Below are 54,328 nucleotides of genomic sequence, written 5' to 3' on the forward strand. Positions count from 1 at the left end.
GCCTTTTTCAGTTATCTGGCGGAGAGAGGGGGATCGGATCGACCCAAATCTAACCCTTTGACCCTGCAGCAGATCGCAAACCGGACATGTGTCCTGTGTTGTGTCCCGTGATTGTAACCGGACTAATCAGATTCCGGCTCGTCGTCATGGCTGGCTAGGGCACGACCGTTCCACGGCGAGGGATTGGTTGTAGGCGATGCACCTTAGGCATTACTCTCGGGAGGGATAAGAAGCAGCCAAAGGTAAAGCCGAAGGCGCGGATGTGGAGTCTGATCTAGTCGAGCAAAGCTGCGCCTCTGGCGGAGCTGATTCCGTCAAATGCTTTACTTCAAGGAGTTGATATGGCAGATGAGAAACCGAAAGCGATCGTGTTGGGGGTCCTCGATGAAGATGATAAGCCTGTTGGTGCGATTGCAGTGACCAACGACGATCGCTTGGACGTTGAAGCCGCCTTGGGCGATTTTCAAGATTGTTTGGATGAAATCTCAGGAGCGTTTGACATCAGCGACGATTCCGCTGTCGTCACAGATGTCGCCGAAGCGTGGCTCGAGTCTGAATTTGAAGCATTCGAACCAGTGAGTTGCTTCTATGACCCGAGCACTGGAACGTCGGTTAGAAAGCTTGTGAAGTATGTGGCCGGTCGACTAGACGCTAAGACAGTAGGGCATATCCGCTTTGAAGTCGGCGGCGTCAGCGAAATGAGGGTTCGATTGGAAGATGTTCTTCCTCTGACCCCTAAATCCGCGCCGGCGACGCGTAGTCCTAAGCCCTTTTAGTTGATCTTGCGATTCTTGGCTTCTGGCTCCCCTTTGACCAGTTTCACGGACGGCTTAAGACTGCCGGGAACATTGGCGATGTTTTGATCCTTCCAGCGCGTCCTATACTGCGGTGCTGAGCGATGATGGTTGGCTTGCCAATGTTGAATGCAGAGTTCTGTGGCAACATCGGCTTCTTCTTTGGCTAGGGCTGCTGGGAGTCTGCTCAGGGCCGCGAGAAATGCGCTGTTCCAAAAATCTTCAATATTCATATACGAGATTCTTTTGAAATGTTGTAGGTTTTTATCAAAGCGCGAGAAGGTGTCAAGCGGAGATGCGACGCCCTCGTCCCAGTTGTTCGGAAATAGGGCATAAAAAAGCCAAGGTCCCGTCCGAGCGCGGGACCTTGGCTTTTCAGTTGAAAGAAGGTTGGGATTTGTTGCCGTCGTCCGGTCGTATGCAGATGGCCGGATATCCGACATCTGCGTTACGCGGTGCTACTCAATCAACTTGGCATACATGACGAAGAGGAACATCGGCAACCCACTCAGGACAGCGAAGGCCCCGACAGCGCCCATCAGGGTGAGGACGGTCATGACCCACCACTGCCACCAGGCGAAACCCTTGTCCCTAGCCTGGGCCACGCGGGCCTCTGCCGGGTAGAGCCGAGCCGCCTTCCGGCTTGCGCGTCGGGCCATAAGCGGCCCAACGACGAGTCCGAAAGGTCCAGTGAGAAGCAGAGCTCCCGAATACCACCAGAAGAACCGGTCTCTGGGAGTCATCAACTTGCGGCGGACAGGGGGAGACTGGTCAAGGAGAGGGGGAGGGACGCTCATTTGGCGTGGGCCCTCCAAGTCCCATCCTCTTTCACATAGCGCAGGTTCTTGCCGATAGGAACCGGAACCCGGCGGCCGCCAATGTCGATAGCCACCTTGCCGCTGGTGTCGCAGCGGTATCCGGCCATGTCTTTCGCTTCAACGCATCCGTTGAGCTCGAACTCGGCGACATCGGAGATCTGCCCGGCCCCGCTTTGCTCCAACAGGGTAACCAGTGCCTTCTGGGCATCAGCGTTGGAAGGAGGGCCACCGCAAGCAGAGAGGGACAGTGCAATGGCTAAGCCGGCCAGGGGAAACCTTGCATTCATGGGTCAATCCTTGAGGGTGATGATGGGGCGGCGGTAGGCCGCCCTTGACGAGGAGGGAAGGAGACGGCTTACCGGTCTCGGTTGCCTTCCGGCTTAAATCCCGCGATCCACATGCGTCCATCCTTGAACGGGGTCAGGATCCCGGAAGCCCCCGGGTGAAGGTCGCTGGTCTGGATGAAGCCGGAGACCCAGGCGACGCGGAGGGCCACATCGACGGCTCGGTCAGACACGCCAGGGCGGGACACATTGACGACGAACGGCTGCGTCGGCGGGTTAGGTCCGGTGGACCGGCTGGCCCCAGTGTTGGGTTTGTTGGACGGCACTCGGACGCCTGCCAAGGTGTCACGGCCCTTCCAGAGTGCGGCAGTGTTGAACTCCGCCGTGTCGCCGAGATCGTCCGTTACCGTCACCGGTGCATCTGCGCAGGTCCGGAAGGTCTCGGTTGTGGATGCGCTGGCGCTGGTCCAGATCTTCGCCTCGACGGTCCAGCAAGGCAGCGTTGCGCCCCACTCAACGTAGGTCAAAGCGACCCGGGGCCAGTCGAGCCGTCCCTGCTGTGCGAGCTGATGGTTGTCCGGCTTGAAGAGGTCCTTGATCTTCCCTGAGCCGTTGACCGGGGCGTAGATCGGCTGGTTGCCATAGGCGTGGCTGGCGGAAGCCCCAGTGGGCCTCACCCCGATCATTTGGCCGCCGGCATCCTTCAGGCTCTTCCCCAGCTGCCGGAAGAAGCCGGGATTCCCTGACTCCGGGCCGTGCTGGGCGGCCTCTTGGGCGGACGTCCCTTGGGCACTAAGCAACAGCGCTGCCGCCAGGGCGGTGGCCATCCTTGTGATGTTCTTCATTTGCTGCCCCTGTAGACCGCCAAGCCGGCGGCATTTACGATAATCGCAGATGTGCAAACTGGTTCCAACAGTCAGACTTGGAGGGAGTTCAGCTGTGGTGCAAGAAACCCGATGCAGCCCAAGACGCCCTCGACGGTCTATGGCAAGCGCCTGCGCAGTGCGCGGATGGCCAAGGGCTGGACGCAAGCACAGCTGGCGGAGCGCATTGGGATGGTGGACTCGGTGTCTGGGGCGACCCGGGTGAGCCGATACGAGACGGGGCAACACGACCCCGACCCGGCGACCTCTCAGGCGTTAGCGAAGGCGCTGGGCTTGCCAGTGGCTTACTTTCACGCTACCTCCGACACCCTGGCTGAAGTTATTTTGCTCGTGTCGAAGCTGCCAGTCGCCAAGCAGAAAGAGGCGCTTCAGCGGCTCAAAGACATGGTTGGAAAGCCGGAGGCCGGACGTTGAAGAAGGTAATCTGGAAGCTGATGATCTTCTTCGCCTCATGCGGTTCGCTGCTTTCAGGCTTCTTCTGGTTCATGTCCGCCAAGATCCAGCGCGAGCTGATGGAGGCTCCCGGTGCTCCCGAGCAGTTTTCAAAGACTATGTTGGTCTTGTCAGCTGACATGAACTACTGGGCTGCCCTTGGCGCTTTTTGCACGGGCGCAGCACTGGTCATGTCCGCATTGTTTGAGGACTAAAACAGTCATCGGACAGCTTCCTATCCGAAACGCGTCCATGGAAGAGCCTGCATGTTTATCTATGTCGATGAATCCGGCACGTTCGTTCATGCGCTGAAGAGCGACAGCTGGTGCGTCGTCGCGGGCTATGTCGTCCCCGAGGTTGCCAAGAAGCGCGTAGAGCAGTCGCTAGGCCTGCTCAAACGGGGCTTGGGGCGCGGATTCCAGGATGAGGTCAAGCTAAAGGACCTGTCGGAAGCGAACCTGAAGCGTTTTCTGGGGGACATTGGCAAGCTTGAAGGCACGCTCTTCATCTCTGCGATTGACCTAGGCCATCAAGATCCCCAAGTGGTGCTGGCCCATCAGAAGAAGCAGGTTGAGAGTGTCCAAGCCAACCGGCCAAACATGCTTTACGAAGAAGGGCGCGCTTCCATCGATGACCTGTCGGGCAGGCTTGAGAGCCTGTCTCCGCAGCTATACATCCAAATGGTGGCGCAAATAGACCTTTTGGATCAGGTCTTTCGGATGACCACGCTCTACTATTCCCAGCGCATCCCGGCCACGCTGAGCAGCTTCAAGTGGCGCATGGACGAGAAGAACTCGGCTCGCCCCCTGTTTGAGCAGACGCTCACCCACATGGCACCTGGCCTCATACAGGCCAAATCCTTGCGAGACCCCGGGGTTTTTGTGGAGGGCTTCGATTACTCCCACTTTGAGAAGCACTTCAGGAGTGCCCCTGAAGACATCCCCGCCTATCTCCAAGAGGCCGCCGGCCACACAATCAAGTCCGCGGTGAACTTGGGAGCTGTCATGCGGGATCCTGATTAGCCCCGACCCTCAGCCGCGAGTCGCAGGGTTTGCGCCGCCTGCGGCACAGCATGGTGCCACTTGAAGCCAACGAGGCGGCGCCATGGGCATCAACCGCGTGCAGTTCCAACCCGGCCTTTCGATGAGCGAGTTCATCCACCGCTACGGCACCGAAGCAAAGTGTTACCGGGCCTTGTACAAGTGGCGCTGGCCTGAAGGTTTCCGCTGTCCGGCCTGTGCCGGACGCGCGCGTTCGCGCTTCAGGCGCGGCGATGCGATCTACTACCAGTGCCGCGCTTGCCGGCATCAGACGACCTTGACGGCGGGCACCCTGTTCGAAGGCACCAAACTGCCGCTGCGCACCTGGATGCTGGCGATGCACCTGCTGACCTCGACCAAGACCAACTTGGCTGCGCTGGAACTGATGCGCCACCTGGGCGTGAACTACAAGACCGCCTGGCGCCTGAAGCACAAGGTCATGCAGGCCATGACCGAGCGGGAGGATTCCAGAAAACTCCAGGGTTTCGTGCAGCTTGACGACGCCTATCTGGGCGGCGAGCGCAACGGCGGCAAGCCCGGGCGCGGGTCGGAGAACAAGCAGGCGTTCGTGATCGCAGTGCAGACGGACGAACACCTCGAACGCCCGACCTTCGCAGTGATCGAGCCGGTCCGCAGCTTCGACAACGCCTCACTCAACGACTGGATCACGCGCCGCCTGGCACCTGAGTGCGAGGTCTACAGTGACGGCTTGGCTTGCTTCCGCCGGCTCGAAGACGCCGGCCACGCCCACACAACGCTCGACACCGGCGGCGGCCGCGCCGCCACCGAAGTGGCTGGAGCGCGATGGGTCAACGTCGTCCTGGGCAACCTCAAGCGGGCGATCAGTGGCACCTACCATGCCGTCAAACAAGCCAAGTATGCGCGGCGCTACCTGGCCGAAGCGGCGTACCGTTTCAACCGCCGGTTCCGCCTGCGCGAGACGCTGCCGCGACTTGCGACCGCGATGATGCGGTGCAAACCATGTCCGGAGCCGCGTCTGCGGATTGCGAGCAACTTTCATGGCTGAGAGTCGGGGCTAATCAGGTGCGGGATTCGAAGTTTGTTCGATCGCATGATGTTCCTGGCGTCCAAGTTGCCGACCTACTGGCGTCTGCATGGCGTAGGGTCCTGAGAGGGGAGTTCGAGGACAACGAAGGTATCGCGCGTTTGCTTGGGCGGCTGACGGTTCAGCGACATACGCCGAACCCGTCCATCCACCTCATGACATTGAGCAAAGAGCGGTTGGCGGAAGGAACGGCGTATCGCGCGGCCCTGAGTGCAAAACGGACTGCTAGGCCGATGCTCTACAAGCAAGTAGCCAACGGCCGCCATCGCTTCAAGGCAAAGCCTTTAGGCGGCTAACTGATGGAAGCCTTGGGGAATCGCGTTCTGAGTCTTCCCATCAGGTCGTCCCACTCCCGTTCAAACATGGAGGATGCTGCTCCCCCATTGGTGAGCTTGGCCTCCTTCAAGAACTGAGGGAAGAGGTAGCCTTTGAAGCGTTGAGTCGACTTTTCCGTGAAGATGCGCAATCCATGCTGGCTGATTGAATCCACCAGCTGCGGAAGCGCCGCGTAGCCTACGACGGCAAAAGGGTAGCGCTCTTGGATGCTGGCTTCCATGCCCCGTTCCTTGAGCTCGCTTTCCACAAGGGTCGAAAGCGCGTCCGCGGACTTGTCGCCGAACAAAACCCAGTCCTCCAAGGTGACAACCAAGCAATAAATGGGGCCGTCAGGCACTTGGATGCCTGCTCGGCCGGACGTTGCATCAAGGATGTTGCGATAGTTCTGGACGACAGCCTTGGCCAAACGCTTCAGCCCTAACTCCAGATCGCCTGGATTAGCCGCGAGCTTTGCTGGGATGGGGATGCGCATGGTCTTGCATTCCACGAAAACCGTGGCGTTGGTGTCCGTCAGCAGCCAGTCACTCCCGTGGTGCTGCGCTCCATTCACTACGTATGGGGCAGGACGCAAAGCGGCTGTTTCGCCTTGGATGAGGCCAAAGCAATCCCCCACCACCTCCTCAAATGCATCGCCGTAGGCTTGGGCGAAGCCGGGAGCGTTCGCAAGGTCATAAAATAGCCCTGCGAGTAAGCGTTTTCCTAACAACTGTGGTCGCGGGCAGGCCAGGTGATCTGGTGCGTCGGAGCGGAGCTGGATGAGCGGCTTTACGACAATGGGATTGGGTGTGTAGTCCCAAGAAGAGTCAAACCTTGCGTCCAGCTTGCAGCGGTCGCGCAGTAGCTTAGGCGTGCCAGTGATTGCTGCCACTCGGGCCGCGACCACCGATGGATTCAGCCCAAGCTTGGCGAGCTGGGGGACCAAAGGCACTTCATAGCTGCTCATGAAGAGCGCTTGGGTAGCTCCCGCCAGCAGGAAGTAGTCTTCCGATGTCAGCCCCAATGCGTTGAAAACAACGTTTGAAAGGCGTCCTCGCTTGTAAAGCGACCAGTAGCGTCCAAAGTAGGTGGGGCCAAAACGATCAAAATGGGGCAGCTGCTGGTGGCCGATTCGGTGCATGGTTGTCCAGATGTCCTGATCACACCGTGCCTTGAAATCGCTGTAGCTGCGGATGGCGTTGTGCAGCGTGCCGAGGTCTTGCCAGTTCCGAAGTGAACGGCGAGCGCCTTTGGACGCTCCTGCGTGCTGAAGCACTTCTCTCAGGTAGAGATCCAGGTAGAACTCGAAGACGTAGGCGTTGACCTGGTTCGGCAGCCCTGGCCGAGAGTGCTCATACTCGACGGGGAGTTGGTGCCCATAACCCACATGCAGGCTATAGGCCCAGATTTGAACCATGGAGTCTCGCAGGCCAAAGCTGGCAGCGATCTTTGCGAGCTGATTGTAGGTCACGTTGGGGCCTCTTCCGATGAGGAGGCCCATTATCGGCCCTAACGCAGGCCTGACGGATGCCCGTGCCGACATGTCGCCCGGGCCCGCTGCTGCGCAAGGCTATCAAGGGTAGAACTTGCGAGGGTCAGACAACGCCCCCTTGAACTGCCCCGCCTGGTAGACAGGCAGCACCACATCGGGACGATACTGCTCCAGAACCGTGATCTGCTTCGTTCGTGCCAATGCTGGCTTCTTGTGGAAATACGCCTCATGCAAGACCGGAACCTTCTTGCTGATGGAGTGGCCGGTAACCAGGGCGATGTCCTCATCAGCCACACCCTTGTGGTGCAGCTCCGTGGCAAGGGTGTGCCGGAAGGCGTGGAACCCGACGCCCTTAGGGAAGCCCAGGTCTTTCATGTATCGGCTGAACTGATTCAGGACACCTTGGCTGTAACGGGCGTTGGTGTCGCCATTGTCGCGTCGCACGCCGGCAGACAAGTGGGGGAAGAGGCGAGGATGGCCACAAGCTCGGATGTCCTCTACGAATGCCAGGAACCCAGCGTCGAGTAGCGGTTGGGGAATGGGGATCGTCCGGACGGCTGCTTTGCCTTTTAGGCTTTGGCGGCTCCGGTTCCTGTCTCTGTGGCTCAGGTCCGCGTCTACCGTCTTCTGGATCTTAATGCACCACACACCAGCCTCTTGGACGATGTCGTTCAACTTCAGCTGAGCGACTTCATTGATGCGCGCTCCCGTATGAAGTCCGATCATCGGCACCCACCAACGATGAGGGGCTTTCATGGCCCAGGGAATGAATGTGTTGGGGGCGAAAATGCGACGCAAATCTTCTTCGTCAAACAGGCGCTCTGCCTTGTCGGGGTCGATGACCAGATCCTTCTTCGCCTCTGGGAAAAAGTGCATGGGAGAGCCCACAATGGCTTTTGCTTTTTCCAGTCGGCCAAAGAAGGTGACCAGGAACCGTCGGTGCTTTTCTACTGTGGCGGGTGCGGGCGGCTGGACGCAGAGCGCCTTTCCCTGGGCCACGGCCTGCTCATACGTGTAGTTTCGATACTGCGGGTCCGACTGGAGAAGCGGTGGAGCCCAACGCATCAGCTCCCAGAGTCGGTAGATATGCACGTGGTCGACCCGGGACACCGGGACATCCCCGCAGGCCATCTGGAGCATCTTCAGTGACCGCGCTGTGGCCTCGATCGTGTTGCGTGTCAGGCCCATGCGCTCCCGGTCAGCCAAGTAGTCGCGGATCTCAATCGACAGCAAACGGGCAGGGGCGGCCACTGGGAGAGGCTCAGGGTGGCGCGTGCCATTCTTTCCAAGGTTCGCTCGACGGGTCCGCTCACAGGCGTCGTTGATGATCTCTTGAGCATGGATCGCTGCTTCTCGGCCAGTCACGATCATTTCGCCGATGCGGACTCGGCCGATGCGAACGTCTGTCAGCTTGAGCGTGCCGGTTGGGTCGGCCAAGTAGGAGTTGAGGTGTTGCGAGGTGGGGGAGGTCACTGCGTTGCTTCCATCTGAAGGATGGAAGTACAGATACTGCGGGCCTAAAAATCGTCAACGAAAAATCAGCTGTTTATTCACGGCCTTAGGCATTGCCTGGGAGGTGCCATTTTGCACGTCGGCCTAGCCAATCGTACCGCCCTAAACCACGCTGGCGTTTGCATAAAAATCAATAGCTTGCGATGTTCAGATCAGCCAACTTCCGGAGTCATTACCGTACTGTTTAACTGGCATAAGCTAACAAAGGGCACGATTCAACATGAATTCAAGATAAACGATTGTTGATTTTGTTAGTTTGTTAAGTGCAGTTAATCAGTCGGTGACACCTATCGAGGACTGGCAGTGGTTCGTCGCCGTGTTTAGGTATCGGACGCTTTACATTCTGTGATGGTGATCTCAGAATCGAAGCGTCAGGAGGGACCTGACGAGTTTTCCCACATTCGACAGAAGGAGTTTGCGATGGCTGGTGGTAAGTATTGGTCTGGGCAGGAGTGCCCGAAGACTGCGACCTATGGGCAATACAACGATGCAACGGGAACGTATGCGGGCAGCTCGAGCGATCGCCGCGTCGAAAAGGGCGAACGTTTCCCGCCCAGTCAGAACAACCATCACTTCGAAGAGAAGTGACGGATGGGGGGAGGGCTTACGCCCTCCCTCCTTCTTGCGTGGTTAGGAAAGCGAGGGAGCGCCTCCAAGTAGTGGAGTGGCTTTTTGAGTTCAGGAGAGACCGTGGCTGGGGAGCAGATGACCATCTTTCGGGTATGCGACATCATTTGGGACGTGGATGGCGCGTCGGTGATGCTTCCGTCCGAAGTCGAGATCGCCTGTGTTGATAGGGCTTCCCTGCCGGGCGCTCTATCAGACGCCTACGGGTGGCTGGTCACAGACTTCAAAGTAGTTTCGGCAGCAGGGGCCTAGGGCGCTTCCTACAGCTGCGCTTGAACGCTGCGGTCCGGCCTGTGCGCAGGGGAGGGCAGCGACACGGAAACAGGGGGCTTTATGGGTATTACTGCGTATCGCGGCGGAAAGCCGATCACGGACGAGCTTGAGCTGCAGGCTTACCTCGCATCTCTTTTGCGACTGGAGAACGTAGGCCTGCTGTTGGGGGCAGGGGCATCGTGCTCCGCGGGCGGGCAGACGATGAGGACGCTGTGGACATCCTTCCTGAGGGACAGTCCTGCCGATGCGGAATGGCTTCTGTCCCAGAAGTTCATCACCGAGGATGAGCGGAGATTGCCGCTTCCGCCACTTCCGGCTCTGTCTGCGGGGGCTACCACGGCATCGACAAATCCGTTTATCACAGGGCTCACTGCCAGCTTGCCCAACTTTGAAGTGCTGCTGGACAGGCTGGAGATAGCCATCCTTGAGTGGGAGCGCCAAGAGAGCTCGGAAATCACCCGAGCCCAAGCCGCTAGGGCAGCGCTTTTCAGATCTGTAGTTAGTGCAGCGAAGCTGAAGGAAGATTGGTGGACGTCTCCGTTAGGTGCTGATCTAGCCGAAGAGCTGGGAGCACATCGCTCCATACTTCAGAAGCTCACTGCTGCTCGTCAGCCTGGTCAACCGGCTCCTTGGATCTTCACAACCAACTACGACTTAGCCATTGAATGGGCAGCCGAATCGGTCGACCTTCAGGTCATTAATGGGTTCCTGGGCGTGCACAGCCGCCGCTTCTCACCCCAGAGTTTCGACCTCGGGTTCCGCAATGCCCAAGCCAAGGGAGAAGCCCGTTTCGGCGTCTACAACGTCTACTTGGCCAAGCTCCACGGCTCGCTGACCTGGAAAGAGGTTGACCACAGCTTGTATGAGGTGCCGGCGTCTGAAGCTTGGCGCGATATCGATGAGTTCTTGACCGGGTTCGCGGACAAGCTGAGCTACTTGGTCCTCCCCCGCGCTGCCAAGTATCTTCAGACCGTCGGCTATGTAATGGGCGAACTGCTGCGACGATTCGCGGAGTTCATGGCCCGCCCGCAGACGGCTCTGCTGATAAATGGCTATGGCTTCGGCGACGAGCACATCAACCGTCTTATCCGCTCTGCCCTGCTCAATCCCACTCTCCAGGTAGTCGTGTATTTGCCTGAGTTCAAGGGAGACCCCGCAGCGGCGGACCTTCCGCAAACCGTGCGAAGACTCCTTGCTCTTCAGACGCCACGCCTGACCATCGTTGGTGGGGGAAGCAGGGCCTTCACCAGTGCCTTAGCAAATGATCTTCCCGACCCAGCGGTTTACGATCAGGAACTGGCAGATCTGCACAGGCGACTGATGCCTGAGAGGCCGGACGGAGCCGAGGACGACGTGCCATGAGGAGCCGCCAAGCCATAGGCTATGTTGTCCAAATCGATGGCGTGGATATCACTCTGAACCTGATGGATGTCCATCGGGGCCAGTTGGCTGCTCACGTCCATGGCGTCTCTGTGGTCACTGAAGTCGGCAGCCTCCTAGGGATTGAATCCGGGGGCCGGCTATTGGTGATGAAGGTTCAGTCCCTATCGTTTGCCGAGCCCAAAGAGGTTCACCGGGTCGGACTTTCGGGGACTTCGGTTTCCTCCGAACCCTTGCGTCACCTCACTGGCTTGGTCGTCGGTCGACTGCGCCGCGAGGCCGGGCGACTGACGTTCGTGTCAGATTCGCTTTCCTCGCCGGCACTGGGTGCAGAGGCCTTCCCGCTCACCGACGACGAGCTTTCATCGATCCTGGGTGGCGACGCGGCCACGCCGGCGGGCATCCACTTAGGGGATGACCTCCGAGGCGGCGGCCGCCTGACCATTGACCTACAGAGTTTGGTGTCCAGGCATGTGGCGGTGCTCGGAAGCTCAGGGCAAGGCAAGAGCTGCTTCACGGCTGCGGTGCTCCAGCAAATCGCGAAGATGCCTAAGGCACGCGTCGTCATCTTCGATATCAACGGTGAATACGAAGACGCCTTTCCCGCGAGCAACTACCCTCCGAATGCCATCAAGGTCACTCGGATCGGTGGGTCGGATTCGGACAGCTACCGCATCCCTTACTACGCATTGGGTCGTCTCGGCATGCAACGGCTGTTGTTGCCCAGCGATAAGACTCAACGGCCGGCTCTGACCTTTGCCTTGGACCACCTTAACCAAGTGAAGTGGTTCCAAGCATCCGGTGGCGTGGGCTTGGCGGCAGATGCACAACCATCGTTGTTCGACGACTGTAGAAGTGAGCGTGTATACGAGGCGCAGGCCATCATCGAAAGCCTACGTGCAGGCACGCCCCCACCGGCGCTCTCGTGGCCTCCCATGCAGGCCCTCGGTCCACTGATCGCTGATAGCCACGCCATTGCGCCGGCGAGGAATGGGTTCGAACGCAACGCCTGGAACTACGGAAATATTGCTCCACTCATTACCCGAATCGCGAGGTTCGTGGATGACGAAATGTTCAAGGACGTTGTGAGCGTGGCTGGCGGCGCTGGCTGCGGTGGTCCACTTAGTTGGCGAAACGAGTCAAAGGAGGTCGTTGAGCGTCTGTTCGGCGGGGACGAGGTGGAGTGGCGGGTGCACATCGTCGACCTTCGCCGCGTGTCTCATGACCTAACCCCATTTATCTTGGGGGCCATTTTGGAGCTCTATGCTTTCGAGCTCTTTAGCCGTGGCCAAGAGAACAAACGAGAGACCCTGTTGGTCCTGGAGGAAGCGCACCACTACCTGCGTCAGATGGGAACCGGCGACGAGGCTGTGAACAACGCATTGGCATATGAGCGCCTAGCCAAAGAGGGGCGCAAGTTCGGACTGGCGCTCTGGTTGAGCACCCAGCGCCCGTCGGAGATTTCTCCAACCGTGCTTTCACAGTGCAACACCTGGATATCCTTCCGATTGTCTTCGGAGAAGGACTTATCAGCCATCCAGGCGGCAAGCGAGTGGGCGGACAAGCGAGAGGTGCGGCGCATTGCTGGTCTAGCTCGTCAGAACGCCTTGGCCTTTGGTGGCAGCCTACAGATGGCTACCCTGGTCCGTGCACCGACCGCGGACCCGCTGCCTCGTTCGGAAGACGGGCGGTTCAACCAATGGGCTGATAGTCACAGCGGGTTCGACGTAAACAAGTTCTTGTAGGGTGGCCAGGTCCAAGTAGCAGTAAGCATGAGGGGCAAGGCAACGTGGATCATTTCGAAGGGGTAGTTCTAGACTTCCTGCGGGCGGACCGCAGGCTTTTCGTCAATGCTCAGTGCTGTATCCAGTTGAATCCGGGCAGTAATCCGGACACCAGCGGTCCCCACTGGTATTGCGACGCAGTCGCTGTGAGTGTTCGAGACCGAGCGACCTACCTCTGCGAGATCTCCTACGCTGTCCGCCTGCCTGCGCTTTTGAACCGTCTGAAAAGCTGGGACCAACATTGGCTTGGATTGAAGGAGGCCTTAGCCAGGGACTGTGGTATCCCCCTCGATTGGAGGCTTCAGCCATGGCTATTCGTTCCCAATGAACGCGTGGATCGCTTGCGTTTGGGCGCACGTGCGCTATCAATGATGCCAGAGCCGCGGATAACGGCCTTGGAGGAGGTTCTCCCTTGGCGCTACCGATCTTGGGACCGTGGAGACTATTTAGGTTCTGGTCGTGACTGACTTCAATCTTAAAGCACCCAGCTTTGCTTTGCTCCAAGCTCCCATGGGCTGTTGGAAATGTGGCTTACCTACCCTAGTCACTGCCATCTGGGTCCCCCGTCTCACTGAGTTCGATGAAGAGGGCGAACTGGAGGTTGCCGATGCCGCCGTCCTGCAATATGTCGAGTCCTTGGACGCCGCTGTGGAGACGTTCGTAGACCAGGCCGCACCACTCCTGCGCATCGGACGGTCACAGACTGCCGGCGTCAACTATTGGGCCAACCATTGTTCTCACTGTGGTGTCCTCCAGGGAGATCACTTCGTGATGGGTGTCAATGGGCCGTTTTTTCTCCAGTCCCGAGATGATCTGGCTTCGTTGACAGTTCACCAATGTAGTAGCGTTCTCAGGGCGTCTGCCGGATATTCAGAGTCGGGCTGGATGACTTGGGTTGGCGAGTAGGTGTAGTGGCAGTAAGTGTTGAAGTCCATTTCGAGCATCTTTCTGCGTATCCATTTCGTCAGGATCCGGGGATGCTGTTGGGGTTCGTCAGCGCGGGCCGATCCGCGCTCACAATCAAGGAAGGAGTCGATGGACTACGCTTATGTTGAAGGACAGTCCATAGGTCAGTAAGCAGCTCTCTGTGCCACCTCATGTCTCCACTTTGATGCCTGTCGAGTTCGGGGTGTCAAGGGTCCATCTGGAGCTGGGATCCTCACCTTTCTAGCTTGGACATTCGTCGTCTTGGGAGCGCATTCAGGGTATCTCTAAGGGCTTGACGAAACCAGAAGCTTGTCTAGCATGCCGTTTTTGTCGGAGACGCAAACGGTGATGGTCGAATCAGCTATCTGCAATGAAGAGCGCTTTTGGACGGAGGCCTTCAAGGTTGGGCTAGGGAAGTTCGACGTCACCACTGCGCTTGCGAAAGCAGAGGCGGCACTTCAGCTGCACAGGTTTATGTGGACCAAAGAGAAAGAGGGGATGCATATCTCCTTTGCCGCATCGAAGGCTGGTCACGAAGAGCACTGGAACACTGGCGGATTTGGAGCTGAAAATGCCGATGCTCTTCTGTTTCGCAGGGTGTCGGCTAGGGATGTATGGTCTGCTGCCTTCGCTAGGGAATGGGCTGAAAATTCATCGCTCGTGTCCGCAGCAACTCAGGCTGGCAGTGCTTTGGATGGCTATGCGAAAAAGACGGGGGTTGACGTTTCGAGTCTATATGCTGACGGCAATGCTGCCAGCAAAGCAAAATGGCGCTCTGTATGGGACCTCATGGACCATTGACGCCAAACGTCGACTTTGGCTGGGTCACAGAAAGCTGAGGATGCTGGCTGATTTCTGGCGTGAGGCCTGGGGTGGGCACCAAGGTATTGTCTCGGTAAGCGGCGATTACGTTCATCAACTCATTCGTGTGGGATATGTGCCTGACGAAGCCTTGGCTCCCGATAAGCATCAACTTAAGTTCTTCTCCTAAAGCGTCTCTGTCGCATCCGTCCGACTGCCTTTCGATGCATAGGAAGTTGACGTAGTTTTGGAGTTCGTCCACGTCAAGGCCCAACTCCATAAGGTCCGTCTTTTTAACGGATGTAGCGGCCGGATCCTTCTGGCAGAAGCGGGGTGTGTGGTGGAGGGAAAAAAGTTCTGCGAGAGTTAAAGGCCAGCGAGGAGCAAAAGACGATCCGTCTGTCAATCCAACCGTCAGTGAGCGTATAAGGGCAAACGCATACTGTGAGCTTGGCCTCCCTGAATAGCAGGAGCCCGGTCCTTTATGGCTTGCTTTGGCAGGTATGGCTTCTAAGGAAGTCAGAAGATACGGCTGAAGGAAAAGCTGGTCGAAATGACTTTGAGCACTTTCGGTCTGCCCCCAAAATGCAAAAAAGTGTCCTCGCGTGCTCTGGCTCAGGAGCTTCCTCGACGCGGCTGCACCATTGTTGACTTCGTCGCGTGCTGCCAGATCCATGAGCTTCTTGTAAGCACGCTTTTCCCCCTTGCTTCCCGTCCACTCGCTCTGACAAGCGGATTGATCCGACTTGATCTCTAACAGGGCGAATTTTTCGCCGACTTGATGAACGCCGTCGCCCATCTTGGATTCCGCATTCCCATCTAGGGAAATGTTCAGAGGGGGGATCTCCGCGCCCGGGTTAGCTTGAAGCCACTGCGCGTCGCGCAGCGCTAAGACTACACCCACTTCCCAGTGGTTCTTCATATTAGTAGTGCTCCCTTGTGAAGAAGGCACCTTTCAGGTATCCCTTCGCTCTACGCATGATGGGCGTTGACCTGGGTATTTTGGGGTAGGCAGTTGGCTGCCGCCCGCATACACCACTAGATCCGTCGCGGTGCAGGGGGGGGGCTCCTCCTCGGAAGGCGAGATCTTGCTGTCATCTGTGCTTGCAGGATCGCCGTCTTCCCGGGACGATTCATTATTCAGTGCGTCTATAAGCACTTGTCTCTGCCGTTTCGCCGCGTCTTCGGCTTTTGCGTGCCTGCTAAGCGCTCCACAATCGTCTGAGAGTTGTTCGAGTTCAGCCTTCGTTGCCTCTGCGACGCCATCTTTGATTGTGATCTTGTTCACAGGATTTGGAATGTCGAGCGGCCTGACTGCCTCAGCAGCATCGAAAATGTCTTTCATGCCTGGCATCTTTCGCACGTCCCCTTTCGCCGCAGCTGCTTGATCAAGTATGTCGATACTCTCCTGACGAGTTCTTTCACCAGCCTGTTTCCTATCCATACAGACATCCATGACGTTGCATTGGGAGTGTGTGAATTTACCTGAGAATCCGATTCTAATCACTGCCTTTTCAGATCTAGGAAGGGCAAGAGCGCACTTAGGCATCCTGGCGGATGCGTGCGCCAAGGGCTGCGCCCCTGGAACCCCAAGCCTCTGCGAGGCTTGCCAACGGCAAAAGATGAGCCATAAAGACTCTTGTTTCTAAGGAGTTTCTATGGCTATCTTCCACACAGCGGTCAAGACCTTCAGCCGAGGCAAGGGCCAATCCGCCGTCGCCGCAGCCGCCTACCGAGGTGGCTTGCTGCTGTCCGATGTCATCACCGGGCAGCAGCACGACTACCGCCGCAGAAGCGGCGTTGTCGAAACCTTTTGCCTCGCGCCTTCAGATGCACCCGACTGGGCGCTGGTTCCCGGCGAGCTTTGGGCCGTGGCCGAAGCCGCCGAGCGGCGTAAGGACGCTACGGTAGCCCGGGAGTTCGAGCTGTCGTTGCCGCACGAGCTCTCGGACGAACAGCGAGCCCAGCTGGCATTTGCCATTGCCGAGGCATTGGTCGACCGATACCAGTTTGCTGTCCAGGCCAGCATTCACTCCCCTGGAACCCCGGACGGGCTCAACCATCACGTCCACTTGCTGGCCAGCACCAGGCGCATTGGGCCGGATGGGTTTGGCGAGAAAACGCGCGAGCTCGATGGGGGCGTGTCGGGGAAAGTGCAGATTCAATGGGTCCGGGAAATGGTCGCTGAAACGACCAACGCACATCTTGAAGCCGCTGGCCTGACGATCACGATCGATCATCGGAGTCTGGCGGAGCAGTCTCGGGCGGCGTCGGACCGGGGTGACGAGCTCCAGGCGGTGGCATTGTCTCGGGAGCCAACCAAACACTTGGGCAAAGCGGCCACTGCTCTGGCCCGCAGGGGGATGGAGAGCCGGCTGGTAGAGGAGAACGATGCCATCCAGGCCGCCAATGCTGAGCACTTAGACCATTTGACCCTCCAAGCGGGGCGCGAGGGCAGGGCCTTCCCCATGTCGGCGTCGGTCGGTCATGGCCTAGGTGGCCGACCGTCTTCCATGCACGGCTTGGCTCCTAGGTTGAAGATTCGAGGCGTTTCCGGGATGCGGCTCCCTCAGGTCCTGGGCAGCCAGCACGAAGCAACCGAAGGTGAGCGCCCCATCAGCCTCGCCCAACGCGTGAGTGATGCTCTGCGCGACCTCCAGGACATCGCGCGCGCCAGGACAGACCTGTCGACCCAGCGCATCCGTGCTGGGCTTGAATGGGCCCAAGCTGAGCTGGCTCGGGCCAGAGAGACGGTCTCCTTACGGCAGTGGATTACCAGGGCAGTTGTCCAGGTGCGGGCGTTGCGAGCCGCAATCCTCGGGCGCGCCTTGCGATTGGTTTCTCTTGGGAGGGCGGAGCGTCTGTGGCACCTTGCACAGCACGAATGGGAGCGATTCAACTCCGACTATCCCATGGGGACCAATGGCTATTCCAGGCCCGAATGGACGCAGCGCCGCGAGCGCCGCCTGTCTGCGCTGGAGCAGCGGACCAAGGAGCTCGAGAAGGCGCGCTCGCGCGGGTCAGCTGAAGCTCTGGTGGAGGTAGATGCAGACATCCTTCGCAAGGCGGAGGAGTTGGAGGCAATGCCGTCACCGTCGCAGTTCGTTCTTGAGAGCCAGCCCATTCCGCGGGTTGCTGCGGACGCCCCTGTGCCCGTGTTGAAGCTACGGCCGCCAACCCTCCATTGAACGAAAGAGCCCAGCAGATGCGGGGCTTTGTCTTTCAGTGGATCGTGGGTCCAGACGGCTTTCGAGAAGAGGGGGCAGGGGCCAAGCCGCGTGCCTTGCGCCATTCCTCTTGAGAAACGAAGGTGGGTGGCACCTGATCCCGGCTCACGGTCGCAGCCTTCGGGGCAGGTCGCGCTCCGGTGCTGGGCACATAGGCGTGTTGCGCTTGCCCGGCAGGGGAAGCGGCGAACCGGCGCATGAGAGCAGCCGCCACATCAAGGGCGTGTTGAATGTCGGCTTCGCGATCAGCGATATCTCTGGTTCCACTCTGCGCCATGAGGGCAGGAAGAAGGCGGCTGGCGATGCGAAGTTCTACGTTAGCAGGCATTGGATCTCTGAAGCTCTCAGTATGAAGGTTTTCACATCGAAGCACTTCGTCCAAGATTGGCAAGAGACGGAATCTGCGCTGGTTCACAGATCTGGAAGTTGCGTTCCAATGCCTAAGCAAACGGCGGTGATGTTGCTTGATGCCTTTGGCGCTTTGGCCCAAGACTTCAGGATGGCCCTAGATTGTGGGGTAGACAACCTTCTCATTGTGCTCGCTGTGCTCGTCAGACCAGATAAGTCGGACGGGTTGCTTGCCTTGGGTGCCTAAGTGGACGGCAGCGAGCAGGTCGACCGACTGATGCGGCTCCATGTGCTCCAGCGGAAACTTGGAGTCTATGTCCGATTGTATGAGGCAGTCCGTGCCCTCTAGGGGTTCCAAGCGCACATTGCGCGCGGCAGCCTTGCCTTTGTTGAACACTCTGAGGCGATACTTGTTGCTTCCCAGCTTATTGAACGAGGCCCCCAAGTCGGCCTTCTTCGCACTGGTAGCCTCTCCAGACTCTTTGGCCAAGAGGAGGCGGTTGAGCTGTTCTTGGGTTTCGTTCAACTTCTTCTGACGCCTGTTGAACAGGAAAGTCATCCAGGTCGCGAAGGCGGACAACGCCAGCGCGGCAGCCGCAATAACATCGCCCGTGTCGAAGCTGATAGGCATCACTTAAACCTAATGTTCTTGTTGCCCCGGAACGCTTTCTTAAGGGCATCGTGCAGGTGCTTTTGGAGATCTTGCGTGACCTGCTTTTTTACCTCGTTGAGGTGCTCATCAATGTTTTCCGCGTTCGCCTCCTTCAGTTCGTCGCGTGTCAAGACTCGTTCGCAGCCTGCGCACTTCATCGGTGCCTCGCCGGAAGTCTCGGCTTCGTCGTATTCAAACTGCGTGCCCGCACATGTGGGGCAGGTCAAAGTGACGGAGCGAGAGTATTTTTCGGTGTTGAACGACATCGTATGCCCCCTGTCGGTCTTGGTAATCTTGGGTTTCCTGCCCTTACCTATTTACCACTCTGTTCAGCGTTCGCAAGCCGGGGCTCGTTCATTGTTTAAGCAGCCGTGCGAGGGCTGGCAGATTGAGCCCATAGGAGAGCACGGCTAACCCCGGCGAGACGCCTTTAAGGCCTTCCAGCTTCTCCCGGGCCGTGAAGCTGCGGCTGTATGTCGCATGGTGCTCGTCGTCCAGCTCATGGCCCACCAGCTGGGCCCGGAGCTCGGACACCACGCCTGCCCCCTGGAGCTCTTGAATCAGCGTTTTTCGGAGGGAGTGGAACCCACGCTTGGCTTCCGGCCAGTTTCCCCCGACCTGTTCCAAGTGCCGGCCGAAGGCCTTGGTGATCCAGTTGCCCGCCCCATTTTTGGCGTTCGCCTTGGCGGCAGGAAAGAGCCGTGGGGCCTTTTCAGCTCGAAGGCTCCCCACCCAGTCCAGGAATCCCAGTTCGATGAGGTCAGGATGGACGGGAATGGTGCGCAGGCTGACCTCGGTCTTCACTTTTTGGTGTTCACCCTCGTCAGAAATCCTAATGCAGGGCAGACCATCCACCGTCAGCACGTCTTCGACCAGCAACTGGCCAACCTCTGACGCCCGGGCACCCGTGTAAAGTCCAATCAGGGCCGCCCAACGGGCGGACAGCGCCAGCTCCTCAAAGGCTGCCGGGGCGAACAGCGCTTGGACCTGATGGGCATCGTAGGCCTTAAATCCAAACTTCTTCCGGGCCCGCTTTTCCCGGGTGGAGTAGGTGATATGGCCAGCGGCCGGGTTGTCGCCTTTGGGGTAGTGCCCGGACGCCATGGCCCACTCGAAGAATCCCCCTTTGCCGCCGATGTAGGACTGTTTATTGGTCAGGGTCGGGGTGGCTGCGCCCCCGTCTCGCATGAACTGATACCACCGGGCCAGGTCCGACCGGGTCAGCGAGTGCAGCTTGGCCTTGTCGCCCAAGAACGACACCAGGGCCTCGATGGCAGTCTTCTTGATCGTGTAGGTCTTCGGCAGGCAGCCGGGCTGGATGCTCGCGAGCCAAGCGTCCCGGGCCTTGCCCAGGCTGATGGTCTCAACCGCGGGCTTGGTCACCCGGCGGGCCGGCGGCATGGGCGGCACGCCCTCTCGAATCAACTCACCCAGCGCACTGGGCTGGGAGGCAGAGAGCTCCATCATCTGCTGATAGAGCCTGACATCTTCAGGCGTGTCGATTTGCCAGTGCTCGGTCACCGTCCCGTCTGCGGCCTTGGTCCGGTTCAAGATCAACTGCTGTAGCGGGTCGCCATCGGTCAGGCGCCTGAGCAGCGCGTCGATGTCCTCTTCCTTGATTCTCATGCGTTGCTCCCTCAACACGTCGAAGGCTTGAGCATAGCGCGCCGCCAGTTGCAGGGCGCGCAACTGGGCCACGGCCAGCTCGGACGTGCGCAGGGTGCGCTTGAAAATGCGTCGGCCAACGAGGGCCTGGAGATCGATGGGGACCCGTTGCCGGAAAGACCAGAGCCCTGAGGGCGCGCGAACGAGGTGGTGTGGGATGCGCATCGAGAGATGTGTCCCGATTTGTGTCCCGCCGAAGGTCACCCCAGAAAAGCAAAAACCCCTGCGTAAACAGGGGTTTGCGTAATCTGGCGGAGAAAGGGGGATTGTCGGGTGCATCCATGCACCCGATCCCGGCGCGCTGCGCACCGGGACCCGCCTGCGGCGGTCCGGTTCTGCTCCTGCAGAACCGTCGAACCCCGGCGGGGCTTCTCTCGCCCGATGCTCCCCGCCAGACAAATAAAAAAGCCGCCCACTGGGCGGCTTCTTCATTTATCTGGCGGAGAGAGGGGGATTCGAACCCCCGAAGCGCGGTTTAGACGCTTACACACTTTCCAGGCGTGCTCCTTCAACCACTCGGACACCTCTCCGGATCCCTGCCATCGGCAAACGCCTCAGCAGGGGCGCAGATTCTAGCGGGCTGCGCGGCACTTCACAAGCACCCCGATCAACGGCGTATCCATGGCAATGGGTGGCGAGGGGGCTGGACAGGCATGGCACAATGGAACATCCGATGGAAAACGGTGGCCTGATGTCCTACCTCGTCCTTGCCCGCAAGTGGCGTCCGAAGCGTTTTGCCGAGCTGGTGGGCCAGGAACACGTGGTCCGTGCGCTCAGCAACGCGCTGGACAGCGGCCGGGTCCACCACGCGTTCCTGTTCACCGGTACCCGCGGCGTGGGCAAGACCACCATCGCGCGCATCTTCGCCAAGTCGCTGAACTGCGAGCAGGGCACCAGCGCCGACCCGTGCGGCCAGTGCGCGGCCTGCCTGGACATCGACGCCGGCCGCTACATCGACCTGCTGGAAATCGACGCCGCGTCCAACACCGGTGTGGATGACGTGCGTGAGGTGATCGAGAACGCGCAGTACATGCCCTCGCGTGGCAAGTACAAGGTCTACCTGATCGACGAAGTGCACATGCTGTCCAAAGCGGCGTTCAACGCGCTGCTGAAGACGCTGGAAGAACCGCCGGAACACGTGAAGTTCCTGCTGGCCACCACCGACCCGCAGAAGCTGCCGGTCACCGTGCTGAGCCGCTGCCTGCAATTCAACCTCAAGCGCCTGGACGAGGATCAGATCCAGGGCCAGATGACGCGCATCCTGGCGGCAGAAGAGATCGAGGCCGACGGCAGTGCCATCGTACAACTGGCCAAGGCCGCTGACGGTAGCCTGCGCGACGGCCTGTCGCTGCTTGATCAGGCGATCGCCTATGCCGGCGGCGCGCTGCGCGAGGACGTGGTGCGTACAATGCTGGGCACGGTCGACCGCACCCAGGTGGCGGCGATGCTCGATGCGCTGGCCGAGGGCGATGGTCCGCGCCTGCTGCAGGTGGTGGCTGCGCTGGCCGAATTCTCGCCGGACTGGAGTGGCGTGCTGGAAGCATTGGCCGAAGGCCTGCATCGCATCCAGGTGCAGCAGCTGGTACCGGGTGCCTCAGCGGCCGCTGAAGGCCTGGACGCGACGGTGTTCGCCGAACGCCTGCGCCCGGAAGTGGTGCAGCTCTGGTACCAGATGGCCTTGAACGGCCGTCGTGACCTGCCGCTGGCGCCGAGCCCGCGCGCGGGATTTGAAATGGCCGTGCTTCGCATGCTGGCGTTCCGACCGGCCGCAGCGGTACCGCCGGTGCCGAAGGCCGTCGACGGTGCGGTGGGTGGCACGCCGGGCGGTAAAGCCGCCGGTGGTGGCACCGGTGCCGGTAGCCACGAAGCGACGCCGGCCGCTGCCGCCGCTTCGGCCAGCCCGGCCGTGGTGGCGCAGGTGGCCGCTCCGGCACAGGCCGCGCCGCGCGAACCTGAACCCGAACCGGAGCCGGTCCCGCAACCCGACCCTGAGCCGACGCCGGAGCCCGAGCCGGTTCCGGTGGAGGAGCCGGTGTCACCGCCGCCGGTGAAGGCCGAAGCCGTGGCGCCTCCGTCTGTTGAAGCAGAAGCGGGCGACGACCTGCCGCCGTGGGCCACCGACGAAGCCGAGGCGCGTGACGAGGCGCTGGCGGCCGAGATGGCTGGGCCGGACGCCGCCATGGTGGCGCCCTGGCATGAACCGCCGGCTCCCGTCGCGGCTCCCGGCGAGCCTGCGCCGTCCGAGCGCCCGTTCCGCACTGAAGGCATTGCCATCGCGCCAACAGAGTCGGCCCCGGCACGTGATGCCGTGCCGCAGGAAGGCGTCAGCGAGCTGGCCACGGCCGAGGACTGGCTCGACCTGGTGGCCAACAGTGGCCTGAGCGGCCCGTCGCGGCAGCTGGCGGCCAACGCTGCCTTCATCAGTTGCCAGCACGGGACCTTGAAATTGGGCCTTTCGCCCGGATTTGAGTACCTGCGCTCGGAGCGTGCGCTGGCGGCCCTGGGCGAGATGCTGGAGAAAGCCCTTGGCCAGGCCCCGAAGATCGTGGTCGAGACCGTGGAAATCGAGCACGTTCCGGCCGAGACCCTGCATCAGCGTGCCGACCGCCAGCGTAGTGAGCGGCAGCAGGTGGCAGAGGCTGTTTTCATGGACGATCCGGAAGTGCAGGTGCTGATCCAACAGCACGGCGCCCGGGTTGTTTCCGATTCCATCCGTTCTTTTGACGAGTAGAGACTATGCGCGGCAACATCGCCCAACTGATGCAGCAGGCCCAGAAGATGCAGGAAAACCTGCAGAAGGCCCAGGAAGAAATCGCCAGGATCGAAGTGACCGGCAGCGCCGGTGGCGGCATGGTCAGCGTGACCCTGACCGGTGCCAAGGAATGCCGCAAGGTGCGCATCGATCCGTCGCTGGCCAGCGACCCGGAGATGCTGGAAGACCTGATCGCCGCCGCCTTCAACGATGCCTCGAACAAGATCGATGCCGAGTCGAAGTCGAAGATGGGGTCGGCCACCGCTGGCATGCAGCTGCCGCCGGGCATGAAGCTGCCGTTCTGATTTTCAGCGTGGCACCCGTGTAACCGGGTGCCACGGACCCTGTAGCCGTCGAGCCTGCTCGACGCAATGAAAGCCTGTCGCCGTGTCCGCACCCCTGCTTGAACAATTGATCGACGCGTTGCGGGTGCTGCCGGGCGTCGGCCAGAAGACTGCGCAGCGCATGGCCTACCACCTGCTCGAGCGTGAGCGCGAAGGTGGCCAGCGCTTGGCCGAAACCCTGGCGCTGGCGGTGGAACGCATCGGTCACTGCGTGCAGTGCCGCGATTTCAGCGAAACCGAGCTGTGCCCGACCTGTGCCAACAGCAGCCGCGAGCGCAGCCAGCTGTGTGTGGTCGAATCGCCGGCCGACCGCCTGGCCATCGAAAACGCCACCGGCTTCCGCGGTGTCTACTTCGTGCTGCAGGGCCGCCTATCGCCGCTTGATGGCATCGGCCCGCGCGAGCTGGGCCTGGAGCAGCTGGAGCGACGGCTGGCCGAAGGCGAGGTGCAGGAGCTGATCATCGCCACCAGCGCCACTGTCGAGGGCGAGGCCACCGCGCATTACCTGGCGCAGCTGGCGCGTGCACGCAAGGTGCAGCCCAGCCGTCTGGCGCAGGGCCTGCCGCTGGGCGGCGAACTGGAATACGTCGATCGTGGCACGCTGTCGCACGCGTTCGGGACGCGCAGCGAATTCCGCGATTGAGCAACGGCCGGCATGGCCGGGCGTGAGCGGCCTACAATGCGGGAGACATCCCCGCCGAGGCCGACCATGAGCAACGAAACCCTCTTCAGCAAGATCATCCGTCGCGAGATCCCGGCCACCATCGTCTACGAGGATGACGAGGTGCTGGGCTTCAAGGACATCGCACCGCAGGCGCCGGTGCACGTGCTGTTCATTCCGAAGAACGAGATCATTCCGACCCTGGATGACCTGCAGCCGTCGCAGGCGCACCTGATCGGGAAGCTGGCGCTGGCTGCCGCCGAGTACGCGCGCCGCGAAGGCTTCGCACAGGACGGCTACCGCATCGTGATGAACTGCCGCGAGGATGCCGGCCAGACCGTGTTCCATATCCACATGCACCTGCTGGCCGGTGCGTCGCTGGGGCACTTCGGTACCCCGGGACGTTGAGCGCCCGGTATCCGCGCCATGCGTGGATGAAAAAGGCCGCCCGAGGGCGGCCTTTTCCGTCATGCGTGTGTGGTGACGATCACCACCAGCCCCAGCGACCATAGCCGCCCCAGTACGGGCCATACGGGCCCGGGCCCCACGGGCCATAGGGGTAGGGCACCACATCGACCTGGCGCTGTTCCGGCCACAGGTAGATCACATCGGCCGACAGCTTCGGCAGGCGGTAGTCGTACTCGCCGATGCGGGTGTTCTGGTAGCCGTCGATCTTGCCGATGAAGGTCACGTCACGACCGGCTTCGAACACCGCCGGGTCGTAGAAGCCGGCACGGCAGGCAATGAAGCGGCCGTCGCTGGCGTCGGACGAGGTGGTGTTCGGGCGGCCACTGCCATTGAGCGGGCGCGAGATGATCTGGAAGCAGGTCTCGCCCTGGCCGGGCTTGGTTTCGATGATGCGACCGCCCCAACGGACCGGCGTGCCGACCTGCTGGGTAGCGACCGAGTCGCGAGGGGAGACCAGGCTGAACTGTCCCTGCAGCGGCTTGGGGGCCGTGGCGCAGGCCGACAGGGCCAGCGTGGCCACAGCGGTGAGAAGGAACTTGGTGTTCATGGGGAGGCTCCGGAAGTCGGGCGATGCCTGCGCAGGTCCCGCAATAATGAAGCGAGGTCGGTGCAAGTTCCAGCGTAGCGCGCGTCGGCGAAACGCTGGCTGAGTGCGAGCAGGGCCGGGTCGGGGCGCTGCCGGTGTACCCGCTGTGCCCAGTCCTGTGCGGTTTCGTGCGGTTCACGGGCCAGGCCGAGGCGGGCGTAGCGCCGTCCGAGCCGGTGCCAGGCGCGCAGCAGCGGCTCGCGTTCGCGCTCGCCACGGGCCAGCAGCCAGGCCATCCACGCCAGCGCCAGCAGTGCGGCTACCACGAAGCCAGCGACCAGCTGCCCGGGGCCCAGATCGTCCAGCCCGAACGGCTTGAGCAGCTGCTGCTGGCGGCGCGCATCGAAGGACAGCACCAGATCGTTCCAGCCGCGGCGCAGCCAGTCGCCCATCTGGCCCAGCTGCAGCCAACGCTGCTGCAGTGGTGTGTCCGTGCCGGCCTGCAGGCGATCATCCAGGGTGTCCAGGATGCGTTCCGGTGCCACGGCTGCGGTCGGGTCAACCCGGACCCAGCCGCGCTGCGGCAGCCATACCTCGGCCCAGGCGTGGGCATCCATCCGCCGCACCACCCAGTAGTCGCCGATGCGGTTGCGGGTGCCACCAGCGAAACCGGTCACCACCCGCGCCGGGACGCCGGCGTTGCGCATCAGCACCACGAAGGCCGAGCTGAAGTGTTCACAGAAGCCGGCCTTGTAGCCGAACAGGAACTCGTCGATCGGGTCGCGCCCTGCCGCAGGGGTATCCAGCGTGTACGAGAAATCGGTGGTGATCCACTGCAGCGCGCGGCGCACGATGGCCTCGTCATCGCTGCCAGCGTCCTGCCGCCATTGCTGCGCCAGCGTGGCGGTGCGCGGGTTGAAGCCGGCCGGCAGCTGCAACGTCGCGCGGCGCAGATAGGGCGACAGCGTGCTGTCGAAGCGCAGTGGCGGGGCCGAATGCAATCGCCAGCGGCTGAGCGAGGCCAGCGGGCGTTCGCTGCTCAGGCTCATGTCCGCATCCAGCACGCTGCCCGCAGGTGCGCGGCTGGGCAGGTCCAGAGCCACCAGCTGGCGGCGGTCGGTGGGCTCGTAATCGATCTGGTAGTCCCAGCCCTGTGTACCCGCTGCTACCACTGCAGCAGGTCGCCGCGCGCTGGCACGGTCGCGTGTCCAGCGCCGTCCATCGAAGGCGGTCAGTACAGGGCCGCGCCAGTAGCGCTGCGCCGGCTCGGGCGGAGCGCCGAAGAACTGCACGCGCAGCGCCGGGGTGTCGTCGGCCATCAGGTCCAGCCACTGGCCGGGTTCCATGCTGTCGGACAGCCCCGGTGTACCCACGGCGCGTTCGGGAATACCCCACAGTGGCGTGGCCAGTCGGGGGAAGAGCCAGAAGCAGGCCAGTGCCAGCGGCAGGCCGATCGCCAGCAGGCGGCCGACACCACGCAGCTGTCCACGCAGTGGCTGGCGGCCAGCATGGCCTTCATCCTGCGCCAGGCGTTGCAGTGCGATCAGTGCGCTGCCCCCGGCCAGCGCGGCCAGCGCTGTTGTCAGCGGCCCCTGGTCGAGCAGGAATGCTGCAAAGGGCGAGAACAGCGCGAAGCCGAGCAGGCTGCGGGCATCACGCAGGCTGCGCAGCTCGCTGGACTTGATCGCCAGCATCGCGGCCAGCAGCGCGCAACCGGTATCGCGTCCTGGGCGCACCACGCCCATCTGCCAGACGATGGCGCCGAGCATGCCCAGCACCAGCAGCAGGCGTACCGGCATCGGCAACACTGTCCGCCACGACAGGGCGGCAGTGATGATCGCCGCCAGCGCGATCACGCCCGCCAGCAGTGGTGGCAGCTGCAGCAGCAACGGCAACAGTGCCAGCGCCGCGCTGGCCAGGGTCCAGTTGCGGGCATTGCGGTCGAGCAGGGCCGGGGTCTCAGTCATGCGGCATCAGCGCCAGCGCGCGCAGGCACAAGTGATGATGGCTGGCGCCCTGGCCGGGCCCGAACGGTGGATGCGCAGGCAGCAGCAGGGTGTAGCGGCGGCCCTCGCGCTCGGCCACATCCACCCAGCGCGCCAATCGAGCGATGCGTGCTTCATGGCCCAGCGGCGCCAATGAGCGCCAGTCGAGGATCACTTCGATGCCGACCGGCTTTTCGTACTCGCGCACCAGCAGGCTGTCGCGGCGTGCCGAGTGCTTCCAGGAAATGCTGCGCGGCGCATCGCCCGCCCGGTAGGGGCGCAGCTGATGCAGCTCCTCGCCGCTGGCATGGGCACGGGTATGCAGCGGATCGCTGCCGCTCTCCGGCAGTGCAGGCGCCACGGCCTCGGCCAGCGGGTAGACCAGCAGCGGCTGTTCCGGCCACACCCACGACCATGCCCGCACCAGGCCCAGCGGCTGGGTGGTGGACAGGCGGATACGCGGCAGTTCCAGCCAGCCACGGCGTTCGCTGGGAACGTCCAGTTCCACTTCGCCACGGCCGTGCGCAGGCAGCGAGGTCCAGGCGTTGCTGTCACCCAGCTGCAGATGAAGGCCGTGCCGCGCACGCGGATCACGCAGTGAGAGGTCTACGCGCAGGCGCAACGGTTGCCCGGCCGGTACCGGCTCGGCCGAGATCGCATCGATCTGCACGCCGGACAACTGGAGATGCGCGGCAATGGCACTGGCGATGGCCGCTGCGGCAAGCAGCAGGGCCAGCAGCAGCGCCGGATTGTTGTTGTAGTTCAGCGCGCCCAGCAGCATGGCCACCAGCAGGGTGGCAACGAACAGGCCGAAGCGGGTGGGCAGCACATAGATGCGATGGCGGTCCAGCCGCTTCGGCAAGGCTTCGGGCCTGCGTGGCCGTGCCAGCAGCTGCATGCGTGCCCAGCGTGCGGCCACGCTCAATCCACCGCGACGGTCTGCAGGATCGCGCGCGCCAGTGCCGGTCCCGAACTGGATTCGGCTTCCGCCACCAGCCGGTGACCAGCCACTGCGACGAACAGCGTCTGCACGTCCTCGGGCACGACATGCCCGCGACCCAGCAGCAGGGCATGTGCCCTGGCCGCACGCAGCAATGCCAGGCCGGCGCGTGGTGACAGGCCGACGCGCACGCCGGCGTGCTGGCGGCTGCGGGTCAGCAGGGCCTGCACATAGTCGATCAGCGCGTCGCTGGCATGCACCTGGTTCACCGCGTCGCGCAGCGCGCGCACCTGGGTGTCATCCAGTTTCGGTACGGCGCGCGCGATCAGGTCGCGGCGGTCGCTGCCACGCAGCAGTTCGCGTTCGGCCTGGGCACTGGGGTAGCCCATCGCCAGCCGCAGCAGGAAACGATCCAGCTGCGAATCCGGCAGCGGGAAGGTGCCGGACAGGTCCACCGGGTTCTGCGTGGCGATCACGAAGAACGGGTCGGGCAGCGGATGCGTCTGTCCGTCCAGGGCGACCTGTTGTTCGGCCATCGCTTCCAGCAACGCGCTCTGCGTGCGTGGTGGTGCCCGGTTGATCTCGTCGGCCAGCAGTACGTGGGTGAACACCGGGCCTGGGTGGAACTGGAACTGGCGGCTGCCGGCTTCATACACCGACACGCCCAGCACATCGGCCGGCAACAGGTCGGAGGTGAACTGCACGCGCTGGAAGCTGAGGCCGAGGCTGCTGGCCAGCGCATGCGCCAGCGTGGTCTTGCCCAGGCCGGGCAGATCTTCGATCAGCAGGTGGCCGCCGGACAGCAATGCGACGAACGCCAGCCTGACTTCCGGCACCTTGCCCAGTACCAGTGCGTTCACCTGATCCTGTGCCTCCCGCAGGGCCTGACGCAATTGATCGGTTAGCATGCTGGGATTGGGGGACGAAGCTGGCATGATCGTCTCAGATCTGGAATCCACTCGATTATCCATAGAGCAATGCAAGGCGAACAGCGCGCACGGACGATATTTCTCTGGTTATGGACGCTGGTCACAGCGGCCAAGCTGATCGTTGCCGCGCGCCTGCCGCTGTTCGTCGACGAAGCGTTCTATTGGCAGGAAGGCCAGCATCTGGCCGCGGCCTATTCGGATCTGCCCGGGCTGACCGCCTGGCTGGCCCGCCTGGGCGTGGAGATCGGGGGGCATCACGTGCTCGCGCTGCGCCTGCCGTTCCTGGCCATCGGTGCGCTGCTGCCGCTGCTGGTGGTGCGCACGGCCACGCGCTGGTTCGGCAATGTGGCCGGTTGGCAGGCGGGCAGCCTCACGCTGTTGATGCCGTTGTCGGCGACGCTTGGCCTGCTGGCGGTACCGGACGTGCCGATGGCGTTGGCGGCAGTGATCTGCCTGCACGCCGGTGCGCGCCTGCTGTACAACGTGGATGCCTCCTCGGCGATGAAGCTGGCGCTGGGCCTGCTGATCGGTGCACTCAGCCACTACCGTTTCATCGGTGTCATCGGCGTCGGTTTCATCGCGTTGCTGGCATTGCCGCAGGGGCGGCGCATGCTGGCCGATCCGCGCGTGTGGGTGGCATTGGCGGTGGGCGTGCTGGCATGGCTGCCACTGCTGGCGTGGAATGCGGACAACCACGATGCCGGCCTGAAATTCCAGGTGATCGAGCGTCATCCTTGGGCGTTTGAATGGGGCGGGCTGTGGTTCCTGGTGATCCAGCCGATGCTGGTCACGCCGATCCTGTGCATGGCGATGTGGAAGGTGGCGCTGGCAGGAACCCGGAGCGGTGGCGGTGCGCGCGTGCAGTGGCGCTATTTCGGCCTGGTGGGCGGCGTATCCACGCTGGGCATTTTCGTGCTCGGCTTCTTCACTGACGTCGAGCGGATCAGCTTCCACTGGCCGCTGCCGGGCTACCTCGCATTGCTGGTGGCGGTGCCGGTGGTGCTCAACGGCTGGCCGCGCTGGCTGCGCCGCACCGGCTGGTGGCTGGCCGGCGCGGGCATGGTGCTGGCCTTCGGCTACTACCTGATGGCATCCACGCCGGCACTGCGCGAGCAGATGGCCGGCAGCAAGTACTATCCGCGCAATTTCGCCGGCTGGCAGCCACTGGCAGTTGCGGTCCATGAAGAGCTGCGGCAGATGCCGGAAGGAACGCGCGTGCTGGCCGGCAACTTCAAGGTTGGCGCCGAGCTGGGTTTCCAGCTGGGCAATGGCAACATCGAGGTACTGCCGCATCCGCTCAATGACAAGCATGGCCGCACCGCGCAACTGGCGCAGTGGGGCCTGCTGCATGAGGGCGAGCGCACGGTGCCGATGCTGCTGGTGCTGTCACCCAGCGACCAGCGCTATCGCGAACTGCTGGAGCGCTATCACGCCATCTGCAATCAGGTGGGGCCGATGCCTGCGCCACGCGTGGTCAGCAGTGATCATGGTTTCCAGCGCTTCCTGCTGTTCCGGCTGCCGGTGCAGCGCGCAGAGGGGCCGTGCGTGACGCCGGCGATGGCGTGGCTGGATGCGCCGTCCAATGGCGAGAAGGTGTCCGGCACGCTCGCAATCAAGGGCTGGGCGTTCAAGGATGGTGTCGGCCTGGCGCGCGTCGAAGTGCTGGTCGATGGTCGCTCGGTCGGTGACGCCCGCTATGGGCGTGTGTTCGACGTGCGCCACACCTGGCCGGACAGTACCGATCCGCAGCATCCGGCGGTGGGCTTCGACGCATCGTTGGATACCACCACGCTGGCACCGGGCCGGCATTGGCTGGGCCTGCGCCTGCACGGCCGCGACGGCAGCGTGGAGCAATGGCAGGAGCAGCCGTTCGAGGTTCGTTGAGGTCCTCTGGTCCTGTAGAGCCGAGCCGATGCTCGGCTGCTTCTGCTTCAGATGCAGGCAGCCTCGAAAAAAGCAACCGAGCATGGGCTCGGCTCTACAGTTCAGGGCACCGCGAAACCGGCCCTGCGCAGCAATCCGCATACCGCGATCAGCGGCAGGCCGACCAGCGCGGTCGGGTCGCGGTTGTCGATGGCGCCGAACAGGCTGATGCCCAGGCCCTCGCATTTGAAGCTGCCGGCGCAGTCCAGCGGTTGCTCGGTGGTCACGTAGCGGGCGATTTCGTCTGGCTCCAGTGCGCGGAAGCAGACTTCGGTCAGATCGACGGCCGTGAATGATTCTCCGTCACGACTGAGACAGACGGCGGTGTGGAAGCGGACGGTCTGCCCCGACATCGCTGCCAGCTGCGCACAGGCGGCCTCGACCGTACCCGGTTTGCCCAGTGGCTGGCCGTTCAGGTCTGCGACCTGGTCCGAACCGATCACCCACGCGCCGGGGTGGCGGGACGCCACCTCGGCCGCTTTGGCGGTGGCCAGGCGGGTGGCCAGGGCCAGCGGAGCCTCCCCGTTCATGGGAGTCTCATCCACCTCCGGACGTGCGCAGTCGAAGGGCAGGCCCAGCCGTTCCAGCAGCTCGCGGCGGTAGCGGGAGGTGGAGGCCAGGACCAGTGACATGCGAGAATACCGGGGCAGGGCATGGCAGTCTGGCGTGTCCGCAGCGCCAGCAGCAAGTCCTGTATGGCGGGCATTTGACAGTCGGCGCCCGGATCCTTAGTATTCAGCGGCTTATGTCCGCGAACGTGCCCGAAACGCTGGATGCCTGGCGGATGGTTGTAGCGCGAAGGCGCTTCGACGGTCAGGTGTCTCTGGCTGAATTGACCCGCCTGCAGGGGTTGGTCGCAGATACCGACGGTGAGTGCAATTACTCGCTTGAATTCGGTCGCGACGACGTCTTGCGGGTATCCTATGTGGAATTGACCATCGACACCGCGCTGCCGCTGACCTGTCAGCGCAGCATGCAGCGATTCCTGTTGCCGGTGAAGGTGACCCAGAGGCTTGGCCTGATCCGCGACGAGGACGAGGAATCGTCCCTGCCGGAGGAATACGAGGCGTTGCTGGTGCCGGAAGATGGCCAGCTGAAGCCGCTGGATCTGGTCGAGGACGAACTGGTGCTGGCGGTGCCGGTGGTACCGCTGTCGCCCGACGGTGAAGCAGTCGACAAGGACTGGGCGCCGAGCGAAGAAGAAACGAAGAAGGCCAACCCGTTTGCGGCGTTGGCGGCATTGAAGAAACAATAGCAGCCGGTTGTCGTCGGCGGCTGCGGCGAAAGCGAAAAGTGTGCTGGGCGCTGGCGTCCTGTGCGACGAAACGACGAAGCAAAACGAACCGAGTTTGGAGCAATCCCATGGCTGTCCAGAAATCCCGTGTTACCCCGTCCCGCCGCGGCCAGCGCCGTTCGCATGACGCCCTGAGCGCCAAGCAGCTGTCGACCGACCCGACCACCGGCGAAGTGCACCTGCGTCACCACATCACTGCCGATGGTTTCTACCGCGGCAAGAAGGTCATCCAGACCAAGACCTCGGCCGTCGAAGAAGATTGATGTGCCGGGAAGGCCGCTGCCTCCGGGCAGCGGCCTTTGCCTTCTTCCCCGGGTGTGCCGGTGATCGGCGGCCCGCGCAACAGGAAACATGATGAGCAAGCGGATCTACTCGAGGATCGCGGGCACCGGTAGCTATTTGCCGGAAAAAGTCCTGACCAACGCCGACCTGGAAAAAATGGTCGAAACCTCGGATGAGTGGATCCAGTCGCGCACCGGAATTCGTGAACGGCACATCGCGGCCGAAGGCGAAACCACCAGCGACCTCGGCTACAACGCCGCCCTGCGCGCGCTTGAAGCCGCAGGCATCGATGCCTCGCAGCTCGACATGATCGTGGTCGGCACGACCACCCCTGATCTCATTTTCCCGTCCACCGCGTGCCTGATCCAGGCCAAGCTCGGTGTTGCGGGGTGCCCTGCCTTTGACGTCAACGCAGCCTGCTCGGGCTTCGTGTTCGCGCTGGGCGTGGCCGACAAATTCATCCGTTCCGGTGACTGCAAGCATGTGCTGGTGATCGGCACCGAAACGCTGACCCGCATGGTCGACTGGAACGATCGCACCACCTGCGTGCTGTTCGGCGATGGCGCTGGCGCCGTCGTGCTCAAGGCCGATGAAGAGACCGGCATCCTCAGTACCCACCTGCATGCCGATGGCAGCAAGAAGGAGCTGCTGTGGAACCCGGTCGGTGTCTCGACCGGCTTCAAGGACGGCGCCAATGGCGGCGGCACCATCAACATGAAGGGCAACGACGTGTTCAAGTACGCCGTCAAGGCGCTGGACTCGGTCGTGGACGAGACCCTGGCCGCCAACGGCCTGGACAAGTCCGACCTGGATTGGCTGATTCCGCACCAGGCCAACCTGCGCATCATCGAAGCCACCGCCAAGCGCCTGGACATGTCGATGGACCAGGTCGTGGTGACCGTCGACAAGCACGGCAATACCTCGTCCGGCTCGGTGCCGCTGGCGCTGGACGCCGCCGTGCGTTCGGGCAGGGTCGAACGTGGCCAGCTGCTGCTGCTGGAAGCCTTCGGCGGCGGCTTCACGTGGGGTTCGGCTCTGCTGCGCTATTGATAGTGCAAGTTACGACAACGTGAAGCTTTGTCGTTGCGGCCCCTCTGGGGCCGTAACGCGTTTAAGGAGGACCTGTCATGGTTGAGCCCATCGTCATCGAAGGGCAACGTGCCTGGCTGAAGCAGTACGGCAAGGGAAGCCGGGCGCTGGCCCTTGGCCTGCTCAATTTTGTTGCCCGTCGTTTTCATCTGGACGCCCTGCGCCCGCCGCCGCACCGTGGCGGCGACGCCGCACGCGAAACCGAAGCCCGTCGCCTTGCAGAACTGCAGGCGCAGGGCGTGAACGTGCCCGACGTGCTGGGCACCGGCCATGCCGCGCTGGTGATCGGCGACAACGGCAGTTCGTTCAATACCTGCCTGCGCGAAGCCGACGACGCAGGTCGCGACCGACTGGTGATGGCGGCGATGCTGGCCATTGCCGCAGCGCATGCGCGCGGCGCCTATTTCGGCCAGCCGTTGCCGCGCAATCTCACCTGGGATGGCGAGAACGTCGGTTTCATCGACTTCGAGGAAGATCCGCTGGAAGTGATGGATCTGTCCGAAGCGCAGGCCCGCGACTGGCTGATGTTCGGCTATGGCGTGGCCAAGTACTACGCCGACCGCCCCGAGCACCTGCAGGCGATGATGGCCGAGGCGATGGGCGATGCCCAGGCGCCGGTGCGCGAGCACGTGCACGCGGTCAGCGGCCGCCTGCGCAGCCTGGCCCGGGTCTGCATGAAGCTGGGCCGCTCAGCGCGTGCGCTGGCCCACTCCATTTTCATCGCCCATGGCGCCAGCACCGCTGGCGTGCTGATGCTGGTGGGCCTGTGCGTGGATTTCCTCGCCGACGGCGACCTGGACGTCCTGCAGCTGTTCTGCTGATCAGCGGCTGGGGCCGGATCCCTTTTTTCCATGGAGAGGCATCCGGCCCCGGATCTCCAGCGTGTTGCGACAGCCATTCACCATACGCGTGCATACGCGCACGTACAGACGACACGGCATGTTCCCCCTTATCATGGCCCGCTTCGATTGCAACAAGCGGATGACCGCGTGACCCTATCCACCCTCGCTTTTGTCTTCCCCGGCCAGGGCTCGCAGTCTGTGGGCATGGTGGCCGAGCTGGCCGAACTGCACCCGCAGGTGCGTGACGCCTTCACCGAGGCGTCCGATGGTGCCGGCGTCGACCTGTGGGCGCTGTCCCAGGGCGGCCCGGAGGAAATGCTCAACCGCACCGAATACACCCAGCCGGCCCTGCTGGCTGCAAGCATCGGCGTGTGGCGCGCCTGGAACGCCGTGGGCGGTCCGCGCCCGTCGGTGCTGGCCGGTCACAGCCTGGGCGAGTACACCGCCCTGGTTGCCGCTGGCGCGCTGAGCCTGCATGACGGTGCGCACCTGGTGCGCCTGCGCGGCCAGCTGATGCAGGAAGCCGCGCCGGCCGGTGTCGGCGCCATGGCCGCCGTGCTCGGCGCCGAAGACCAGCTGGTGCTGGACGTCTGCGCTGAAGCGGCAGGCAGCCAGGTGGTGGTGCCGGCCAACTTCAATTCGCCGGGCCAGATCGTGATTGGTGGCGACGCCGATGCGGTCGACCGCGCGCTGGCGCTGCTGGCCGAGAAGGGCGTGCGCAAGGCGGTCAAGCTGGCCGTGAGCGTGCCCTCGCACACCCCGCTGATGCGCGAAGCCGCCAACCGCCTGGCCGAAGTGATGGCCGGCCTGGCCTGGCAGGCGCCGCAGCTGCCGGTGGTGCAGAACGTCGACGCCAAGGTGCATGACGGCATCGACGCGATCCGTACCGCGCTGGTCCAGCAGCTGTACCAGCCGGTGCAGTGGACCGGCTGCGTGCAGGCGCTGGCTGGCCGTGGCGTCACCCAGATCGCCGAGTGCGGCCCGGGCAAGGTGCTGACCGGCCTGGTCAAGCGCATCGACAAGGCCATCGACGGCCGTTCGCTGGCCACGCCGGGCGACTTCGAAGCTGCCCGCGAGGCATGGTCGGCCTGATCCCCCCTGTTCCTGCCGTCCGTACCGGTGGCCGCTGCACGCGGCACGGGTGCGGCGGCCGCCCCAGCCTGAGGAAAACATCATGAGCAAGCCCCTGCAGGGTGAAATCGCACTGGTCACCGGCGCCAGCCGTGGCATTGGTGCCGCCATCGCCGATCTGCTGGCCGCCCAGGGCGCCACCGTCATCGGCACCGCCACCACCGAATCCGGCGCTGCCGCGATCGGTGAGCGCCTGGCCGCCCACGGTGGTCATGGCCGCGCGCTGAATGTCACCGATGCGGCTGCGCTGGACAGCGTGCTGGACGGCATCGCCAAGGAATTCGGCCCGATCTCGATCCTGGTCAACAATGCCGGCATCACCCGCGACAACCTGCTGATGCGCATGAAGGACGAGGACTGGGCGTCGATCATCGACACCAACCTGACCAGCGTGTTCCGTACCAGCAAGGCGGTAATGCGCGGCATGATGAAGGCGCGCAAGGGCCGCATCATCAACATCGCATCGGTGGTGGGCGTGACCGGCAACGCCGGCCAGGCCAACTACGCTGCCGCCAAGGCCGGCATCATCGGCTTCAGCAAGTCGCTGGCCAAGGAAATCGGTTCGCGCGGCGTCACCGTCAATGTTGTCGCACCTGGCTTCATCGACACCGACATGACCAAGGCGTTGCCGGAAGAAGCGCGTACCGCGCTGATCAACGACATCGCCCTCGAACGCCTGGGTTCGCCGGAAGACATCGCCCATGCGGTGGCCTTCCTGGCCAGCCCGGCTGCCGGTTACATCACCGGCGAAACCCTCCATGTGAACGGTGGCATGTACATGCCGTAAGCAAGGGGCGCAGGGATTGCGCCGCAAGTGATTGATCTGCTGAGGTTTTTGCTGCGATGCAAGGCCGCGCCGGTTTCCACTACACTATCCCACGGCCATCGCCTTTGATGGCGACCACTTTTGAACCACAACTCCATCTGGAGCGAGATCCCATGAGCACCATCGAAGAACGCGTCAAGAAAATCGTCGTCGAACAGCTTGGCGTCAAGGAAGAAGAAGTCACCAACAGCGCATCGTTCGTCGATGACCTGGGCGCTGACTCGCTGGACACCGTCGAGCTGGTGATGGCCCTGGAAGAAGAATTCGAGTGCGAGATCCCGGACGAAGAAGCCGAGAAGATCAGCACCGTGCAGGCCGCCATCGACTACATCAAGGCCCACGTCAAGGCCTGATGTCAGACGGCAGTGCGCGCGCGGGTTCACGCTCGCCGCGCACCGCACCCCATGGGGCCGCTGTTGCGGCCCCGTGTGTTTGAGCATCACACCGAAGCAAACCGAGTTGCCCGTTGAAACCATCCGGGCCAGGAGAATCAGCAATGAAGCGTCGCGTCGTCGTAACCGGCCTGGGTATCGTCTCGCCGTTGGGCAATGATCTGGCCAGCAGCTGGGAAGGCATCACCCATGGTCGTTCGGGCATCGGTCCGCTGACCAACGTTTCTGATGCCTATCTGGATCGGTTCACCACCAAGATTGCAGGTGAGGTCAAGGGATTCGACATCACCGCCGACAATGAACTGTTCGGCAAATTCCGGGTCAGCGGCAAGGATGCCAAGAAGATGGACCCGTTCATCCATTACGGCCTCGGTGCCTCGTTCATGGCCCTGCACGACTCGGGCCTGGAGATCACCGACGCCAATGCCGAACGCATCGGCGCCATCGTCGGCGCCGGCATCGGCGGCCTGCTCGGCATCGAAGAGCAGACCATCGAGTTCCACGAGGGCAAGAAGATCTCGCCCTTCTACGTGCCCAAGACCATCATCAACATGCTGCCGGGCCAGCTGAGCATCATCACCGGCCTGAAGGGCCCGTCGTTCTCGGCGGTGTCGGCGTGCGCGACCTCGAACCACTCGATCGGCACCGCGATGCGCATGATCCAGTACGGCGATGCCGACGTGATGGTGGTCGGTGGTGCCGAGCGTGGCTCGTCGCCGACCGCGCTGGGCGGCTTCTGCGCGATGAAGGCCATGAGCACCCGCAACGATGCCCCGGAACAGGCCTCGCGCCCGTGGGACAAGGACCGTGACGGCTTCGTGCTGGGCGACGGCGCCGGCATCCTGATCCTGGAAGAGTACGAGCACGCCAGGGCGCGTGGCGCGAAGATCTACTGCGAGCTGGCCGGTTTCGGCGCCAGCTCCGATGCGTACCACATGACCGCACCGAGCGAGAACGGCGAAGGTGCCGCCCGCTGCATGGCCATGGCCATGAAGGACGCCGGCGTGACCCCGGAGCAGGTCGGCTACCTCAACGCGCACGGCACCTCCACGCCACTGGGCGACCTGGGCGAGACCATGGCGATGAAGACCGCCTTCGGCGACCACGCCTACAAGATGATGGTCAGCTCCACCAAGTCGATGACCGGCCATCTGCTGGGCGCTGCCGGCGGCGTGGAAGCGATCTTCTCGGTGATGGCGCTGCAGGACAACGTCATTCCGCCGACCATCAACCTGCAGCAGCCGGGCGAAGGCTGCGACCTGGACTACGTGCCCAACGAAGCACGCCAGGCCAAGGTGGACGTGGTGATGTCGAATGGTTTTGGCTTCGGCGGCACCAACGGCACGCTGATCTTCAAGCGCGTCTGACCGAGTTGTAGCGTCGAGCCATGCTCGACTCCGCGTTCCATGGAGCCGCCGCAAGGCGGCTTCCGTGCATCTGATACCCCGAACTGGCTGCCATGACCCACGCACCGCTGATTCACCCGTTGCCGCATCCGATCGATCTGCTGGCGCTGCAGCAGCACGACCCGGCGCGCTTCCCGCTGCTGATGGAATCCACCGCCTCGGGCACCGCCCAGGGCCGCTGGAGCCTGCTGCTGGCCGCGCAGGGCGAGGGCCTGCGGCTGGACGCCGATGGCCAGGTGCGCGATCTGCACGACGTGGTGCAGCCCGGCACGTTCCTGCAGGCACTGGACCGTGCCTGGCAGCATGAGCGCCTGTCGCACGACGGCAGCCACAGCCTGCCGTTCCGTGGCGGCTGGGCGCTGATGCTGGATTACGAAGTGGCCAGCCAGATCGAACCGGTTCTGCCGGCGCGTGCGCGCGAGGACGGCCGCCCGACCGCGCTGGCACTGCGCTGCCCGGCTGCGGTGCTGCACGACCATCACAACGATGCCAGCTTCGTCATCGCCGAAGCCGGCGAGCAGGCGCTGCTGGACGCGCTGGTGGCACTGGCTTCGGCCGCGATGCCCGAAGCCGGGCAAGGCTGGCAGCCGCCGCAGTCGGTGGCCGAGGATGCGCCGCAGCGCTTCACCGACGGCGTGCGCCGGGTGATCGACTACCTGCGCGCCGGCGATGTGTTCCAGGTGAACCTGTCGCGGCGCTGGAGCGCCCGGTTCGCCGCGCCGGTCAGCCCGCAGGCGCTGTACGCGCAGTTGCGCCGTGCCAACCCGGCACCGTTCGCCGGCCTGTTCAGCGCGCACGGCCGCCACGTGGTCAGTTCCTCGCCGGAGCGGCTGGTGTCGGTGCATGCCGGCCATGCGCAGACCCGTCCGATTGCCGGCACGCGTCCGCGCTTCGAAGGCGACGATGATGCCGCGCGCATCCAGGAGCTGGTCGGCCACCCCAAGGAGCGCGCCGAGCACGTGATGCTGATCGACCTGGAACGCAACGACCTGGGCCGCATCTGCCTGCCCGGCACCGTGGTGGTCGACGAGCTGATGACCGTGGAGAGCTACGCCCATGTGCACCACATCGTCAGCAACGTCAGTGGCCATCTGCGCCCGGAGGTCACGCCCGGCGAGGTGATCGCCGCCACGTTCCCGGGCGGCACCATCACCGGCTGCCCCAAGGTGCGCTGCATGCAGATCATCAGCGAACTGGAGCAGGTGCCGCGCGGTGCCTATACCGGCGCCTTCGGCTGGCTGAACCGGGATGGCGACCTGGACCTGAACATCCTGATCCGCACCGCCGAAGTGGATGGCCACGAGGTGAGCTTCCGCACCGGCGCCGGCATCGTGGTGGATTCGGACCCGGACAAGGAACTGGACGAGACCCGCGCCAAGGCCCGCGGCCTGCTGCGGGCGCTCGGTCAGCAAGGCTGACGGCCGCCGGTTCGGCTTCGGTGGGTGCCGACCTTGGTCGGCACGGGTGTGTGGCCCCGGTCATGACCCCACACCAGCGGCACGGTATCCTGCACGACGGAATCGAGTTCAGAGGTAGTCCATGGCGGGAGCCAAGCGCGGGTGTCTGTTCGTGGTAACGCTGGTGGTGGTGCTGGCCGCTGTCGTGGCCGGCGCGGGCGCGTGGTTCTTCTACCAGCAGACCCGCTTCGCCGATGCCCCGATCACTCCCACCGCCGAAAGTGTGGTCATCGCCAGCGGCGATGGCATGAACAGCGTGCTGCGCAAGCTGCGCGATGCCGGCGTGGACGAGGGCCAGGACACCCAGTGGCAGTTGCTGGCGCGCCAGCTCGATGCCGCCGGCAAGCTGAAGGTGGGCGAGTACGCGCTCAGCGGCGACCTGACCCCGCGCGAGCTGCTGTTGCGCATGCGTGCCGGCAGGGTGCTGCAGCACCGTGTCACCATCATCGAAGGCTGGAACATCCGCCAGCTGCGTGCCGCGCTCAAGCGCGCCGAGCCACTGCTGCACACCACCGACAATCTTGATGACGCCGCGCTGATGCAGCGCCTCGGCTTCGGTGGACAGCATCCGGAAGGCCGCTTCCTGCCGGAGACCTACGTCTACCAGCGCGGCGACAGTGATCTGGACGTGCTCAAGCGCGCCCACGCCGCGATGGAAAAGGCGCTGGATGAAGCCTGGGAAAGCCGCGCGCCGGACCTGCCGATCAACACGCCCTACGAACTGCTGACGATGGCCTCGATCATCGAGAAGGAAACCGCATTGGCCAGCGAGCGCCCGCAGATTGCCGGCGTGTTCATGCGTCGCCTGAAGATCGGCATGCGCCTGCAGACCGACCCGACCGTGATCTACGGCATCGGTGCCGCGTATGACGGCAACATCCGCCGCCGCGACCTGACCACCGATACGCCCTACAACACCTATACGCGTGCGGGCCTGACCCCGACCCCGATCGCCATGCCCAGCCGCGATGCACTGATGGCCGCCGCGCAACCCGCAGCGGGCGACGCGCTGTATTTCGTCGCCGTGGGCGATGGCAGTGGCGCGCACGTGTTCTCGCCCAGCCTGGACCAGCACAACGCCGCAGTCGCCCGCTACCTGCAGCAGCTGCGCCAGCAACGTACCAAGGAGACCTCGGCGCAATGAGTCCCGCGCTGCTTCGCCACCCGCGTTTCGTCAGCCTGGAAGGCGGCGAGGGCGCAGGCAAGACCACCGCCATCAACGCCATCCGTGACTGCCTGCGCAGCCACGGCCACGAGGTGGTGCTGACCCGCGAGCCGGGCGGCACGCCCCTGGCCGAGCGCATCCGCGGCCTGGTGCTGAAGCCCGATGCCGAGATCGCCGCCGAACCGCTCAGCGCCGAAGCCGAGCTGCTGCTAGTGTTCGCCGCACGCGCGCAGCACGTGCGCCAGGTGATCCAGCCGGCGCTGCAGCGCGGCGCCTATGTGCTGAGCGATCGCTTCACCGATTCCAGCTATGCCTACCAGGGCGGTGGCCGCGGCCTCGATCCGCAGTGGATTGCCGATCTGGAACGACGCGCGGTGGGCCTGCTGCCGGGCCTGACCCTGCTGCTGGACGTGGACGTGGCGGTGGGCCGCGCACGCGCCAATGGCCGCGACCTGTGGCCGGACCGCATCGAGAGCGAGCAGGACGATTTCTTCCAGCGCGTGCGCGAAGTGTTCCGCAGCCGCGCACAGCAGGATCCGCAGCGCTTCGCGCTGGTCGACGCTGGCCAGGTGCAGGAACGCGTGGCGGCCGACGTGGTCGCGCGTGTCGAGCGCTGGCTGCGGGACGGGGAGGGCGTATGAGCACGTTTTCGCCGTGGCAGCAGCGCGCGTTCGATCAGACGGTTGCTGCGCTCGATGCAGACCGGCTCGGTCATGGCCTGCTGATCTGCGGCCCGGCCGGGTTGGGTAAGCGCGAGGTGGCACTGGCGCTGGCCGACTACGTGCTGGCGCGCGGCGATGCCGCGCATGCCACGCGCACGCGCCAGCTGATCGCCGCGGGTACCCACCCGGACCTGCAGCTGGTCAGCTTCGTTCCGAACAAGAGCGGCGACAAGCTGCGCACCGAGATCGTCATCGAGCAGGTGCGTGAGATCACCGACACGCTGGCGCTGACCCCGCAGTACGGCGTGGCACAGGTGGTGATCGTCGACCCGGCCGATGCGATCAACCGCTCGGCCGCCAATGCACTGCTGAAGACCCTGGAAGAGCCGCAGCCCGGCCGTTACCTGTGGCTGATCAGCAGCGACCCGGCGCGGCTGCCGCAGACCATCCGCAGCCGTTGCCAGCGCCTGGAATTCAAGCTGCCGCCGCAGCACGAAGCACTGGCCTGGCTGCAGCAGCAGGGACACAGCGAGGCGTCGGCGCGCGAAGCGCTGGAGGCTGCACGCGGCCATCCCGGCCAGGCCGACAACTGGCTGCGCGAAGATGGCCTGAGCCTGCGCCGCGAGGTTGGCCGCGAGCTGGAACAGCTGGCCGCCGGCAAGACCGGTGCGGTGGAGCTGGCGCAGAAGTGGTGCGGCGACGACAACGCAGCGCTGCGCCTGCGCTTTGCCGCCGACCTGGCGCTGGCCCAGGCCAGCACCGATGCCTTGACCACGCCGGAGCGATTGCACAAGCTTGCAGCCTGGTTCGATGCGGCCAACCGCACCCGCGACCTGCTGCGCACCACGGTGCGCGCAGACCTTGCGGTGGTCGAGTTGCTGCTGGCCTGGAACAAGGTGAACGAGCGGCCTGCCGCAAGGGGAAATCGATGAGTGCCAGCAACGCCCGCCAGGGCATCCTGTCCCTGGCCGTGAAGGACAAAGCCGCGCTGTACAGCGCGTACATGCCGTTCGTGAAGAACGGCGGCATCTTCGTGCCCACGCCCAAGCGCTACTTCCTGGGCGACGAGGTGTTCCTGCTGCTGACCCTGCCCGATTCCAGCGAGCGCCTGCCGGTGGCCGGCAAGGTGATCTGGGTGACCCCGGCCGGCGCGCAGGGCAACCGCACCGCCGGTATCGGCGTGCAGCTGGCCGACGGTGCCGAAGGCGAGGGCGTGCGCCACAAGATCGAGACCCTGCTGGCCGGACTTACCGGCTCGGACAAGCCGACCCACACGATGTGAGGTAGCACCGGGGCCTTTCTGTAGAGCTGAGCCATGCTCGGCTGCGGCCCCCGGAAACACCCGTGAACACGAATGTGAAAAACTGTTGACGGCCTCTGAAAAGCCCCTATAATGAGCGGCTCAGCAACACACCGGGCGGTTAGCTCAGCGGTAGAGCATTGCCTTCACACGGCAAGGGTCACAGGTTCGATCCCTGTACCGCCCACCATGTTGCAGAACGAAAGAAGCCTCCAGCAAAGGGGGCTTTTTTGTTGCCTGCGATTCTGCTGGGCCGACGGGCAGCGGACCCTGTCTCAGCCGTGTTCGTCCAACAGCGCGCGCGCGATCAGTGCCGTTGCATCCAGCAGGTCGTGGCCGCTGCCGGCCTGCACCACCACTGCAAGCAGACCACGGCCCACCTCGGCATTGCCGCTGGTCAGTTCCATCTCGCCTTCAAAGCACAGATCGGCCAACCATTCGTGGACCTGTTGCAGCCCGCGCTTGCGGGCGCGACGGAACTCCGCGAGCAGCTTCGCCTGGCCGGCCTCACGCTCGCCATCGGCAAGCAGGCCGATGGCTCCGCCGTGCGCTGCGCGCCAGAGGGCTGGCAGCGGGCGACCGTTCGCGTCCACCACGTCTGCCGCGAACTCCGCGCAGTACATTTCGTAGCGCTTGCCCGCTGTGCTGCGAGGCACGATGTCGGCCTGGGCGAGCAAGCGTTCGGCTTCATCCAGTTTGCTGAACTTCAAGCGCAGCAGTGCAGGGCGGCTCAGTTGTTGTGCCAGCGCCTGCTGGTTGGCGGCGAACCATACGTTCCAGCCTACGCTTGCGCGGCCCTCCAGGGCGGCCTTGAAATACTCCAGGTGTTCGGCGTCCATTGCGGCCTCCCGCGTTCCCTGCGCGATTGTAGCGGGAGCGCATCCGGGCCGGTCAGGTGTGGCCCTCGGCGAGGCAGTGATGCGCCTCGCGCACCAGTTGCCGTGCCGCCACGATCAGTCCGTCGGTATGGAAGGCGTCCAGTTGCTCCTCCGGGCCGGCCTCGGCACGCGCCCGGTCGGCGGCCTGCAGCAGATCGAGCACTGCGCTGAGCCCGGACATCGAGCGGCGCAGCGAAGCGTGATTGCTGGCGCCGAGGGTGAGGCCGCCACACGGTTGCCCGTCATCGGCGTCGGCGTTGCTGATCGCATTGAGGCAGGCGAAGAAGGCAGGCGACTGCACGGGCAGGTTCTGTTCCTGCAAGGCGCACTCGATCTCGTGCGCGAGCTCTTCAGGCACGTCGGCGGCGATGTTGCCGATCAGGGCGTGCAGGCGGGGACGGTCGGCGGTGCGATTGGTCATGGCGAAACCCTCACTGGCGTAGCGCCACCTTCCGGAGTGAAGGTGGCGGACGGTGCGGGTTGGCGTACCAAGGCAAACGAACTCCCATCGAGAAGAAGGCCTGGCGGATCTGTCGATCCCCACGCACCGGCCGCCATTGAAGGCAATCGGTGCATTCTCTCTGCTGCGGCGTAAATCGCAGCGATGGGTGTTCATTCGTTTATTCGAGACGCCAATCCCGGCCCAGGCAATCTGCCTCGGCGCGGTGATCATGGGATCGCGCAATCACGGTGGTCTGTAAGGAAAGTTCTCAACTCCACGCAGGCACACCAAGCGTTTCCGGTTCTGTGCCCTCCAGCATCCGCCGACTGTGTCGCCCATCACTGATGGCGCATATCGCCGCCCACGCCGACCGTGCACATGACGACTCCAGAGCGGCGCCGCCATGGCAATTCCGTCACCCGGCGCACGCAGGCGGGAATGTGTCATGCATGGAGCCGGAGGGTTCCATCCCTGCGCTGGCCCACCGCCCCGGGCAGGCGTAGTCTCATCCTGTCGCCTTACCCATCCACGCTGGAGTGCCACCATGCCGCTCGCCCGCATCGATCTTCGCAAAGGTAAATCCGCCGACTACCTGCAACGTGTCGGCGAAGCCATCTACCAGACCATGCGCGCGGTGGGCGTGCCGGAGAACGACCGCTTCCAGATCTTCCAGCAGCACGACGCCGGCACGTTGATCTACGACCCCGGCTACCTGGGCGTGGACCGCACCGACGACTTCATCTGCATCCAGATCACCTGGAACGAAGGGCGCACGCTGGAGCAGAAGAAGGCGCTGTATGCCGGCATCGCTGATGGCCTGCACGCGGCGGTGGGCATCCGCCGCGAGGATGTGTTCATCAACCTGGTGGAAGTGAAAAAGGAGAACTGGTCGTTCGGCAACGGGGTAGCGCAGTACGTGAGTTGATGCGGGAAGCGCATCCACGCATGGCGTGGATCTACACCTCGCTGCCGACCTGCTCGCCTTCGGTGGCCGCGGCACTGCGGGCCGCCTTCACTGCGTCGGCGCTGTTGGGTTGTTCGCACTCGATGCTGGTCACGTAGCCGTCGTGGCTGATGTTGTGCTCGGCGCGCTTGACCAGCCACTGCCCATCCACGCCATCGCGGAAGCCCTGCATCACCACCGTGGCTTCGGCCATCAGCGTCTCGCGGCCGGGCAGGGTGTAGCTCAGCGTACGCGTCTGCCGGGCCTGTTCCTGGTGCTTGGCGCGCGCTGCGGCTTCGGCGGCTTCGCGGTCGGCGTAGGCCATGCGCAGGCGCACGATTGGTTCACCGCTGCCCAGCTTCACTTCCTGGCGCTTGGCACCGCGTACATCGCGATAGTAGGCAATGGTGGTGCCGGTCTTCTCGCGTGAGACGATGCTCACTTTGTAGCCACTGCCATCGGCCGGGGTCAGGGTGACGTCGGGAATGCGCTCACCGCTGGCACTGGTGGATTCGCCGCGCTTGACGAACATCAGGCGGCCGCCGCCCGGCTTGGCAATGGCATCGTGCTGCTTGGCCAGGCGCAGCAGCAGGTTCATGTCCGACTCCTGCGACTGCACGGTCAGCGGCAGTGCGATCGACGCCAGCGATCCGCTCACGGCCGCGCTGAGTCCGTGCTCGCCGGCTATGCGCTGGACCATGCCGCCGATCGTCGTGCCCTTCTTCCAGGTGCGCGTCTTCTGCGTCTGCAGATCGTTCTTGCCGCCCTTGCTGGCCTCGAACGGTGCGGCGCGCGCGCGCAGGGTCATGCTGCCCGGGTAGCCGGAAATCTCCACCTCATCGCAGATGTACAAGCCCATGCGCCGCACTTCGCCGTCATAGCCGATGAAGGCTTCCAGCTCCGCGCCTGCCGGCGGCAGCTGGATCGGATCGGACGGATCATGGTCGGCCAGCTGCAGCTCCAGCATGTCCGAGTTGTTGTCGGTCTCGTCGGTGATGCGCAGTGATTTGAAGCGCGACATGATCTTGTCGGTGATGTCCTGGCTGTTGGCCACCACGCGGAATGCCGGTGTGATGTTCAGTCCCACAGTGCGATCCCCTTGCGTTCGCCGGCGGGGCGCTGCACGTCTGGCAGAGTGATCGCGATGCCCGCAGGCAGTACCGCGCCGCGGGCGGCCAGGCCCGGGTTGGCGTCGAGTATCGCGCGCAGAATGGCCGGTGATTGTTCGCCATAGTGCGCATGCGCGATGCGGTCAACGACGTCGCCGTCGCGGGTGTTATACGTTCGTGCCATCGCTGTGCTTCCGCAGGGAGAGGGTGAATTCGTGCCGCTGGATTCCCGCATCGACGGTGAAGCCGGAGGCGGTGGCGTCGATCTTGTCGATGACCCACAGCCCCAGGTTTCCGCCCTTGCCGGTCAGCAGCCGCTGTGGCTTGCCCTGTGCCGCCAGCCTGCGCAGCTGCGAGAGCTCATTGCCGGCGCCCCGGAACGCATAGTGGATGACGCCCGGCAAGGTCATGCTGGCCTTGCCGGGGCCGGTGTACTGCAGGGCGGCCATCTGCCCGATGCGTTCCTGCGCAGCCCAGCCATATTCGTTGCTCTGCTGGATCTCCTGGAACACGGCGGTGTTGAGGCTGAACTTGAAGCCGCCCAGCATCAGCAGCACCGGGGCGTTGCCGGAGTCGTTGCTCTGGAAACTGGACAACAGCTTGTCGATGGATGCGGTTACGAACTCACGCTTCATGCTTAGTTCCTGTCTGCCAGGCCACCACGGGCAGCAACCGCGTTGCGACGCTGCAGTTCGTCGGCAGTGCGACGCGCCACCGATTCGCTGGATTCACCCGGTTGCTGGTGGATGGTGATGTTGTTGGTCTGTTGCTGCTGCACGGTGGTGACGCCGCGCGTAGTGGGCGATGGCATGTCGGGTGCGGTGCGACCGCGAGCGGCCTCGCTGATGCCGCCCCAACGCTTGCGCGCGCCCGGCGCGTCCAACGTGGCGACGTCGCCGACCAGGCCCACGGCGTCATCCAGGCCACCTCGGCCGCCGGCCCGCATGTTCGTGTACCCCACCATGCCGTTGCCGATCGCTTCCGCACCACCGGCAAGCACCTCCTTGCCGAAGTCCAGGCCTTTGCCGACCAGCGCACTGACCTTGCCAATGCCCCCTTCGACGAACCCCATCAGCTTCTCGACGTAGGGCATGAGGAAATCCAGCTTCGGGATGAGCCAGTCGAACAGGGATTCGGCACCGGACTTGATCGCCGTCCACATCTTGCTCATTCCGATTCCGATCCCGCTGGCGACGGTCGTGTACACGTTGCCCATCCAGGCGACGTACTGCACCAGGCCGCTGATGAGCTGGATGTTCATTCTCAGGCCTTCCATCAGAACGGTACCGAGGAAGCTGCCGATCTGGGCAACGCGCGACAGTTCGTTGCCGGTGTACTGTGCAGGTGCAAGCATCTTCGACAGCCAGTCCCAGGCCTGGCCGATCAACCCGCTCATGACTTCCCAGGCGGGGCGCAGCGGTTCAACCGCACGCATCAGTTCACCCATCGCTGCGGTGCCTGCACCGCTCAGGCCCTCCCAGAAGCCGCCCAGGAATGCCTTGATCGGCTCCCAGTACTTGCGCACCAGGATGGCGCCTGCGGTGATTGCCGCGATGGCGATCGTGATCGGACCACCACCGATGGCGGCCACGGCAGTGGCGACGATGCGGAAGCCCGATGCCAGGCGCATGGCCATCGGCCCGAAGCGCCCCATCTGTGCCAGCAGGCTGCCACCACGGAACAGCTGGAAGGCCTTCTGCACGCCCAGGATCGGGCCCTGCAGGAAGGTCCAGGCGTAGCGAGCGCCGAGCACCGCCGTGCGCATGCCCAGCATGCCGACCACGATCTGGGTGGTGTTGGCGATCAGCTTCGGGTTTTCCTGCACGAACGAGGTAACCCCGTTCAACAGCTCGGTCAGCTTGACCGCGGCCTCGCCCACCGCGGGCAGCAGTGCCGCACCGAAGGCCTTGGACAGGTTGTCCACGGCGATCTTGGCACCCTCGATCTTCTGCGGATCGGTCTGCATCGCATCGGCATAGGCCGCATCGGTGGTACCCGCCGATCCATTCAAGGCCTTGTCGCGGACACGGATGTAGGTATCCCAGTTCTCGATCATCGGCTGGACGAAGTTCTTCGCCTGTGCATCGCTGAACAGGGTGCCGATCTTCTTCTGGTCGCCCGCGGTCGCCTGGATGATTCCCTGCATCGCAGCGTCGAAGGGATTGCCGCCGCTGGTCTGTGCATCGCCGATGATCTTGCGCAGATCCAGGTTCAGGCTCTTCTTGGCCTTCTCCTGAATGTCCGGCGAGAGCACCTCGGACATGAAGCTCTTCATGTTGCTGGCGGCCTTGTCGGCGCCGCCGGCCGAGTCCAGCGTGGCCTGCAGGGCCGCGCCGAGGGTGGCGGTCGCCGAGGTGCCCTGCAGCTTCATCGCTTCGAACGACGAACCCAGGGTAGGCAGCACTGCGGCCATGTCCTTCAGGCCCAGGCCGCCCTGCCGGCTGTTGACCACCAGCACATCCAGCGCGCTCTGCATGCGCGAGGGATCGATATCGAACGACTGCTGCAGGGCGGCCGCAGCCTGGGCCACATCATCGATGCTGGCACCGGTGACAGTGGTGGTCCGCCCGACAGCACCGAGGCTGGCCTGGGCCGACTGCGCATCCATGCCGGCGTCGATCATCAGCCTGATCGAGCGCTGCAGCGCGTCGGCGCCCTGGTTGGTTGCACGCGACTGTTCCAGGATGGCCTGCCCCAGTGCGCTGACCTGGGCGCGGCTGAGGTTGGCTGCCACACCGATCTGCTGGTTCTGGCGGGCGAAGCCGGAGGCGTTCTCGACCGGCTTGGCCAGCGCGGTAACGGCCGTGCCAAGCGTGCCGCGTGCTTCGCCAAATGCCGAGCCGAGCTTCCCGCGCTTCTCCAGGTTGGCGTCGCGCTTTGCTTCGATGCTCTCCAGCGCCACCTGCGAGGCACGCAGCGCATCGACCTGGGTACGCATGCGGGCGTACTCCTTGCTGGTCGTACTCATGCGCGCGAGCCTGCGGTCCAGCAGGGTCACCTCGGTGCCGAGGCGCTTGATACCGTCGTTGGCAAAGGAGAAGGCGTCCTTCAGTGACTTGGACACCTCGCCGCCGATCGTGATCGTTGTCGTTTGAACGTTACTGGCCATGTACCGGCAATCCCTGAATCCACCAGATGAACTTAGACACCCGCAGTGTCATGATCTCGCGCAGGCCCCAGCCGGTATGACCGGCCAGGGCGAGCACTCCCTGCCTGATCTGAGGCAGGGTCAGGTGGTAAAAAGCGCGACGCCTGCCTGCAGTCGTGCGTAGTCGCGCAGCGGCATCTTGCGCACGTCTTCCGGCGAGACCTCGCACAGGTTGGCGATCATCCGCACCTCGCGCTGTGCGTCGCTGCCCTTGTCATCCTGGTAGCGCTCCATGTCTTCCACGGTCGGTTCACGCATGCGCAGCACGGCGGTTTCCATGCCATTGACCTGGCGCGGGCGGGTGAGGGTGATCTCGGCGAAGCCATCGCGCTCGATGACGGTGTCGGTGGGGGTCTTGGTCTTGCTGGACATGGATGCGTTCCTGGATGCGATGCGATGCGGTGCGATGGATGCGGGGGCGCGAGGCGCCCCCGGGTTCTTTAGTGCGGCGAGGGTTCAGATGCCCAGTGCGCCGCGGATGCCGGCCAGCACGTCCACGCCACCCTGGCGGGCGATCATGTTGACCACGTCGATCTCCTGCACGACCTGGGCACCATGGGTCAGCTTGTAGTAGCTCAGCGCCAGGTTGACCTTGATCGTGCCCTTCTCGCCGACCTTGGTTTCGCCACGGTCCAGCAGCTTCACCTTGCCGCGCATGTTGTGCACGACCTGGGTCACTTCGCCGTCATCGCCTTCCAGCGCTTCGCGGGCGGTGAAGCCGTATTCCTTGCTTTCGATGACGTGGAACTTGCTCATGATCTCCGCGTCGTCGGAGGCGAACTCGACATCGGCGGTCAGCTTGTCATGGCCGAGCACGATCTCGGTCGGGGCCAGCATGCCGCCGGCCTGGAAGTCCTCGGTCTTCAGCGACAGCTTGGGGGCGGTGAAGGACATCACGCTGCCGGCATAGCCCTTGCCGTCGACGTAGAAGTTGAAGTTTTTGCGGATCTTGCGCGCCATGCTTAGAAGATCTCCGAGACGTAGTTGTTGTTCATGTGCATGCGGAAGGTCAGCTGCTCACCCGGGTAGGTCGGGGTGAAGTCGAAGTCCCAGTAGAAGCGGCCCTGGGCCACGCTGTCCGCTGCGTTCAGGTCGGGGTCGATCCAGCAGTTGCCGCCGAGGATCGCGCCCTGGGTCTTCAGGCCGCGCAGGAAGGCATTGACACCCTCACGCACGTCGTCGACGTAGGTCTTGCTGATGCCGCGGTCGACGGCCCACAGGTGGGCGGCTTCCAGGCTGTCGGCGATGATGTCGGCGGTGCGCACCACGCACAGGAACTGCCACTTCTGGTCGCTGCTGGCGGTACGGTTGCCCCACAGGCGGAAGCCACCTTCGCGGATGATGGTCGCCACGTTCGACTGGTTCAGCAGGTTGGCGCGGCTGGTCGCGTCGGACAGGCCGAAGTCGATCGCGCGTGCGGTACCGACCACGCCGTTGAGCTCCAGGTTGGACGGCGATGCCCACCAGCCGCGTTCGTTGTCGCTGCGGGCAATGGCACCGGCCACGGCACCGGAGGCGTAGCGGGTGACGATGGCATCACCGGACTGCACCAGCAGCGCCGGGTCGACCACGTAGACGCGCTTGGAACCGGTCAGAGCAGTGGTGCTCTTGGCGGCGTCGTCGTTGCTGTTCGGGCCATCCTTGATGATCACCGCGCGCAGCTTGTCGGCAATGCCGAGCAATTCGGCCACGACCGGGTTGGCCAGCAGTTCGGTATCGCGCTTTTCGTGGGTGTGGGTGAAGCCCGGTACCGCCAGGATGCGGGGCTTGATGCCCACCACCGACTTTGCCGCCAGCAGTGCATGCACGCCGGTGTAGGCACCGGTCTGCGCGTTCACGCCGCCCAGCACGTTGGCCAGGGTGTCGTTCTCGGTGGCGCCCTTCTCGACGCGGATGACGACCACAACCGCGTTGGACTGGTCGAAGATGGCGTCGAGCTGGCCCGGGAGGGTGCCCTCATCGACTTCGGTTGCGGCGTTGGCGAGCAGCTTGGCTGCCTGCGAACGCGAGGTCACCAGGACCGGAGTGTTGTAGGGGAAGGCGATCTTGTCGGCGCGGGGCGCGGTGCCCACGATGCCGATGACGCTGGTCGAGGCAACAGCGATCGAGCGGGAACCACCATCGATGTTGACGACCTGCACGCCATGCAGAAATTCGGCCATGCGTTGTTTTTTCCTTGGTTGGGTGGGTGCTGCGGTCGCGATCTGCGCCGCATGGGTACATGTTCGTATCTGGCCGCGGCTGGATTAATTGCAGCGGTGGCCCGAAATCACGGTTGCGGTTGCGGTTGCGGTTGCGCGGCCGGGTCGGGTTCGGGGGCAGTGACCATCACCCAGGCAGCACGGGCTTCATCGAAGGTGACCGGGTAGCTGCGATCTGCAGGCGGTGCCAGATCGGTGACCGATGGCGGCAGCGCGACCCCACGGGAAACGGGAGTCGCGAAGCTGGCATCGTGCTTGTTCCACAGCGGTCGCGAGCTGTAGTCCGGCAGCAGCGTCCATTCGCGGCGGCTGGCATTCCACGCGTTGTATTGCGCGGTGGTGCCATCCAGCTTGAATGGTTCGGACAGGGTCACGTCCTTGGGCAACGGCTCGCCCAGCGCGAGGCGGTTGGGTACCGCCATCGCGGTGCGTGTGTCCCACAGCATGCAGTTGCGGAAATCGGCCACCAGTTCCCAGCGTGAGCCATCCTCGGCCAGGCGCAGTGCCTGGTATTCGCCGGTAGGTTGGCGAGGCGCGACGTCCACGGTGAAGTCGGGCAGGTTCCAGGCGCCGTCCGGCGAAGGCTGCAGGCGGACCTTGCCCATGTAGGCGCGGGTATCGGGATCGTAGGAGTGCGCGAAGCGCGGTTCGGTAGGCAAGTTCATGTCCTCAGTACGCGATGCAATAGATCATCCGCAGGCCAGCCGGCAGGTTGCGGTCGCCACCGGCGTTCTCCACCACGACGGTGTGGGTGTGCGCACCGGCGTCGGCGGCCGACGCGGCGTGGCCGTGGTCACCCACCTGGGCGATGGAAATGGTGTGCGAGTGGCCGCCGGCGCCGTTCATGCCGATGTTGTGGCCGTGGCCGCCTGCGCCGTCGGTGGTGAAGCTGTGGGCGTGGCCACCGGCCGGGCTGGTGTACGGCCAGGGGTTGTCGTAGTCCAGGTTGCCGCGTGAACCGGCGTGGTTGTTGTAGTCGGCGCCCCACGGGTAGGTGGTGCCGGATTCGGCGAACGCGGTGAGATGCTGGTGATCGCCGATCCACGAGGTGCCGCCGGTATGCGCGTGGTGGCCCTGCGAGTCGGTCCATGCACCGTGCGCGTGGTCGCCTACCGCGCTGGCGCTGGCGCCATGGGAATGCGCGCCGCCTGCGCCTACGGAAATGGCGTGGCTGTGGTTGCCCGCTGTCGCCGCACTTGCGCCATGGGTGTGGCGGATCACCTCACCCTGGGTGAAGCTGCCGACCGCTTCCGGGTTCAGTGTGTGCGTGACCACCGTGCCTTCCTGCATTGCCGGCAGGTTGAAGGTGGTTGCGCCATCACCGGCGCCGTAGCGGGTACCGATGGCGGCGAACAGGGCCGGGTAGCTGGCACGCGGAACAGCGGCACCATTGCACAGCAGCATGCCGTTGGGCGCGGTGGCACCGGCGAACAGAATCACCTGTCCGGGCACGTGCACGCTGGATGGCACGCCGGTCATGTTGCGCCAGTCCAGGTAGTGGGTGCCGTGGCGGCCATCGAGCAGGTCGGCATCCAGGCCCTTGTCGGCGCCCTCGTCCTTCAACGCGGCCGATTTCAGCCCCAGGGCGGAGCGGAACGCGGCATCGGTGGCGATCGACAGCAGCGTGCGGACGAACTGGGTGGGGGCGCTGGCGCCAAAGCGCTTGTCGATGAAGGCACGCAGCCCGCGCGGTGTCACCGCACGCTGGGCATCTGCACCCTCTTCGGTCTCGGTCGTCGTGGCCAGTTCGACCACGCCCTGCACCTCGGTGGTGGAGGGCGGATAGATGAATTCGGCATTGCCGAACTCGATCAGCGCGGTATCGACTTCACTGAAGCGGGTATCGGTGGAGAGCAGCAGCATCGAGGCTGCGGTCTTCTCCATGATCGGATCGGTCTGGCCGAAGGTTGCAAACAGCGTACCGTCGCCCAGGTACAGGCCGAAGCCGCGCAGGCTGTAGGCGGTAGCGCTGTCGTCACGGATCGTGACGTGCAGCGTGTCGTCGCCCACGGCCTTGCCGCCGAACGTCGAGACCCGCTTGATCTCGCCGGGCAGGGCGGTCAGCCCTGCCGTCGGCGTGAATGCCGTGGACGTCAGGCCGATCTCGGTGATCAGCACGGCACTGGTGCCGGTGTTGGGTGGATTGACCAGCCTGGCGAAGCCGGCGTCGGTGATTTTCAAGCGCATGCGGGGTTTACTCTCCGATCAGTTGGATGCGGCGGAAGGTGGTGCCATGGGCGCCGGCAAGTGCACCGATACCGGCGCTGGCCTGCATGCCCTGGGTGAACGTGAAGTGCGAGCGCACCGGCTTGGTGCGGCTGATCTCGCCGATCACGTCGTCGACGAACTTGGCGGTGGCGGTCTCGCCGCCCTGGTTGGCGATGGTCATCACCGCTTCGAAGGTGTGCGGTGCACCTCGCGGCTGCATTTCCCACCATTCGCGGATCAGGATCGAACCGCCGAACGCAGCCACCACATCGCGGACGCTGCCCCAGGTGCCTTTGCGGCGCTGGATCGCGATCGCGGCGCGCACGCGGGCACGCTTTACCGTTTCCGGCCAGTAGGCCTTCCATTCGTCGACGGACAAGGCCCAGGCCAGCCAGGGCAGCAACGCGGCCGGGCAGCGGTCCGCATCCCACAGCGCGGTGATGTCCACCGGCAGCGGGCGGGTCACCGCAGCACGGGCCAGCGCCCGTTCCGCGCGGGTGGCGTTGGGCGGCAGCAGGGTGGTTGCCGTCGGCACCCTGATCAGCGCGTCGGCGTCGATGATCGAACCGGGAGCGGGAGGGCGGCTGAGCGTGATCACATTGTTGAGCACGCTGTAATCGATCACGCCCACTGGCTCGGGCATGGTGCGGATGTAGCTGGTCGCCTCGCGGCCTTCCTCCACCTGCACGCCCCAAAGGTGGATGCGG

At 63.7% G+C, this 54,328-nt stretch carries 58 protein-coding genes and 2 tRNA genes (1 of these 60 cut by a window edge); 31 read left to right on the forward strand and 29 right to left on the reverse strand.

The window, feature by feature from the left end; translation table 11 throughout:
• Nucleotides 1-341 precede the first annotated feature (341 nt).
• Entirely contained in the window at nt 342-776 is a 435-nt protein-coding gene (locus ARC63_RS10570; RefSeq protein WP_057503252.1) for a hypothetical protein, read from the forward strand.
• On the opposite strand, the gene ARC63_RS23210 is transcribed toward ARC63_RS10570, so the two are convergent.
• From ARC63_RS23210 to ARC63_RS10585, 4 genes are all read right to left on the reverse strand, one after another.
• Nucleotides 773-1,027, reverse strand: coding sequence for a hypothetical protein (locus tag ARC63_RS23210; protein ID WP_139042408.1), 255 nt, complete (start codon nt 1,025-1,027; stop codon nt 773-775). The two genes, ARC63_RS10570 and ARC63_RS23210, sit on opposite strands and share 4 nt — an antisense overlap.
• A 225-nt stretch (nt 1,028-1,252) precedes the next feature.
• Complete coding sequence (locus tag ARC63_RS23685; protein ID WP_057503253.1) at nt 1,253-1,591, reverse strand: hypothetical protein; 339 nt, start codon at nt 1,589-1,591, stop codon at nt 1,253-1,255.
• The gene (locus ARC63_RS10580) at nt 1,588-1,899 is read right to left on the reverse strand and encodes a hypothetical protein (RefSeq protein WP_057503254.1); all 312 of its coding nucleotides are present in this window, start codon (nt 1,897-1,899) and stop codon (nt 1,588-1,590) included. Before ARC63_RS10580 ends, ARC63_RS23685 begins: the two co-directional genes overlap by 4 nt.
• 68 nt (nt 1,900-1,967) lie before the next feature.
• Entirely contained in the window at nt 1,968-2,723 is a 756-nt protein-coding gene (locus ARC63_RS10585) for a hypothetical protein (protein ID WP_057503255.1), read from the reverse strand.
• Between the two features lie 129 nt (nt 2,724-2,852).
• On the opposite strand from ARC63_RS10585, the gene ARC63_RS10590 reads away from it, so the two are divergent.
• From ARC63_RS10590 to ARC63_RS23935, 5 genes are all read left to right on the forward strand, one after another.
• Entirely contained in the window at nt 2,853-3,194 is a 342-nt protein-coding gene (locus ARC63_RS10590) for a helix-turn-helix domain-containing protein (protein WP_082587851.1), read from the forward strand.
• Nucleotides 3,191-3,427 carry a hypothetical protein gene (locus tag ARC63_RS10595; protein WP_057503256.1) on the forward strand — a complete coding sequence of 79 codons (237 nt, stop codon included), beginning with the start codon at nt 3,191-3,193 and terminating at the stop codon, nt 3,425-3,427. The genes ARC63_RS10590 and ARC63_RS10595 overlap by 4 nt, the downstream gene beginning before the upstream one ends.
• A 51-nt stretch (nt 3,428-3,478) precedes the next feature.
• On the forward strand, nt 3,479-4,234 hold the full coding sequence (locus ARC63_RS10600) for a hypothetical protein (protein ID WP_057503257.1): 756 nt from the start codon (nt 3,479-3,481) through the stop codon (nt 4,232-4,234).
• Between the two features lie 82 nt (nt 4,235-4,316).
• Entirely contained in the window at nt 4,317-5,279 is a 963-nt protein-coding gene (locus tag ARC63_RS10605; RefSeq protein ID WP_028839826.1) for an IS1595 family transposase, read from the forward strand.
• Nucleotides 5,234-5,614, forward strand: a complete 381-nt coding sequence (locus tag ARC63_RS23935; RefSeq protein ID WP_139042410.1) for a DUF3800 domain-containing protein — start codon at nt 5,234-5,236, stop codon at nt 5,612-5,614. Before ARC63_RS10605 ends, ARC63_RS23935 begins: the two co-directional genes overlap by 46 nt.
• On the opposite strand, the gene ARC63_RS10610 is transcribed toward ARC63_RS23935, so the two are convergent.
• Entirely contained in the window at nt 5,611-7,101 is a 1,491-nt protein-coding gene (locus tag ARC63_RS10610; RefSeq protein ID WP_231298626.1) for a hypothetical protein, read from the reverse strand. The genes ARC63_RS23935 and ARC63_RS10610 overlap by 4 nt on opposite strands.
• A 102-nt stretch (nt 7,102-7,203) precedes the next feature.
• Nucleotides 7,204-8,595 carry a site-specific integrase gene (locus ARC63_RS10615; protein WP_057503258.1) on the reverse strand — a complete coding sequence of 464 codons (1,392 nt, stop codon included), beginning with the start codon at nt 8,593-8,595 and terminating at the stop codon, nt 7,204-7,206.
• Between the two features lie 459 nt (nt 8,596-9,054).
• On the opposite strand from ARC63_RS10615, the gene ARC63_RS23510 reads away from it, so the two are divergent.
• From ARC63_RS23510 to ARC63_RS23225, 4 genes are all read left to right on the forward strand, one after another.
• Nucleotides 9,055-9,222, forward strand: coding sequence for a hypothetical protein (locus tag ARC63_RS23510; protein WP_167345306.1), 168 nt, complete (start codon nt 9,055-9,057; stop codon nt 9,220-9,222).
• 372 nt (nt 9,223-9,594) lie between these two features.
• Complete coding sequence (locus ARC63_RS10625; RefSeq protein WP_057503260.1) at nt 9,595-10,896, forward strand: SIR2 family anti-phage-associated protein; 1,302 nt, start codon at nt 9,595-9,597, stop codon at nt 10,894-10,896.
• Between the two features lie 41 nt (nt 10,897-10,937).
• Nucleotides 10,938-12,659 (forward strand): anti-phage-associated helicase HerA, encoded by a 1,722-nt coding sequence (herA, locus tag ARC63_RS10630; protein ID WP_231298627.1) that lies wholly within the window; start codon nt 10,938-10,940, stop codon nt 12,657-12,659.
• Between the two features lie 1,284 nt (nt 12,660-13,943).
• Complete coding sequence (locus tag ARC63_RS23225) at nt 13,944-14,426, forward strand: hypothetical protein (RefSeq protein ID WP_139042412.1); 483 nt, start codon at nt 13,944-13,946, stop codon at nt 14,424-14,426.
• On the opposite strand, the gene ARC63_RS23230 is transcribed toward ARC63_RS23225, so the two are convergent.
• Nucleotides 14,413-15,348 (reverse strand): hypothetical protein, encoded by a 936-nt coding sequence (locus ARC63_RS23230; RefSeq protein ID WP_139042413.1) that lies wholly within the window; start codon nt 15,346-15,348, stop codon nt 14,413-14,415. The two genes, ARC63_RS23225 and ARC63_RS23230, sit on opposite strands and share 14 nt — an antisense overlap.
• Nucleotides 15,349-15,381: 33 nt before the next feature.
• Nucleotides 15,382-15,870, reverse strand: a complete 489-nt coding sequence (locus ARC63_RS23235) for a hypothetical protein (protein ID WP_139042414.1) — start codon at nt 15,868-15,870, stop codon at nt 15,382-15,384.
• Between the two features lie 214 nt (nt 15,871-16,084).
• On the opposite strand from ARC63_RS23235, the gene ARC63_RS10640 reads away from it, so the two are divergent.
• Entirely contained in the window at nt 16,085-17,614 is a 1,530-nt protein-coding gene (locus ARC63_RS10640; protein ID WP_057503263.1) for a MobA/MobL family protein, read from the forward strand.
• A gap of 544 nt (nt 17,615-18,158) precedes the next feature.
• Here ARC63_RS10640 and ARC63_RS10645 read toward each other — a convergent pair.
• From ARC63_RS10645 to ARC63_RS10660, 4 genes are all read right to left on the reverse strand, one after another.
• On the reverse strand, nt 18,159-18,632 hold the full coding sequence (locus ARC63_RS10645) for a hypothetical protein (protein ID WP_057503264.1): 474 nt from the start codon (nt 18,630-18,632) through the stop codon (nt 18,159-18,161).
• Nucleotides 18,632-18,919 carry an ECs_2282 family putative zinc-binding protein gene (locus ARC63_RS23690; protein WP_231298628.1) on the reverse strand — a complete coding sequence of 96 codons (288 nt, stop codon included), beginning with the start codon at nt 18,917-18,919 and terminating at the stop codon, nt 18,632-18,634. The genes ARC63_RS10645 and ARC63_RS23690 overlap by 1 nt, the downstream gene beginning before the upstream one ends.
• A gap of 88 nt (nt 18,920-19,007) precedes the next feature.
• Nucleotides 19,008-20,483: a site-specific integrase gene (locus tag ARC63_RS10655; RefSeq protein ID WP_057503265.1), complete on the reverse strand. Its 1,476-nt coding sequence runs from the start codon at nt 20,481-20,483 to the stop codon at nt 19,008-19,010.
• A gap of 272 nt (nt 20,484-20,755) precedes the next feature.
• Nucleotides 20,756-20,848: transfer RNA gene (locus ARC63_RS10660), tRNA-Ser, on the reverse strand.
• 161 nt (nt 20,849-21,009) lie between these two features.
• Here ARC63_RS10660 and dnaX point away from each other — a divergent pair.
• The 4 genes from dnaX (at nt 21,010) to ARC63_RS10680 (ending at nt 24,483) form a co-directional block, all read left to right on the forward strand.
• A complete protein-coding gene (gene dnaX / locus ARC63_RS10665; RefSeq protein WP_057503309.1) occupies nt 21,010-23,049 on the forward strand; it encodes a DNA polymerase III subunit gamma/tau in 2,040 nt (679 codons plus the stop codon).
• A 5-nt stretch (nt 23,050-23,054) separates the two neighbouring features.
• On the forward strand, nt 23,055-23,375 hold the full coding sequence (locus ARC63_RS10670; RefSeq protein WP_010483846.1) for a YbaB/EbfC family nucleoid-associated protein: 321 nt from the start codon (nt 23,055-23,057) through the stop codon (nt 23,373-23,375).
• Between the two features lie 82 nt (nt 23,376-23,457).
• Nucleotides 23,458-24,057 (forward strand): recombination mediator RecR, encoded by a 600-nt coding sequence (gene recR / locus ARC63_RS10675; protein ID WP_010483844.1) that lies wholly within the window; start codon nt 23,458-23,460, stop codon nt 24,055-24,057.
• Nucleotides 24,058-24,123: 66 nt separating this feature from the next.
• Complete coding sequence (locus ARC63_RS10680) at nt 24,124-24,483, forward strand: histidine triad nucleotide-binding protein (protein ID WP_010483842.1); 360 nt, start codon at nt 24,124-24,126, stop codon at nt 24,481-24,483.
• Between the two features lie 79 nt (nt 24,484-24,562).
• On the opposite strand, the gene ARC63_RS10685 is transcribed toward ARC63_RS10680, so the two are convergent.
• Genes ARC63_RS10685 through ARC63_RS10700 form a run of 4 tightly spaced genes read right to left on the reverse strand, consistent with a single transcriptional unit; the run spans nt 24,563 to nt 28,929 of the window.
• On the reverse strand, nt 24,563-25,090 hold the full coding sequence (locus ARC63_RS10685) for a Slp family lipoprotein (protein WP_005408301.1): 528 nt from the start codon (nt 25,088-25,090) through the stop codon (nt 24,563-24,565).
• On the reverse strand, nt 25,087-27,036 hold the full coding sequence (locus tag ARC63_RS10690; RefSeq protein WP_010483838.1) for a transglutaminase TgpA family protein: 1,950 nt from the start codon (nt 27,034-27,036) through the stop codon (nt 25,087-25,089). The genes ARC63_RS10685 and ARC63_RS10690 overlap by 4 nt, the downstream gene beginning before the upstream one ends.
• Nucleotides 27,029-27,952 carry a DUF58 domain-containing protein gene (locus ARC63_RS10695; RefSeq protein ID WP_032952475.1) on the reverse strand — a complete coding sequence of 308 codons (924 nt, stop codon included), beginning with the start codon at nt 27,950-27,952 and terminating at the stop codon, nt 27,029-27,031. The genes ARC63_RS10690 and ARC63_RS10695 overlap by 8 nt, the downstream gene beginning before the upstream one ends.
• Nucleotides 27,953-27,975: 23 nt before the next feature.
• Nucleotides 27,976-28,929 (reverse strand): AAA family ATPase, encoded by a 954-nt coding sequence (locus tag ARC63_RS10700; protein ID WP_057503266.1) that lies wholly within the window; start codon nt 28,927-28,929, stop codon nt 27,976-27,978.
• Between the two features lie 42 nt (nt 28,930-28,971).
• On the opposite strand from ARC63_RS10700, the gene ARC63_RS10705 reads away from it, so the two are divergent.
• Nucleotides 28,972-30,807, forward strand: coding sequence for a glycosyltransferase family 39 protein (locus ARC63_RS10705; RefSeq protein WP_057503267.1), 1,836 nt, complete (start codon nt 28,972-28,974; stop codon nt 30,805-30,807).
• A 101-nt stretch (nt 30,808-30,908) separates the two neighbouring features.
• On the opposite strand, the gene ARC63_RS10710 is transcribed toward ARC63_RS10705, so the two are convergent.
• Nucleotides 30,909-31,478, reverse strand: a complete 570-nt coding sequence (locus ARC63_RS10710) for a Maf family protein (protein ID WP_057503268.1) — start codon at nt 31,476-31,478, stop codon at nt 30,909-30,911.
• Nucleotides 31,479-31,591: 113 nt separating this feature from the next.
• Here ARC63_RS10710 and ARC63_RS10715 point away from each other — a divergent pair, with 113 nt between their 5' ends.
• The 14 genes from ARC63_RS10715 to ARC63_RS10780 all read left to right on the forward strand — a co-directional run bounded on the left by ARC63_RS10715 (nt 31,592) and on the right by ARC63_RS10780 (nt 42,882).
• Entirely contained in the window at nt 31,592-32,101 is a 510-nt protein-coding gene (locus ARC63_RS10715) for a YceD family protein (protein ID WP_010483828.1), read from the forward strand.
• 107 nt (nt 32,102-32,208) lie between these two features.
• The gene (gene rpmF / locus ARC63_RS10720) at nt 32,209-32,403 is read left to right on the forward strand and encodes a 50S ribosomal protein L32 (RefSeq protein WP_005408308.1); all 195 of its coding nucleotides are present in this window, start codon (nt 32,209-32,211) and stop codon (nt 32,401-32,403) included.
• A gap of 91 nt (nt 32,404-32,494) precedes the next feature.
• A complete protein-coding gene (locus tag ARC63_RS10725) occupies nt 32,495-33,472 on the forward strand; it encodes a beta-ketoacyl-ACP synthase III (protein WP_005415505.1) in 978 nt (325 codons plus the stop codon).
• A 77-nt stretch (nt 33,473-33,549) separates the two neighbouring features.
• Nucleotides 33,550-34,332, forward strand: a complete 783-nt coding sequence (locus tag ARC63_RS10730; RefSeq protein WP_010483824.1) for a BUD32 family EKC/KEOPS complex subunit — start codon at nt 33,550-33,552, stop codon at nt 34,330-34,332.
• Nucleotides 34,333-34,500: 168 nt separating this feature from the next.
• Nucleotides 34,501-35,445, forward strand: a complete 945-nt coding sequence (gene fabD / locus ARC63_RS10735) for an ACP S-malonyltransferase (RefSeq protein ID WP_010483822.1) — start codon at nt 34,501-34,503, stop codon at nt 35,443-35,445.
• An 82-nt stretch (nt 35,446-35,527) separates the two neighbouring features.
• Nucleotides 35,528-36,271, forward strand: a complete 744-nt coding sequence (fabG, locus tag ARC63_RS10740; protein ID WP_005408312.1) for a 3-oxoacyl-ACP reductase FabG — start codon at nt 35,528-35,530, stop codon at nt 36,269-36,271.
• 152 nt (nt 36,272-36,423) lie between these two features.
• Nucleotides 36,424-36,663, forward strand: coding sequence for an acyl carrier protein (gene acpP / locus ARC63_RS10745; protein WP_005415509.1), 240 nt, complete (start codon nt 36,424-36,426; stop codon nt 36,661-36,663).
• 143 nt (nt 36,664-36,806) lie between these two features.
• Complete coding sequence (gene fabF, locus ARC63_RS10750; RefSeq protein WP_057503269.1) at nt 36,807-38,069, forward strand: beta-ketoacyl-ACP synthase II; 1,263 nt, start codon at nt 36,807-36,809, stop codon at nt 38,067-38,069.
• A 92-nt stretch (nt 38,070-38,161) separates the two neighbouring features.
• On the forward strand, nt 38,162-39,526 hold the full coding sequence (locus tag ARC63_RS10755; protein ID WP_010483816.1) for an aminodeoxychorismate synthase component I: 1,365 nt from the start codon (nt 38,162-38,164) through the stop codon (nt 39,524-39,526).
• A gap of 121 nt (nt 39,527-39,647) precedes the next feature.
• Nucleotides 39,648-40,709, forward strand: a complete 1,062-nt coding sequence (gene mltG / locus ARC63_RS10760) for an endolytic transglycosylase MltG (RefSeq protein ID WP_043398233.1) — start codon at nt 39,648-39,650, stop codon at nt 40,707-40,709.
• Nucleotides 40,706-41,371, forward strand: a complete 666-nt coding sequence (gene tmk, locus ARC63_RS10765; RefSeq protein ID WP_019336901.1) for a dTMP kinase — start codon at nt 40,706-40,708, stop codon at nt 41,369-41,371. The genes mltG and tmk overlap by 4 nt, the downstream gene beginning before the upstream one ends.
• Nucleotides 41,368-42,324, forward strand: a complete 957-nt coding sequence (locus tag ARC63_RS10770) for a DNA polymerase III subunit delta' (RefSeq protein WP_057503270.1) — start codon at nt 41,368-41,370, stop codon at nt 42,322-42,324. The genes tmk and ARC63_RS10770 overlap by 4 nt, the downstream gene beginning before the upstream one ends.
• Complete coding sequence (locus ARC63_RS10775) at nt 42,321-42,674, forward strand: PilZ domain-containing protein (protein WP_005412452.1); 354 nt, start codon at nt 42,321-42,323, stop codon at nt 42,672-42,674. The genes ARC63_RS10770 and ARC63_RS10775 overlap by 4 nt, the downstream gene beginning before the upstream one ends.
• A 133-nt stretch (nt 42,675-42,807) precedes the next feature.
• Nucleotides 42,808-42,882: transfer RNA gene (locus ARC63_RS10780), tRNA-Val, on the forward strand.
• Between the two features lie 85 nt (nt 42,883-42,967).
• On the opposite strand, the gene ARC63_RS10785 is transcribed toward ARC63_RS10780, so the two are convergent.
• Both ARC63_RS10785 and ARC63_RS10790 read right to left on the reverse strand, forming a co-directional pair.
• The gene (locus ARC63_RS10785) at nt 42,968-43,531 is read right to left on the reverse strand and encodes a hypothetical protein (protein ID WP_049453542.1); all 564 of its coding nucleotides are present in this window, start codon (nt 43,529-43,531) and stop codon (nt 42,968-42,970) included.
• Between the two features lie 52 nt (nt 43,532-43,583).
• Complete coding sequence (locus tag ARC63_RS10790) at nt 43,584-43,991, reverse strand: hypothetical protein (protein WP_057503271.1); 408 nt, start codon at nt 43,989-43,991, stop codon at nt 43,584-43,586.
• 565 nt (nt 43,992-44,556) lie between these two features.
• Between ARC63_RS10790 and ARC63_RS10795 the strand changes: the two genes are divergently transcribed.
• The gene (locus tag ARC63_RS10795; RefSeq protein WP_057503272.1) at nt 44,557-44,937 is read left to right on the forward strand and encodes a tautomerase family protein; all 381 of its coding nucleotides are present in this window, start codon (nt 44,557-44,559) and stop codon (nt 44,935-44,937) included.
• Between the two features lie 31 nt (nt 44,938-44,968).
• Here the strand turns inward: ARC63_RS10795 and ARC63_RS10800 are convergent, their stop codons facing one another.
• The 10 genes from ARC63_RS10800 to ARC63_RS23850 all read right to left on the reverse strand — a co-directional run.
• Entirely contained in the window at nt 44,969-46,042 is a 1,074-nt protein-coding gene (locus tag ARC63_RS10800; RefSeq protein WP_057503273.1) for a phage late control D family protein, read from the reverse strand.
• Nucleotides 46,033-46,248 (reverse strand): tail protein X, encoded by a 216-nt coding sequence (locus ARC63_RS10805; protein ID WP_010483798.1) that lies wholly within the window; start codon nt 46,246-46,248, stop codon nt 46,033-46,035. The genes ARC63_RS10800 and ARC63_RS10805 overlap by 10 nt, the downstream gene beginning before the upstream one ends.
• Nucleotides 46,232-46,699 (reverse strand): phage tail protein, encoded by a 468-nt coding sequence (locus tag ARC63_RS10810; RefSeq protein ID WP_049410185.1) that lies wholly within the window; start codon nt 46,697-46,699, stop codon nt 46,232-46,234. The genes ARC63_RS10805 and ARC63_RS10810 overlap by 17 nt, the downstream gene beginning before the upstream one ends.
• A 2-nt stretch (nt 46,700-46,701) precedes the next feature.
• Complete coding sequence (locus ARC63_RS23800; RefSeq protein ID WP_057503274.1) at nt 46,702-49,173, reverse strand: phage tail tape measure protein; 2,472 nt, start codon at nt 49,171-49,173, stop codon at nt 46,702-46,704.
• A 120-nt stretch (nt 49,174-49,293) separates the two neighbouring features.
• Nucleotides 49,294-49,584, reverse strand: a complete 291-nt coding sequence (locus ARC63_RS10820) for a phage tail assembly protein (RefSeq protein WP_019336908.1) — start codon at nt 49,582-49,584, stop codon at nt 49,294-49,296.
• A gap of 84 nt (nt 49,585-49,668) precedes the next feature.
• Entirely contained in the window at nt 49,669-50,172 is a 504-nt protein-coding gene (locus tag ARC63_RS10825) for a phage major tail tube protein (protein ID WP_010483789.1), read from the reverse strand.
• A 2-nt stretch (nt 50,173-50,174) separates the two neighbouring features.
• A complete protein-coding gene (locus ARC63_RS10830) occupies nt 50,175-51,374 on the reverse strand; it encodes a phage tail sheath C-terminal domain-containing protein (protein WP_010483787.1) in 1,200 nt (399 codons plus the stop codon).
• Between the two features lie 107 nt (nt 51,375-51,481).
• Entirely contained in the window at nt 51,482-52,078 is a 597-nt protein-coding gene (locus tag ARC63_RS10835; RefSeq protein ID WP_057503275.1) for a hypothetical protein, read from the reverse strand.
• Between the two features lie 4 nt (nt 52,079-52,082).
• Entirely contained in the window at nt 52,083-53,600 is a 1,518-nt protein-coding gene (locus ARC63_RS10840) for a tail fiber protein (RefSeq protein WP_057503276.1), read from the reverse strand.
• A 7-nt stretch (nt 53,601-53,607) separates the two neighbouring features.
• A protein-coding gene (locus ARC63_RS23850) for a phage tail protein I (protein ID WP_019336910.1) crosses the window boundary here: on the reverse strand, nt 53,608-54,328 show its 3' portion. The gene runs 581 nt beyond the window's last position; the window shows 721 of its 1,302 coding nt (coding positions 582-1,302); its start codon lies beyond the right edge, outside the window — the gene reads right to left on this strand; the stop codon is at nt 53,608-53,610.

Source organism: Stenotrophomonas geniculata ATCC 19374 = JCM 13324 (genome assembly GCF_001431625.1).
Taxonomy (GTDB): domain Bacteria; phylum Pseudomonadota; class Gammaproteobacteria; order Xanthomonadales; family Xanthomonadaceae; genus Stenotrophomonas; species Stenotrophomonas geniculata.

What these genes read in the sequence shown, in the direction of transcription:
- ARC63_RS10820 (WP_019336908.1), bottom strand. Translation starts at nt 49,584, where the DNA reads ATGTCCAGCAAGACCAAGACCCCCACCGACACCGTCATCGAGCGCGAT.
- rpmF (WP_005408308.1), top strand. Translation starts at nt 32,209, where the DNA reads ATGGCTGTCCAGAAATCCCGTGTTACCCCGTCCCGCCGCGGCCAGCGC.
- ARC63_RS10725 (WP_005415505.1), top strand. Translation starts at nt 32,495, where the DNA reads ATGAGCAAGCGGATCTACTCGAGGATCGCGGGCACCGGTAGCTATTTG.
- ARC63_RS10790 (WP_057503271.1), bottom strand. Translation starts at nt 43,991, where the DNA reads ATGACCAATCGCACCGCCGACCGTCCCCGCCTGCACGCCCTGATCGGC.
- ARC63_RS23935 (WP_139042410.1), top strand. Translation starts at nt 5,234, where the DNA reads ATGTCCGGAGCCGCGTCTGCGGATTGCGAGCAACTTTCATGGCTGAGA.
- ARC63_RS10605 (WP_028839826.1), top strand. Translation starts at nt 4,317, where the DNA reads ATGGGCATCAACCGCGTGCAGTTCCAACCCGGCCTTTCGATGAGCGAG.
- ARC63_RS10690 (WP_010483838.1), bottom strand. Translation starts at nt 27,036, where the DNA reads ATGACTGAGACCCCGGCCCTGCTCGACCGCAATGCCCGCAACTGGACC.
- ARC63_RS10670 (WP_010483846.1), top strand. Translation starts at nt 23,055, where the DNA reads ATGCGCGGCAACATCGCCCAACTGATGCAGCAGGCCCAGAAGATGCAG.
- ARC63_RS10825 (WP_010483789.1), bottom strand. Translation starts at nt 50,172, where the DNA reads ATGGCGCGCAAGATCCGCAAAAACTTCAACTTCTACGTCGACGGCAAG.
- ARC63_RS10590 (WP_082587851.1), top strand. Translation starts at nt 2,853, where the DNA reads ATGCAGCCCAAGACGCCCTCGACGGTCTATGGCAAGCGCCTGCGCAGT.
- tmk (WP_019336901.1), top strand. Translation starts at nt 40,706, where the DNA reads ATGAGTCCCGCGCTGCTTCGCCACCCGCGTTTCGTCAGCCTGGAAGGC.
- ARC63_RS23230 (WP_139042413.1), bottom strand. Translation starts at nt 15,348, where the DNA reads ATGAAGAACCACTGGGAAGTGGGTGTAGTCTTAGCGCTGCGCGACGCG.
- ARC63_RS10830 (WP_010483787.1), bottom strand. Translation starts at nt 51,374, where the DNA reads ATGGCCGAATTTCTGCATGGCGTGCAGGTCGTCAACATCGATGGTGGT.
- ARC63_RS10770 (WP_057503270.1), top strand. Translation starts at nt 41,368, where the DNA reads ATGAGCACGTTTTCGCCGTGGCAGCAGCGCGCGTTCGATCAGACGGTT.
- dnaX (WP_057503309.1), top strand. Translation starts at nt 21,010, where the DNA reads ATGTCCTACCTCGTCCTTGCCCGCAAGTGGCGTCCGAAGCGTTTTGCC.
- ARC63_RS10680 (WP_010483842.1), top strand. Translation starts at nt 24,124, where the DNA reads ATGAGCAACGAAACCCTCTTCAGCAAGATCATCCGTCGCGAGATCCCG.
- ARC63_RS10805 (WP_010483798.1), bottom strand. Translation starts at nt 46,248, where the DNA reads ATGGCACGAACGTATAACACCCGCGACGGCGACGTCGTTGACCGCATC.
- ARC63_RS10840 (WP_057503276.1), bottom strand. Translation starts at nt 53,600, where the DNA reads ATGCGCTTGAAAATCACCGACGCCGGCTTCGCCAGGCTGGTCAATCCA.
- ARC63_RS10600 (WP_057503257.1), top strand. Translation starts at nt 3,479, where the DNA reads ATGTTTATCTATGTCGATGAATCCGGCACGTTCGTTCATGCGCTGAAG.
- ARC63_RS10795 (WP_057503272.1), top strand. Translation starts at nt 44,557, where the DNA reads ATGCCGCTCGCCCGCATCGATCTTCGCAAAGGTAAATCCGCCGACTAC.
- ARC63_RS10755 (WP_010483816.1), top strand. Translation starts at nt 38,162, where the DNA reads ATGACCCACGCACCGCTGATTCACCCGTTGCCGCATCCGATCGATCTG.
- ARC63_RS10695 (WP_032952475.1), bottom strand. Translation starts at nt 27,952, where the DNA reads ATGCAGCTGCTGGCACGGCCACGCAGGCCCGAAGCCTTGCCGAAGCGG.
- ARC63_RS10625 (WP_057503260.1), top strand. Translation starts at nt 9,595, where the DNA reads ATGGGTATTACTGCGTATCGCGGCGGAAAGCCGATCACGGACGAGCTT.
- ARC63_RS10730 (WP_010483824.1), top strand. Translation starts at nt 33,550, where the DNA reads ATGGTTGAGCCCATCGTCATCGAAGGGCAACGTGCCTGGCTGAAGCAG.
- ARC63_RS10580 (WP_057503254.1), bottom strand. Translation starts at nt 1,899, where the DNA reads ATGAATGCAAGGTTTCCCCTGGCCGGCTTAGCCATTGCACTGTCCCTC.
- ARC63_RS10640 (WP_057503263.1), top strand. Translation starts at nt 16,085, where the DNA reads ATGGCTATCTTCCACACAGCGGTCAAGACCTTCAGCCGAGGCAAGGGC.
- ARC63_RS10775 (WP_005412452.1), top strand. Translation starts at nt 42,321, where the DNA reads ATGAGTGCCAGCAACGCCCGCCAGGGCATCCTGTCCCTGGCCGTGAAG.
- ARC63_RS23235 (WP_139042414.1), bottom strand. Translation starts at nt 15,870, where the DNA reads ATGGATAGGAAACAGGCTGGTGAAAGAACTCGTCAGGAGAGTATCGAC.
- ARC63_RS10585 (WP_057503255.1), bottom strand. Translation starts at nt 2,723, where the DNA reads ATGGCCACCGCCCTGGCGGCAGCGCTGTTGCTTAGTGCCCAAGGGACG.
- ARC63_RS23225 (WP_139042412.1), top strand. Translation starts at nt 13,944, where the DNA reads ATGCCGTTTTTGTCGGAGACGCAAACGGTGATGGTCGAATCAGCTATC.
- ARC63_RS23510 (WP_167345306.1), top strand. Translation starts at nt 9,055, where the DNA reads ATGGCTGGTGGTAAGTATTGGTCTGGGCAGGAGTGCCCGAAGACTGCG.
- mltG (WP_043398233.1), top strand. Translation starts at nt 39,648, where the DNA reads ATGGCGGGAGCCAAGCGCGGGTGTCTGTTCGTGGTAACGCTGGTGGTG.
- ARC63_RS23685 (WP_057503253.1), bottom strand. Translation starts at nt 1,591, where the DNA reads ATGAGCGTCCCTCCCCCTCTCCTTGACCAGTCTCCCCCTGTCCGCCGC.
- fabG (WP_005408312.1), top strand. Translation starts at nt 35,528, where the DNA reads ATGAGCAAGCCCCTGCAGGGTGAAATCGCACTGGTCACCGGCGCCAGC.
- ARC63_RS10570 (WP_057503252.1), top strand. Translation starts at nt 342, where the DNA reads ATGGCAGATGAGAAACCGAAAGCGATCGTGTTGGGGGTCCTCGATGAA.
- ARC63_RS10715 (WP_010483828.1), top strand. Translation starts at nt 31,592, where the DNA reads ATGTCCGCGAACGTGCCCGAAACGCTGGATGCCTGGCGGATGGTTGTA.
- fabF (WP_057503269.1), top strand. Translation starts at nt 36,807, where the DNA reads ATGAAGCGTCGCGTCGTCGTAACCGGCCTGGGTATCGTCTCGCCGTTG.
- ARC63_RS10685 (WP_005408301.1), bottom strand. Translation starts at nt 25,090, where the DNA reads ATGAACACCAAGTTCCTTCTCACCGCTGTGGCCACGCTGGCCCTGTCG.
- ARC63_RS10710 (WP_057503268.1), bottom strand. Translation starts at nt 31,478, where the DNA reads ATGTCACTGGTCCTGGCCTCCACCTCCCGCTACCGCCGCGAGCTGCTG.
- ARC63_RS10810 (WP_049410185.1), bottom strand. Translation starts at nt 46,699, where the DNA reads ATGAAGCGTGAGTTCGTAACCGCATCCATCGACAAGCTGTTGTCCAGT.
- ARC63_RS23690 (WP_231298628.1), bottom strand. Translation starts at nt 18,919, where the DNA reads ATGTCGTTCAACACCGAAAAATACTCTCGCTCCGTCACTTTGACCTGC.
- ARC63_RS10705 (WP_057503267.1), top strand. Translation starts at nt 28,972, where the DNA reads ATGCAAGGCGAACAGCGCGCACGGACGATATTTCTCTGGTTATGGACG.
- ARC63_RS23800 (WP_057503274.1), bottom strand. Translation starts at nt 49,173, where the DNA reads ATGGCCAGTAACGTTCAAACGACAACGATCACGATCGGCGGCGAGGTG.
- ARC63_RS10785 (WP_049453542.1), bottom strand. Translation starts at nt 43,531, where the DNA reads ATGGACGCCGAACACCTGGAGTATTTCAAGGCCGCCCTGGAGGGCCGC.
- ARC63_RS10655 (WP_057503265.1), bottom strand. Translation starts at nt 20,483, where the DNA reads ATGCGCATCCCACACCACCTCGTTCGCGCGCCCTCAGGGCTCTGGTCT.
- acpP (WP_005415509.1), top strand. Translation starts at nt 36,424, where the DNA reads ATGAGCACCATCGAAGAACGCGTCAAGAAAATCGTCGTCGAACAGCTT.
- ARC63_RS10645 (WP_057503264.1), bottom strand. Translation starts at nt 18,632, where the DNA reads ATGCCTATCAGCTTCGACACGGGCGATGTTATTGCGGCTGCCGCGCTG.
- ARC63_RS23210 (WP_139042408.1), bottom strand. Translation starts at nt 1,027, where the DNA reads ATGAATATTGAAGATTTTTGGAACAGCGCATTTCTCGCGGCCCTGAGC.
- ARC63_RS10835 (WP_057503275.1), bottom strand. Translation starts at nt 52,078, where the DNA reads ATGAACTTGCCTACCGAACCGCGCTTCGCGCACTCCTACGATCCCGAT.
- ARC63_RS10700 (WP_057503266.1), bottom strand. Translation starts at nt 28,929, where the DNA reads ATGCCAGCTTCGTCCCCCAATCCCAGCATGCTAACCGATCAATTGCGT.